This is a genomic window from Mesorhizobium tianshanense (assembly GCF_007830515.1).
GTDB lineage: Bacteria > Pseudomonadota > Alphaproteobacteria > Rhizobiales > Rhizobiaceae > Mesorhizobium > Mesorhizobium tianshanense.
This window is the reverse complement of record NZ_VLKT01000025.1, coordinates 1-55,946: the sequence shown is the minus strand read 5'-3', so window position 1 is coordinate 55,946 and position 55,946 is coordinate 1. Positions and strand designations below refer to the sequence as shown.

At 63.3% G+C, this 55,946-nt stretch carries 55 protein-coding genes, 1 tRNA gene and 2 pseudogenes (1 of these 58 running past the window's edge); 35 read left to right on the top strand and 23 right to left on the bottom strand.

Going from position 1 to position 55,946, the window contains the following annotated elements:
• The 5 genes from tlpA to IQ26_RS20045 all read left to right on the top strand — a co-directional run.
• Window positions 1-651, top strand: the 3' portion of a protein-coding gene (tlpA, locus tag IQ26_RS20065) for a thiol:disulfide interchange protein TlpA (RefSeq protein WP_145720090.1). It extends 36 nt beyond the left edge of the window; the window shows 651 of its 687 coding nt (coding positions 37-687); the start codon falls outside the window, past its left edge; it ends in the stop codon at window positions 649-651.
• 212 nt (window positions 652-863) lie between these two features.
• Window positions 864-2,174: a sn-glycerol-3-phosphate ABC transporter substrate-binding protein UgpB gene (gene ugpB / locus IQ26_RS20060; protein ID WP_145720089.1), complete on the top strand. Its 1,311-nt coding sequence runs from the start codon at window positions 864-866 to the stop codon at window positions 2,172-2,174.
• An 85-nt stretch (window positions 2,175-2,259) separates the two neighbouring features.
• Entirely contained in the window at window positions 2,260-3,144 is an 885-nt protein-coding gene (gene ugpA / locus IQ26_RS20055) for a sn-glycerol-3-phosphate ABC transporter permease UgpA (RefSeq protein ID WP_145720088.1), read from the top strand.
• Window positions 3,145-3,152: 8 nt separating this feature from the next.
• Window positions 3,153-4,001 carry a sn-glycerol-3-phosphate ABC transporter permease UgpE gene (gene ugpE, locus IQ26_RS20050; RefSeq protein ID WP_145720087.1) on the top strand — a complete coding sequence of 283 codons (849 nt, stop codon included), beginning with the start codon at window positions 3,153-3,155 and terminating at the stop codon, window positions 3,999-4,001.
• 7 nt (window positions 4,002-4,008) lie between these two features.
• Entirely contained in the window at window positions 4,009-5,076 is a 1,068-nt protein-coding gene (locus IQ26_RS20045; protein ID WP_145720086.1) for a sn-glycerol-3-phosphate import ATP-binding protein UgpC, read from the top strand.
• 48 nt (window positions 5,077-5,124) lie between these two features.
• On the opposite strand, the gene IQ26_RS20040 is transcribed toward IQ26_RS20045, so the two are convergent.
• The 3 genes from IQ26_RS20040 to IQ26_RS20030 form a co-directional block, all read right to left on the bottom strand.
• Entirely contained in the window at window positions 5,125-6,207 is a 1,083-nt protein-coding gene (locus IQ26_RS20040) for an ABC transporter ATP-binding protein (RefSeq protein ID WP_145720085.1), read from the bottom strand.
• Window positions 6,204-7,790 carry an ABC transporter permease gene (locus IQ26_RS20035; RefSeq protein ID WP_162458020.1) on the bottom strand — a complete coding sequence of 529 codons (1,587 nt, stop codon included), beginning with the start codon at window positions 7,788-7,790 and terminating at the stop codon, window positions 6,204-6,206. Before IQ26_RS20035 ends, IQ26_RS20040 begins: the two co-directional genes overlap by 4 nt.
• 177 nt (window positions 7,791-7,967) lie before the next feature.
• The gene (locus tag IQ26_RS20030) at window positions 7,968-8,975 is read right to left on the bottom strand and encodes an iron ABC transporter substrate-binding protein (protein ID WP_145720083.1); all 1,008 of its coding nucleotides are present in this window, start codon (window positions 8,973-8,975) and stop codon (window positions 7,968-7,970) included.
• A gap of 208 nt (window positions 8,976-9,183) precedes the next feature.
• Between IQ26_RS20030 and IQ26_RS20025 the strand changes: the two genes are divergently transcribed.
• Window positions 9,184-9,735, top strand: a complete 552-nt coding sequence (locus tag IQ26_RS20025) for a sigma-70 family RNA polymerase sigma factor (protein WP_145720082.1) — start codon at window positions 9,184-9,186, stop codon at window positions 9,733-9,735.
• A 1-nt stretch (window position 9,736) separates the two neighbouring features.
• Complete coding sequence (locus IQ26_RS20020) at window positions 9,737-10,375, top strand: NrsF family protein (RefSeq protein WP_145720081.1); 639 nt, start codon at window positions 9,737-9,739, stop codon at window positions 10,373-10,375.
• A gap of 140 nt (window positions 10,376-10,515) precedes the next feature.
• Here the strand turns inward: IQ26_RS20020 and IQ26_RS20015 are convergent, their stop codons facing one another.
• The 7 genes from IQ26_RS20015 to IQ26_RS19985 all read right to left on the bottom strand — a co-directional run bounded on the left by IQ26_RS20015 (window position 10,516) and on the right by IQ26_RS19985 (window position 16,062).
• Window positions 10,516-11,394 carry a 3-hydroxybutyryl-CoA dehydrogenase gene (locus IQ26_RS20015; RefSeq protein ID WP_145720080.1) on the bottom strand — a complete coding sequence of 293 codons (879 nt, stop codon included), beginning with the start codon at window positions 11,392-11,394 and terminating at the stop codon, window positions 10,516-10,518.
• 117 nt (window positions 11,395-11,511) lie between these two features.
• Window positions 11,512-12,441: an electron transfer flavoprotein subunit alpha/FixB family protein gene (locus IQ26_RS20010; RefSeq protein ID WP_145720079.1), complete on the bottom strand. Its 930-nt coding sequence runs from the start codon at window positions 12,439-12,441 to the stop codon at window positions 11,512-11,514.
• Between the two features lie 157 nt (window positions 12,442-12,598).
• Window positions 12,599-13,348: an electron transfer flavoprotein subunit beta/FixA family protein gene (locus tag IQ26_RS20005; RefSeq protein ID WP_145720078.1), complete on the bottom strand. Its 750-nt coding sequence runs from the start codon at window positions 13,346-13,348 to the stop codon at window positions 12,599-12,601.
• A gap of 193 nt (window positions 13,349-13,541) precedes the next feature.
• Entirely contained in the window at window positions 13,542-14,345 is an 804-nt protein-coding gene (locus tag IQ26_RS20000; protein WP_145720077.1) for a rhomboid family intramembrane serine protease, read from the bottom strand.
• Between the two features lie 25 nt (window positions 14,346-14,370).
• Window positions 14,371-14,952, bottom strand: coding sequence for a cob(I)yrinic acid a,c-diamide adenosyltransferase (locus IQ26_RS19995; protein ID WP_145720076.1), 582 nt, complete (start codon window positions 14,950-14,952; stop codon window positions 14,371-14,373).
• Between the two features lie 28 nt (window positions 14,953-14,980).
• Window positions 14,981-15,172: a twin transmembrane helix small protein gene (locus tag IQ26_RS19990; RefSeq protein ID WP_023797244.1), complete on the bottom strand. Its 192-nt coding sequence runs from the start codon at window positions 15,170-15,172 to the stop codon at window positions 14,981-14,983.
• A 23-nt stretch (window positions 15,173-15,195) separates the two neighbouring features.
• Window positions 15,196-16,062: an SDR family oxidoreductase gene (locus IQ26_RS19985; RefSeq protein WP_145720075.1), complete on the bottom strand. Its 867-nt coding sequence runs from the start codon at window positions 16,060-16,062 to the stop codon at window positions 15,196-15,198.
• A 57-nt stretch (window positions 16,063-16,119) separates the two neighbouring features.
• Between IQ26_RS19985 and IQ26_RS19980 the strand changes: the two genes are divergently transcribed.
• Window positions 16,120-16,971 (top strand): YihY/virulence factor BrkB family protein, encoded by an 852-nt coding sequence (locus tag IQ26_RS19980; protein WP_145720074.1) that lies wholly within the window; start codon window positions 16,120-16,122, stop codon window positions 16,969-16,971.
• Here IQ26_RS19980 and IQ26_RS19975 read toward each other — a convergent pair.
• Both IQ26_RS19975 and gluQRS read right to left on the bottom strand, forming a co-directional pair.
• A complete protein-coding gene (locus IQ26_RS19975) occupies window positions 16,941-17,840 on the bottom strand; it encodes a DMT family transporter (RefSeq protein WP_145720073.1) in 900 nt (299 codons plus the stop codon). The genes IQ26_RS19980 and IQ26_RS19975 overlap by 31 nt on opposite strands.
• A 153-nt stretch (window positions 17,841-17,993) precedes the next feature.
• The gene (gene gluQRS / locus IQ26_RS19970; RefSeq protein WP_145720072.1) at window positions 17,994-18,869 is read right to left on the bottom strand and encodes a tRNA glutamyl-Q(34) synthetase GluQRS; all 876 of its coding nucleotides are present in this window, start codon (window positions 18,867-18,869) and stop codon (window positions 17,994-17,996) included.
• A 130-nt stretch (window positions 18,870-18,999) separates the two neighbouring features.
• On the opposite strand from gluQRS, the gene IQ26_RS19965 reads away from it, so the two are divergent.
• Window positions 19,000-19,641: a DNA-3-methyladenine glycosylase family protein gene (locus IQ26_RS19965; RefSeq protein ID WP_145720071.1), complete on the top strand. Its 642-nt coding sequence runs from the start codon at window positions 19,000-19,002 to the stop codon at window positions 19,639-19,641.
• A gap of 129 nt (window positions 19,642-19,770) precedes the next feature.
• Complete coding sequence (locus tag IQ26_RS19960; RefSeq protein WP_095485996.1) at window positions 19,771-20,328, top strand: HNH endonuclease; 558 nt, start codon at window positions 19,771-19,773, stop codon at window positions 20,326-20,328.
• A gap of 223 nt (window positions 20,329-20,551) precedes the next feature.
• On the opposite strand, the gene IQ26_RS19955 is transcribed toward IQ26_RS19960, so the two are convergent.
• Both IQ26_RS19955 and IQ26_RS19950 read right to left on the bottom strand, forming a co-directional pair.
• A complete protein-coding gene (locus tag IQ26_RS19955) occupies window positions 20,552-21,070 on the bottom strand; it encodes a disulfide bond formation protein B (RefSeq protein ID WP_145720070.1) in 519 nt (172 codons plus the stop codon).
• A gap of 74 nt (window positions 21,071-21,144) precedes the next feature.
• Window positions 21,145-21,732: a YqaA family protein gene (locus tag IQ26_RS19950; RefSeq protein ID WP_145720069.1), complete on the bottom strand. Its 588-nt coding sequence runs from the start codon at window positions 21,730-21,732 to the stop codon at window positions 21,145-21,147.
• A 292-nt stretch (window positions 21,733-22,024) separates the two neighbouring features.
• Here IQ26_RS19950 and IQ26_RS19945 point away from each other — a divergent pair.
• The 3 genes from IQ26_RS19945 (at window position 22,025) to IQ26_RS19935 (ending at window position 23,542) form a co-directional block, all read left to right on the top strand.
• Window positions 22,025-22,109: transfer RNA gene (locus IQ26_RS19945), tRNA-Leu, on the top strand.
• Between the two features lie 260 nt (window positions 22,110-22,369).
• Complete coding sequence (locus IQ26_RS19940; RefSeq protein WP_145720068.1) at window positions 22,370-22,651, top strand: hypothetical protein; 282 nt, start codon at window positions 22,370-22,372, stop codon at window positions 22,649-22,651.
• A gap of 171 nt (window positions 22,652-22,822) precedes the next feature.
• Entirely contained in the window at window positions 22,823-23,542 is a 720-nt protein-coding gene (locus tag IQ26_RS19935) for a Crp/Fnr family transcriptional regulator (protein ID WP_145720151.1), read from the top strand.
• Window positions 23,543-23,692: 150 nt separating this feature from the next.
• Here IQ26_RS19935 and IQ26_RS19930 read toward each other — a convergent pair whose 3' ends face one another.
• The 5 genes from IQ26_RS19930 to secA all read right to left on the bottom strand — a co-directional run bounded on the left by IQ26_RS19930 (window position 23,693) and on the right by secA (window position 31,602).
• Window positions 23,693-24,967, bottom strand: coding sequence for a GNAT family N-acetyltransferase (locus IQ26_RS19930; protein WP_145720067.1), 1,275 nt, complete (start codon window positions 24,965-24,967; stop codon window positions 23,693-23,695).
• Window positions 24,967-26,367 carry an oligosaccharide flippase family protein gene (locus IQ26_RS19925; protein ID WP_145720066.1) on the bottom strand — a complete coding sequence of 467 codons (1,401 nt, stop codon included), beginning with the start codon at window positions 26,365-26,367 and terminating at the stop codon, window positions 24,967-24,969. Before IQ26_RS19925 ends, IQ26_RS19930 begins: the two co-directional genes overlap by 1 nt.
• A 166-nt stretch (window positions 26,368-26,533) precedes the next feature.
• Complete coding sequence (locus IQ26_RS19920) at window positions 26,534-26,908, bottom strand: hypothetical protein (RefSeq protein ID WP_145720065.1); 375 nt, start codon at window positions 26,906-26,908, stop codon at window positions 26,534-26,536.
• 424 nt (window positions 26,909-27,332) lie between these two features.
• Entirely contained in the window at window positions 27,333-27,917 is a 585-nt protein-coding gene (locus IQ26_RS19915) for a hypothetical protein (protein WP_145720064.1), read from the bottom strand.
• Between the two features lie 952 nt (window positions 27,918-28,869).
• Window positions 28,870-31,602 (bottom strand): preprotein translocase subunit SecA, encoded by a 2,733-nt coding sequence (secA, locus tag IQ26_RS19910; protein WP_145720063.1) that lies wholly within the window; start codon window positions 31,600-31,602, stop codon window positions 28,870-28,872.
• A 252-nt stretch (window positions 31,603-31,854) separates the two neighbouring features.
• Between secA and IQ26_RS19905 the strand changes: the two genes are divergently transcribed.
• The gene (locus tag IQ26_RS19905; RefSeq protein ID WP_145720062.1) at window positions 31,855-32,772 is read left to right on the top strand and encodes a peptidylprolyl isomerase; all 918 of its coding nucleotides are present in this window, start codon (window positions 31,855-31,857) and stop codon (window positions 32,770-32,772) included.
• Between the two features lie 168 nt (window positions 32,773-32,940).
• Here IQ26_RS19905 and IQ26_RS40470 read toward each other — a convergent pair.
• Window positions 32,941-33,065 (bottom strand): annotated as a pseudogene (locus tag IQ26_RS40470) (TetR family transcriptional regulator); the annotation flags it as partial.
• A 91-nt stretch (window positions 33,066-33,156) separates the two neighbouring features.
• Here IQ26_RS40470 and argJ point away from each other — a divergent pair.
• From argJ to IQ26_RS19875, 5 genes are all read left to right on the top strand, one after another.
• Window positions 33,157-34,398: a bifunctional glutamate N-acetyltransferase/amino-acid acetyltransferase ArgJ gene (argJ, locus tag IQ26_RS19895; protein WP_145720061.1), complete on the top strand. Its 1,242-nt coding sequence runs from the start codon at window positions 33,157-33,159 to the stop codon at window positions 34,396-34,398.
• Complete coding sequence (locus IQ26_RS19890) at window positions 34,398-35,177, top strand: GNAT family N-acetyltransferase (protein ID WP_208760188.1); 780 nt, start codon at window positions 34,398-34,400, stop codon at window positions 35,175-35,177. The genes argJ and IQ26_RS19890 overlap by 1 nt, the downstream gene beginning before the upstream one ends.
• The gene (locus IQ26_RS19885) at window positions 35,174-35,596 is read left to right on the top strand and encodes a (deoxy)nucleoside triphosphate pyrophosphohydrolase (protein WP_145720060.1); all 423 of its coding nucleotides are present in this window, start codon (window positions 35,174-35,176) and stop codon (window positions 35,594-35,596) included. Before IQ26_RS19890 ends, IQ26_RS19885 begins: the two co-directional genes overlap by 4 nt.
• 121 nt (window positions 35,597-35,717) lie before the next feature.
• Window positions 35,718-36,032: a hypothetical protein gene (locus IQ26_RS19880; RefSeq protein WP_145720059.1), complete on the top strand. Its 315-nt coding sequence runs from the start codon at window positions 35,718-35,720 to the stop codon at window positions 36,030-36,032.
• A 97-nt stretch (window positions 36,033-36,129) separates the two neighbouring features.
• Complete coding sequence (locus IQ26_RS19875; protein ID WP_145720058.1) at window positions 36,130-36,321, top strand: Flp family type IVb pilin; 192 nt, start codon at window positions 36,130-36,132, stop codon at window positions 36,319-36,321.
• An 8-nt stretch (window positions 36,322-36,329) separates the two neighbouring features.
• Here IQ26_RS19875 and IQ26_RS19870 read toward each other — a convergent pair whose 3' ends face one another.
• On the bottom strand, window positions 36,330-37,211 hold the full coding sequence (locus IQ26_RS19870) for a methyltransferase domain-containing protein (RefSeq protein ID WP_145720057.1): 882 nt from the start codon (window positions 37,209-37,211) through the stop codon (window positions 36,330-36,332).
• Window positions 37,212-37,264: 53 nt separating this feature from the next.
• On the opposite strand from IQ26_RS19870, the gene IQ26_RS19865 reads away from it, so the two are divergent.
• The 5 genes from IQ26_RS19865 to IQ26_RS19845 all read left to right on the top strand — a co-directional run bounded on the left by IQ26_RS19865 (window position 37,265) and on the right by IQ26_RS19845 (window position 40,338).
• On the top strand, window positions 37,265-38,050 hold the full coding sequence (locus tag IQ26_RS19865) for a ComF family protein (RefSeq protein WP_145720056.1): 786 nt from the start codon (window positions 37,265-37,267) through the stop codon (window positions 38,048-38,050).
• A gap of 27 nt (window positions 38,051-38,077) precedes the next feature.
• Window positions 38,078-38,347, top strand: a complete 270-nt coding sequence (grxC, locus tag IQ26_RS19860; protein ID WP_145720055.1) for a glutaredoxin 3 — start codon at window positions 38,078-38,080, stop codon at window positions 38,345-38,347.
• A 10-nt stretch (window positions 38,348-38,357) separates the two neighbouring features.
• Window positions 38,358-39,239 (top strand): carbon-nitrogen hydrolase family protein, encoded by an 882-nt coding sequence (locus tag IQ26_RS19855; RefSeq protein WP_145720054.1) that lies wholly within the window; start codon window positions 38,358-38,360, stop codon window positions 39,237-39,239.
• Window positions 39,236-39,661 carry a DUF1178 family protein gene (locus IQ26_RS19850; protein ID WP_145720053.1) on the top strand — a complete coding sequence of 142 codons (426 nt, stop codon included), beginning with the start codon at window positions 39,236-39,238 and terminating at the stop codon, window positions 39,659-39,661. Before IQ26_RS19855 ends, IQ26_RS19850 begins: the two co-directional genes overlap by 4 nt.
• A gap of 71 nt (window positions 39,662-39,732) precedes the next feature.
• Window positions 39,733-40,338, top strand: coding sequence for a hypothetical protein (locus IQ26_RS19845; protein WP_208760187.1), 606 nt, complete (start codon window positions 39,733-39,735; stop codon window positions 40,336-40,338).
• A gap of 4 nt (window positions 40,339-40,342) precedes the next feature.
• Here IQ26_RS19845 and IQ26_RS19840 read toward each other — a convergent pair whose 3' ends face one another.
• The gene (locus tag IQ26_RS19840; RefSeq protein WP_145720051.1) at window positions 40,343-40,828 is read right to left on the bottom strand and encodes a MarR family winged helix-turn-helix transcriptional regulator; all 486 of its coding nucleotides are present in this window, start codon (window positions 40,826-40,828) and stop codon (window positions 40,343-40,345) included.
• Window positions 40,829-40,929: 101 nt separating this feature from the next.
• On the opposite strand from IQ26_RS19840, the gene IQ26_RS19835 reads away from it, so the two are divergent.
• On the top strand, window positions 40,930-41,844 hold the full coding sequence (locus IQ26_RS19835) for a DMT family transporter (RefSeq protein ID WP_145720050.1): 915 nt from the start codon (window positions 40,930-40,932) through the stop codon (window positions 41,842-41,844).
• A gap of 12 nt (window positions 41,845-41,856) precedes the next feature.
• On the opposite strand, the gene ubiG is transcribed toward IQ26_RS19835, so the two are convergent.
• Window positions 41,857-42,618: a bifunctional 2-polyprenyl-6-hydroxyphenol methylase/3-demethylubiquinol 3-O-methyltransferase UbiG gene (gene ubiG / locus IQ26_RS19830; RefSeq protein WP_145720049.1), complete on the bottom strand. Its 762-nt coding sequence runs from the start codon at window positions 42,616-42,618 to the stop codon at window positions 41,857-41,859.
• Between the two features lie 282 nt (window positions 42,619-42,900).
• Between ubiG and IQ26_RS19825 the strand changes: the two genes are divergently transcribed.
• The 10 genes and pseudogenes from IQ26_RS19825 to IQ26_RS19780 form a co-directional block, all read left to right on the top strand.
• On the top strand, window positions 42,901-43,503 hold the full coding sequence (locus IQ26_RS19825; protein WP_145720048.1) for a putative glycolipid-binding domain-containing protein: 603 nt from the start codon (window positions 42,901-42,903) through the stop codon (window positions 43,501-43,503).
• 209 nt (window positions 43,504-43,712) lie between these two features.
• Window positions 43,713-44,966, top strand: a complete 1,254-nt coding sequence (locus IQ26_RS19820) for an aspartate kinase (RefSeq protein WP_095486022.1) — start codon at window positions 43,713-43,715, stop codon at window positions 44,964-44,966.
• Between the two features lie 180 nt (window positions 44,967-45,146).
• Entirely contained in the window at window positions 45,147-47,417 is a 2,271-nt protein-coding gene (gene ptsP / locus IQ26_RS19815; protein WP_145720047.1) for a phosphoenolpyruvate--protein phosphotransferase, read from the top strand.
• 9 nt (window positions 47,418-47,426) lie between these two features.
• Entirely contained in the window at window positions 47,427-48,506 is a 1,080-nt protein-coding gene (gene prfA / locus IQ26_RS19810; RefSeq protein ID WP_145720046.1) for a peptide chain release factor 1, read from the top strand.
• A complete protein-coding gene (gene prmC / locus IQ26_RS19805; RefSeq protein ID WP_145720045.1) occupies window positions 48,499-49,377 on the top strand; it encodes a peptide chain release factor N(5)-glutamine methyltransferase in 879 nt (292 codons plus the stop codon). Before prfA ends, prmC begins: the two co-directional genes overlap by 8 nt.
• Window positions 49,378-49,678: 301 nt before the next feature.
• On the top strand, window positions 49,679-50,626 hold the full coding sequence (locus IQ26_RS19800; RefSeq protein WP_145720044.1) for a DUF4167 domain-containing protein: 948 nt from the start codon (window positions 49,679-49,681) through the stop codon (window positions 50,624-50,626).
• Window positions 50,627-50,863: 237 nt separating this feature from the next.
• The gene (clpB, locus tag IQ26_RS19795) at window positions 50,864-53,470 is read left to right on the top strand and encodes an ATP-dependent chaperone ClpB (protein WP_145720043.1); all 2,607 of its coding nucleotides are present in this window, start codon (window positions 50,864-50,866) and stop codon (window positions 53,468-53,470) included.
• Window positions 53,471-53,508: 38 nt separating this feature from the next.
• Window positions 53,509-53,874, top strand: coding sequence for an MmcQ/YjbR family DNA-binding protein (locus IQ26_RS19790; RefSeq protein ID WP_145720042.1), 366 nt, complete (start codon window positions 53,509-53,511; stop codon window positions 53,872-53,874).
• 252 nt (window positions 53,875-54,126) lie between these two features.
• A complete protein-coding gene (locus IQ26_RS19785) occupies window positions 54,127-55,581 on the top strand; it encodes a L,D-transpeptidase family protein (RefSeq protein ID WP_145720149.1) in 1,455 nt (484 codons plus the stop codon).
• Window positions 55,582-55,696: 115 nt separating this feature from the next.
• Window positions 55,697-55,946: pseudogene (locus tag IQ26_RS19780) on the top strand (helix-turn-helix domain-containing protein); the annotation flags it as partial.

Here is a 55,946-nt window from a genome sequence, read left to right as displayed (position 1 = left end):
CTCATCCTCGCCGCCTTGGTGGCGGGCGTGCTTGCCGGCGCGGTCGCGGTATATGTCAGCGAGAGCGGTTCTGGCAACAACGCGCCCGCTCAAGTCGCCGTTGGCGACAGCAAGGACGATGCCGCCTGCGTCGCCAAGGCCGACCGCGCCAAGACGATCGCAGCGGCTGCCACCGGCCAGGTTGCCGCGCTTTTGCCGGCCGATCCGCCGCAATCGCTGAAAGGCCTTGCCTTCAACGACCCTGACGGCAAGCCGATGACGCTCGCCGACCATGCCGGCAAGACGGTGCTGCTCAATCTGTGGGCGACATGGTGCGCGCCCTGCCGCGCCGAAATGCCGGCGCTCGACGCGCTGCAGAAAGAAATGGGCAGCGACGCCTTCGAGGTCGTCGCGGTCAACGTCGATGCCGGTGATGATACCAAGCCGAAGAAGTTCATCGAGGAAACCGGCGTTGAAGCGCTCGGCTACTACCGCGATTCGACGATGGCGCTGTTCAACGATCTCAAAACGCGCGGCCTGGCGCTCGGCCTGCCGGTCACCATGCTGATCGACGGTGAAGGCTGCCTGATCGCCCATATGAACGGCCCGGCCGAATGGTCGGGACCGGACGCCAAGCGGCTGGTCGAGACGGCGCTCGGCGGGGCCGACTGAGCGCGCGCGATTGTGCCGGTCTCCGTCGCCGCTGTTCGAATGGTAAGCCGGCTTGGCAATTCCTTTCCATCGGCTCTCATTCGGAGGCGTGCACCACTTTAAGTGGAGATCAAGTTCTTCAATCCGCAACAAAACCGTTGTCCAATTGTCATGAGCGGCACATATTGCCTTTGCGAGAGTGCCCTTCGCCAATGACAAACGGGAGATGAAACATGAAGTTCTTCGGCTTCGCGGCCGGTTTTGCCGCCACCTTGACCCTGCTTTCCACAACCTCCGCCTTTGCAGTCACGCAGATCAGCTGGTGGCACGCCATGACCGGTGCCAACGCCGAGGTTGTCGACAAGATCTCCAAGGATTTCAATGCCAGCCAGAGCGATTATGAGCTCGTTCCGGTGTTCAAGGGCACCTATCCGGAGACGCTGAATGCCGGGATCGCTGCCTTCCGTGCCGGACAGGCGCCCGATATCCTGCAGGTGTTCGACGTCGGTACCGGCGTGATGATGGCGGCCGAGGGTGCGATCAAGCCGGCGGCCGACGTGCTGACCAGTGCCGGGATGACCTTCGACAAGAGCCAGTATCTGTCCGGCATCGTCGGCTATTATTCGAAGCCGGACGGCACCATGCTGTCCTTCCCCTACAACTCTTCCTCGCCGATCCTCTACTACAACAAGGACATATTCCAGAAGGCAGGGCTCGATGTAGACAACCCGCCCAAGACCTGGAACGAGGTGTGGGAAGCTGCCAAGAAGATCAAGGCGAGCGGTGCCGCCTCTTGCGGCTATACCTCGACCTGGCTGACCTGGATCCATCTGGAGAACTTCGCGGCATGGAATGATGTGTCGTGGGCCACCCAGCAGAACGGCCTGGCCGGCGGTGATGTCGAACTCAAGATCAACGCGCCGATTTTCGTCAACCACTTCCAGGCGCTCGCAGACCTCGCCAAGGACGGTACCTTCAAATATGGCGGGCGCACCTCCGAAGCCAAGCAGATCTTCCTTGCCGGCGAATGCGGCATTTTCACCGAATCGTCGGGTGGCCTCGGCGACATCGTCAAGTCCGGCATGAACTATGGCATCGGCCAGCTTCCTTACGACACCGATGCCAAGGGCGCGCCGCAGAACACCACGCCGGGCGGTGCCAGCCTGTGGGTGTTCGGAAACAAGTCGGACGAGCAATACAAGGGCGTCGCGGCCTTCTTCGCCTATCTGTCCAAGACCGATGTGCAGGAATATCTGCACCAGAAGTCGGGATACCTGCCAGTGACGCTCGCCGCGTACGAGGCGACCAAGAAATCGGGCTTCTACGACAAGAATCCCGGCCGCGAGACACCCATCCTGCAGATGACGGGCAAGGCGCCGACCGACAACTCGAAGGGCGTGCGCCTGCCGAATCTGCCGCAGGTGCGCGATATCCAGAACGAGGAATTGGAAAAGATGCTGGCCGGCCAGCAAACCGCGCAGCAGGCGCTTGATAATGCGGTCACGCGCGGCAACGCCGCGATCAAGGAAGCGCTAGAGAACTGACGAGGTCTATCTCGGTTAATGTCGGTTTGAATATCGCCCACGCGAGCTCGCGTGGGCGGCTCCTGGATAAGCGAGGGAAATCAGCCTGTCTCCGCGCGTCGTCTTTCCCAACAAGATCCTGCCCTACCTTCTGGTGGCGCCACAACTCGCCATAACACTGGTTTTCTTCTACTGGCCGGCCGGTCAGGCGCTTTACCAGTCGATGCTCAGGCAAGACCCGTTCGGGCTGAGGACCAAGTTCGTCTGGTTCGCCAATTTCCGGAAGGTGCTGGCCGATCCGGCCTACCTCAATTCGATCAAGGTCACCGTGGTGTTCTCGCTTGCTACCGCGATCGTCGCCATGGGCGTGGCGCTTTTGCTTGCGGTCATGGCCGAGAAGGCAGTGCGCGGCAAAGGCCTCTACCGCACTCTGTTGATATGGCCTTATGCCGTGGCGCCGGCGATTGCCGGCATGCTGTGGCTGTTTCTGTTCAATCCTTCGATCGGCTCGTTGGCCTATTTGCTGAGAAGCCTCGGCATCGCATGGGATCCGCTGCTCAACGGCACCCACGCCATGATCCTGCTGGTGTCGGCGGCTGCCTGGAAGCAGATCAGCTACAATTTCCTGTTCTTCGTCGCCGGCCTGCAGGCGGTGCCGAAAACGCTGATCGAGGCGGCGGCCATGGACGGCGCTGGCGAGACCAAGCGCTTTTGGACCATCGTCTTCCCGCTGCTTGCCCCGACGACCTTTTTCCTGCTGGTGGTCAACACCGTCTATGCCCTGTTCGACACATTCGGCATCGTTCATGCCGTCACCGGCGGCGGACCCGGCAAGACGACCGAGACGCTGGTCTACAAGGTCTACAATGACGGCTTCGTCAATTTGATCCTGGGCGACTCGGCGGCGCAGTCGGTCATCCTGATGGCCATCGTCATTGCGCTCACGGCCATCCAGTTCCGCTACGTGGAACGCAAAGTCCACTACGGTTGAGGGCAGCGATGATTGGCCAGTCCCCGCTCCGCACCTTCATCGCCCACGCCGTGCTCATCCTTGGCATATTGATCGTAACTTTTCCGATCTACTACACCTTTGTTGCCTCGACACACACGCTGCAAACGATCCTCAGGCCGCCGCTGCCGCTCCTGCCCGGCGGCCAGCTCTGGAACAATTACAGCGAGGCGCTGTTCGGCGGCATTGGTCGCATCGGCGGTGTCAGCGTCGGCAGATTGCTCCTCAACACCTCGATCATGGCGCTCGGCGTTGCGGTGGGAAAGATCTTCATCTCGATCCTGTCGGCCTACGCGATCGTGTTCTTCCGCTTCCCCCTGCGCATGACCTTCTTCTGGCTGATCTTCATCACCTTGATGCTTCCCGTGGAAGTGCGCATCCTGCCGACCTACAAGGTGATGGTCGATCTCGGCATGATAGACACCTATGCCGGTCTGATCATCCCGCTGATCGCGTCGGCCACCGCGACGCTGCTGTTTCGCCAGTTCTTCATGACCATACCGGGCGAATTGGTCGAGGCGGCGCGTGTCGACGGTGCCGGGCCGTGGCGCTTCTTCTTCGATATCCTCTTGCCGCTGTCGCGCACCAACATCGCGGCGCTGTTCGTGATCCTCTTCATCTATGGCTGGACGCAGTATCTTTGGCCGCTGCTCGTCACCAACAGCAACGACATGAACACCATCGTCATCGCGTTGAGAAAGATGGTTTCCTTCGCCGATGCCGATACTGAATGGCACCTGGTCATGGTCACCGCGATGCTGGCCATCGTGCCGCCGATCCTGGTGGTCGTGCTGATGCAACGCTGGTTCGTGCGCGGCCTGGTCGAATCCGAAAAGTGAGAAGCCGATGGCGACCGTCGATCTGAAGGACGTGAAGAAGGTCTATCCCGGCGGCGTCGAAGCCGTGAAGGGCGTTTCCATCGCCATTCCCGACAAGGAGCTTTGCGTTCTGGTCGGCCCTTCCGGCTGCGGCAAGTCCACGCTGCTGAGGATGATCGCGGGGTTGGAGACCATTTCTGCCGGTACGGTCGCCATCGACGGCAAGGTGGTCAACGCCATCGGCCCGACCGAGCGCGACATCGCCATGGTGTTCCAGAACTATGCGCTTTACCCGCATATGAAGGTCTACGACAACATGGCCTATGGCCTGCGCAACCGCGGCACGCCGAAGGACGAGATCGACAGCAGGGTGCGCTCGACCGCCAAGGTGCTGGAGCTTTCGGCGCTGCTCGACCGGCGCCCGCGCGAGCTTTCCGGCGGCCAGCGCCAGCGCGTCGCCATGGGCCGCGCCATCGTGCGCAATCCGAAAGTCTTCCTGTTCGACGAGCCGCTCAGCAATCTCGATGCCAAACTGCGCGGCCAGATGCGGGTCGAGATCAAGAATTTGCAGCGCACGCTTGGTGTCACCTCGGTCTATGTCACCCACGACCAGCTCGAGGCGATGACGCTGGCCGACATCCTCGTTGTCATGAACGCCGGACTGGTCGAGCAAACGGGCGCGCCGCTCGACATCTACGAGAAGCCGGCCTCGATCTTCGTCGCCTCCTTCATCGGTGCGCCGCCGATGAACCTTCTGGCGCTGACCGGAAGTTCCTCAGGCAAGACACTGGCCGATGGCACGGCGATCGGCTTCGCACCTCCCGAAACAAAAGCCACGACACTCGGGTTTCGCCCGGAAGACGCCGACGTCACCTTCAACGCGGAGGCGCTGTCCGGTGCGCTCGTGCTGCCGGCGACGGTCGAGGCAGTCGAACCGGTCGGTGCCGAGAGCTTTCTTCACTGCGCGGCAGGCGGCAGCCGTATCGTCGTGCGCGTCTCTGGCCGCGCCACCGCCAAGCCCGGCGACCAGTTGCGCGTCGTGGCCAAGTCCGAAAAGCTGCATTGGTTCGATCAGGCGGGAAAGCGGGTCGATTGAAGCCAACCTGTCGTCCTCACCAGCGAGTTGCGAGAGATGCAAGAGCGTTCAGGCGAAGACATGCGCCTTTCCCGATACAGTCAGCCGCACGATCTCGCCAACCACCGGTGTGTCCATGCCCGGCTTGCGCAGGATCAATGGCGTATTGCCGATCGCTGCTGCATCAGGCGGATCGGGACTGTTCAAGAGCCGCACCGCGATGGTGCACATCGATCCGGCGAATTCGGATTCCGTCACCTCGCCGAACAGCATGTCCGGCGTGCCCGACATGCCTTCACGCGACGTCCGTTTCAGCAGCACCTGTTCCGGCCGCAGCATGATGCGGACGATGTCGCGCCGCTCGGTGCTGTCGACGGCGATGCGGCCGAGCGGCGAGCTGGCGAAGCCGTCCGCGATCTTGGCCGGCAGGATGATGGCATCGCCGAGGAATTCGGCGACCATCCTGTCCTTCGGCTTGAGATAGAGCTCGCGCGGCGTGCCGATCTGCGAGAACTTGCCGTCGCGCATCACCGCGACCTGGCCGGCAAAGGACAGCGCCTCGGCCTGGTCGTGCGTGACCAGGATCGTGGTGATGCCGGCGGTCTCCAGAAGTTCGGCCACTGCCTTGCGCATCGAGGCGCGCAGGCTCGTGTCGAGCGCCGAGAACGGCTCGTCGAGCAGCATCAGCCGCGGCTTCATGGCCATGGCACGGGCCAGCGCCACACGCTGCTGCTGGCCGCCGGAGAGCTCGTGCGGCCGGCGTTTCAGGATCGCCTTGTCCAGCCCGACGATATAGGCGAGCTCGACGATGCGCTCGGTGGGCTTGTCCTCGCCGCGCGCCATGCCGAAGCCGATATTGTCGGCGATGCTCAGATGCGGGAACAGGGCGCCGTCCTGCGCCACCACGCCGATGCCGCGCCGATATGCGGGCACGGCGCTGCCGCCATTGGCCAGCACCTCGCCGTCGAGCACGATGCGGCCCTGGTCCGGTGCCTCGAAGCCGGCGATCAGCCGCAGCAAGGTGGTCTTGCCACAGCCGGACGGCCCGACGATCGCGGTGCGGCTGCCGGCGGCCACGCTGAGGTCGACCCCGTCCAGTGCGGCCACCGGGCCGTAGTGCTTGTGCACATCGGTGAGTTCGAGGAAGCTCATCGCCCGGCCATCCGCTTCGACTGGACGTAGAGCAGCCAGATCAGCGGCAGCGACATCGCCACCATGATCAGGGCGTAAGGTGCAGCGGATGCATAGTCGATCTCGCCGCTGTGGGACCAGAACGCCATTGCCAGTGTGCGGGTGCCGTTGGGAGCCAGCATCTGCGTGGCGGTCAATTCGTTCATGATGCCGAGCGCCACCAGCGCCATGCCCGCCGCGCCCCCCGGCGCCGACAGGCGGATCGTCGTCGACCACAGCGCCTTGAGCGGTGATCGGCCGAGGCTGGCGGCGGCGCGTTCGAGTTCGACCGGCGCCTGCGCGATCGACGCCCGCAGGCTGATCAGGGCGCGCGGCAGGAACATCAGCGCATAGGCGATCAGGATCGTGACCAGGGTCTGGTAGAGCGGCAAGGCGACGCGCACTATGATGGTGACCAGCGCCAGCGCGACGACGACGCCGGGCAGCGAGCCGGCGATGTAGTTGCAGCCTTCCAAAACGCGCTGCAGCGGTCCCGGAGCGCGGATCGAGATCCAGGCCATCGGCATGGCGGCGACGGTGGCGAGCAGGGCGCCGGCAAGCGCCAGGAACAGGGTCTGGCCGAGCGCCAGGCCGATCTCGGCGAACCGCCAGACATCGGCGCCGCCGGCCACAAGCCAGCGGCTGATGGTGACGAATGGCACGCCAAGCGCCAGCAGCGCGGTGATGGCCGGCAGCAGCAGGCAAGGGATCGTGGCGCGGCCGAGCCTTGTGCGTTGCTGCTGGCGCGCCGCGCCCGAGCCGACGCGGGCATAGCGCTCCTCGCCGCGCACGAGCACTTCGATCCCAAGCAGCACGAAGCAGCATGTCACCAGCACGGCAGCCAGCATGTTGGCGGCCGGTCCATTGAAGGTCGACTGGAACTGGTCGACGATCGCCGTGGTGAAGGTGTCGAAGCGGATGAACACGTAGAGGCCGTACTCGGCCAGGAGATGCAGGCCGACCAGCAGCGAACCGCCGCAGATGGCGAGCCTGAGCTGCGGCAGAACCACCCGCCGGAAAACACGCCACGGTCCGAGGCCCAGCGCTGCCGCGGCGTCTTCGAGAGCGGGATCGAGCCGGCGCAAAGCTGCCGCCAACGGCAGATAGAGGAACGGGAAATAGGCGACGACGGAAATCAGAACGCCGGCCCACAGGCCGTGCAGTCCCGGCACCAGGCTGATCCAGGCGTAGCTGTGCACGAAGGCGGGGATGGCGAGCGGTGCCACCGACAGCCAGGCCCACAGGCGGGCACCCGGGAGATCGCTGCGTTCGGTCAGCCAGGCCAGCGCCACCGAGAGCACGATGCAGGTCGGTACTGCCAGCACCACCAGAAGGAGCGTGTTGGTCAGCAGCTCGCCGACACGCGGCCGGAAGACCAGTGCCGATACGGTTTCCCAGCCGGTCTGCACGGCAATCCAGATGATGAAGGCAAGCGGCAGCAGGGAAAAAAGCGAGATGAGGATGGCGGCGAGCGAAATCCAGGATATCGGCCGCCGGCGTGCCCATCGCCCAGCCGCCATGCCGGTCGGCAAGCCTGAACGCGCAAGATCGGCCGCAGACTGCATCAGCTCAGACGCCCCGCCGCTGCGGCTCGGTGGCGGAGACGATCGAAGGGCCCACAAAGTGGCCAAAAACGCAGCTGGTCGTCATGGACGAATGCCACCTCGAAAAAACAGAGCGCTCCCGCGGAAAGCGAATTCCCGCAGGAGCGCAGTCGGTTGCCCTTTTAGGACGAACGCGGACTAAAGCAAGCCGGCTGCCGTCATCAGATCGGTCACCTTCTTGGAGTTCAGCGTCGTTGCGTCGACTTTCGGCGCCTGTAGATCGGCCAGCGGCACGAGCGCCGGATTGGACTCCGCGCCCTTGCCGACCGCGTATTCGAAGGAATCACCGGTCTTCAGCACGTCCTGGCCACCCTTGCCGGTCACCCATTTCAAGAAGGCCTGGGCTTCCTTCGGGTGCTTGCTGGAGGCCAGCACGCCACCGCCGGAAACCGAGACGAAAGCGCCCGGATCCTGGTTCTTGAAATAGTGGAGCCCGATGTTCTTGCTGTTCTCACCGGTCTTGGCCTGATCGCCGTAGTAGTAATAGTGATAGATCACGCCGCCCTCGACTTCGCCGGCATTGACTGCCTTCATCACGGTGCTGTTTCCCTTGTAGGCGGTGAAGTTCTCCTTCATCGCCTTCAGCCAGTCGGCCGTTGCGGCCTCACCCTTGAGCTGCAAAAGCGCGCTGACGATCGCCTGGAAATCGGCGCCGGAGGGCGACGCGGCCCAGCGTCCCTTCCAGCTCGGATCGGCGAGATCGAGCAGCGACTTGGGCAATTGCTCGGCGGTCAGCTTGGTCTTGTCGTAAACAAAGACGGTGCTGCGCGCGGCGATGCCCACCCATTTGCCGCTGGCCGGCTGGTAGTCCTGCGGAACCTGCGCCTGCGTGTCGGCGTCGACCGGCGCGAACAGGCCTGATGACTCGACCAGCACCATGGCGGGTGAATTTTCCGTCAGGAACACGTCGGCCGGCGAGGCGGCGCCTTCGGCGACGATCTGGTTGGAGAAATCGCTGTCGCCGCCGTGGCGAACGGTGACCTTGATGCCGGTTTCCTTGGTGAAACCTTCCACCCAAGCATTGGTCAGGCTCTCGTGCTGGGCATTGTAGACGACGATGCCGCCGTCCTGGGCCATCGCCGGGCCGGCGATCAGGCTGACTGCAAGTGCGGTGGCACCGGCAAGGGCGGAAAGAGCATATTTCATGGACGTCATTCCCTCTCGATCTTGATGGCTTTGATTTAGCAAGGCTGCACCTATCAATACCTGATCGGTGTAGTCAACATTGGAGAGCTGCGTAAATCGGGCGTTGGAGGTGAAACCTTCGTGATATTCCCATATTTTGGCTTGGACATTATTTCGTCGGCCACGTAACAAACCACCGCCGAGTGCGAATATCGGGGAGTGAACTCTTGTGACCGGCAATGACGAGGCCGAGCTTTCCCGGCTGATGCGGGCCGCGATCGCGGGAGATGAAAGGGCTTACGCTGACTTTCTGCGCCGGACGGCTGCTCTCGTTCGCGGCTTCGCCAGGCGCAAGATCGTGCAGGGCGGAGTCGACCCCGAGGATGTCGTGCAGGAAACCTTGCTGGCCATTCATGTGAAACGGCATACCTGGCGCCAGGATTTGGCTGTGCTGCCCTGGGTCTACGCCATAGCGCGCTTCAAGCTGATCGACGCCTTCCGGCGGCGTGGGCGGCGCATCGAGATCGAAATCGACGACATCGCCGAGACCCTCGCCGAACCGGAAGCGGAGACCGTCAGCGAGCGCGACATCAACCGGGCCCTGGATCGCCTGCCGCCGGCGCAGCGTTCCGTGGTGTCGGCAATATCGGTCGAAGGCCGCTCCATCAGCGAGACGGCGGCAAAATTCGGCATCAGCGAGACGGCGGTGCGCGTGTCGCTGCATCGCGGGCTTGCCGCCATTGCCAAGCGGTTCGGGGCCAAGCGATTCGGGCGGGAATGACATGAGGACCGACGATCTCATCAAGGCGCTTGACGCCGATGCCCGCAGCAGGGCGATGCCGCTGGGTTCGGCCTGGTGGGTGGCCGCCGGTGCGGCTGCCGTGATCGCGGCAGCGGTCTTCTGGATGGCGATCGGCCCACGCGCCGACATCGCGACCGCCATGCATACGATGCGTTTCCTCGCCAAATTCGTCTTCACGGCTGCCCTGGCCGTCAGCGCCTTCGCCTTGATCCGCGCCCTGTCGACACCCGGTGCATCGACGAGCAGGGCGGCGGCCTGGATGATCGCCGCACCCCTGATGGTGGTCATTGCGGTGGTTCTGGAGCTCCTTTCCGTGCCCGCGGCGGACTGGGGCAGGCGATTGGTCGGCAGCAACATAGTCATCTGCCTGACGTTCATTCCGCTGATCGGCATCGGGCCGCTTGCCGTCTTTCTCGCGGTGCTGCGCTATGGCGCGCCAACGCGGCCGGTGCTTGCCGGAACGGTGGCGGGCCTGCTCGCTGGCGGGCTGGCGGCAACCTTCTATGCCGCACACTGCTTCGACGACTCGCCGCTTTTCGTCGCCACCTGGTACACGATCGCGATTGCCATCCTCGCCGCGCTCGGCGCGCTCGGCGGGCGGCTTTTCGTGCGCTGGTAGCGACGGCCCGCGATCGGGAACAACAGACGCACGGTTAACGGCATCGGCCCAATTGGATTCGATTTTTGGAAAGCTCGATGCTTGGATAACAGTATACCTGGATACAAAGAGTTTGCGCGTGAAAGTGGACGCGCAACGTTCTAACGCGTCGGAACGGGATGCTCGCCGCGATAATCGTAGAAGCCGCGCCCGGTCTTGCGGCCGAGCCAGCCGGCCTCGACATATTTCACCAGCAGCGGGCAGGGGCGATATTTCGAATCCGACAGGCCGTCATGCAGCACCTGCATGATCGACAGGCAGGTGTCCAGCCCGATGAAATCGGCAAGCTGCAGCGGTCCCATCGGATGGTTGGCGCCGAGCCTCATGGCGGTGTCGATCGCGTCGACCGAGCCGACACCTTCATACAGCGTGTAGATCGCCTCGTTGATCATCGGCAGCAGGATGCGGTTGACGATGAAGGCTGGAAAATCCTCCGAGACGGTGATCGTCTTGTCGAGATGGTTCACATAGGCCTTTGCCGCTTCGAAGGTCTGGTCCTCGGTGGCGATGCCGCGCACCAGTTCGACCAGCTTCATCACAGGAACCGGATTCATGAAGTGGATGCCGATGAAACGCTCCGGCCTGTCGGTCTGCGCGGCGAGGCGCGTGATCGAGATCGACGAGGTGTTCGTCGCCAGGATGGCTTCGGGATTGAGCTGCGGGCACAGCTGGGCGTAGATCTTGCGCTTGACCGTTTCGTCCTCGGTCGCTGCTTCGATCACCAGGTCGGCACCCGCAAGGTCGGCCATGGTGGGCGCCGCCGAAATGCGCGCCATCGCCTCGTTGCGCAGCTTTTCCTCGAGTTTGCCGGAGCCGACCTGGCGGGCCATGTTGCCGCTGATGGTGGCGATGCCCTTTTCGATGCGGTCGGGCGAGATGTCGTAGACCAGCACCTTGTAACCTGAAAGCGCGGAAACATGGGCGATACCGCCGCCCATCTGGCCCGCGCCGATGATGCCGATCGTCTCGATCTTGCTCATTACACCGATCCCGTCAAAAGGCTTTTGCAGCCTGCTTTTTGTGCGGTGCAAACTAAAAGGGCGGGGCGACTTCGTCTACCCCACCCTTCACAATTTAATACGCTTCAGGAGCAAGCGTCAAAGCGCCTTTTGCAGTTCCGGCAGAATGACGAAAAGGTCGCCGACGAGGCCGTAATCGGCGACCTGGAAGATCGGCGCTTCCTCGTCCTTGTTGATGGCGACGATGACCTTCGAATCCTTCATGCCGGCAAGATGCTGGATGGCGCCGGAGATGCCGACGGCGATGTAGAGATCGGGAGCCACCACCTTGCCGGTCTGGCCGACCTGCCAGTCGTTCGGCGCGTAGCCGGCATCGACGGCGGCACGAGAGGCGCCGACGGCCGCACCGAGCTTGTCGGCGATCGGCAGGATGACTTCCTGGAATTTCTCCGAAGAGCCCAGCGCGCGGCCGCCCGAGATGATGATCTTGGCCGAAGTCAGCTCCGGACGGTCGGTCTCGGAAAGCTTGTTCTCGACGAAGCTCGACAGGCCGGGATTGGCCGCCGCCTGAACCGTCTCGACCGGGGCGGAACCGCCTTCGGGCGCCGCCTGGAAGGAGGCGGTGCGCACGGTGATCACCTTCTTGGCGTCGCTCGACTGCACGGTCTGGATGGCGTTGCCGGCATAGATCGGCCGCTTGAAGGTGTCGGGCGACACAATTTCGATGATCTCCGACACCTGCGCGACGTCGAGCAGTGCTGCCACGCGCGGCGCGACATTCTTGCCCGACGAGGTCGCCGGCGCGATGATCGTGTCATAGGCGCCGGCTATGCTGACAACGAGTGCGGCCAGCGGCTCGGCCAGCCGCTCGGTCAGTTCGTCGGCTTCGGCGAGCAGCACCTTGCCCACGCCCTTGAGCTTGGCAGCGGCATCGGCCGCGCCCCTGGCGCCCTTGCCGGCGACCAGCACATGCACGTCCGAATCGATCTGCAATGCCGCCGACAGCGCCTTGGCGGTCTGGTCGGAAAGAGTTGCGTTGTCGTGTTCGGCAATCAGAAGAATAGCCATTATGATATCCCTGACTTTCGTTTTCGAGGCTCTCTGAAATCCGGTTAGGCCGAGTCGAAAACGGTTGGTTTCGAGAACCGGGGCGGAGCGTACTTCAGTACGTGAGCACCGGAAGCGGAGAAACCGGCCGTTTGCAGGCCGGCCTCATCGGATTTCCTTAGAGCACGCCGGCTTCGTTCTTGAGCTTATCGACCAGTTCGGCGACGCTCTTGACCTTGACGCCCGCCTTGCGGCCACCCGGCTCCTCGGTCTTGATCACCTTCAGCCGCGGCTTGACGTCGGCGCCATAGTCGGCAGGGCTCTTCTCGTCGAGCGGCTTCTTCTTGGCCTTCATGATGTTGGGCAGCGAGGCATAGCGCGGCTGGTTGAGGCGAAGATCCGCCGTCACGATCGCCGGCATCTTCAGCTCCACCGTCTGCAGGCCGCCATCGACCTCGCGCGTCACCTTGGCCTTGTCGCCGTCGATAACCACCTTGGAGGCAAAGGTGCCTTGCGCCCAGCCCAGAAGTGCGGCCAGCATCTGGCCGGTCTGGTTGGAATCGTCATCGATCGCCTGCTTGCCGAGGATGACGAGGCCGGGCTGTTCCGCCTCGACCACGCCCTTCAGCACCTTGGCGACGCCGAGCGGTTCGGTCTGCTCGTCGGTCTTGACCAGGATGGCGCGGTCGGCGCCCATGGCGAGCGCGGTGCGCAAGGTCTCCTGCGCCTGCTGCGGCCCGATCGAGACGACGATGATCTCCTCAGCCTTGCCGGCCTCCTTCAGCCGGATCGCTTCTTCGACCGCGATCTCGTCGAACGGGTTCATCGCCATCTTGACGTTGGCAAGCTCCACCGCCGAACCGTCAGCCTTAACACGAACCTTCACATTCGCATCCACAACCCGCTTCACGGGCACAAGGATCTTCATTTGCCTGTCACCTCTTTCACGAAACCACCTCTTTCAAGATAATTGGGCGCGCTATAGCAGTGTGCGCCTCTTCAGAATTGTCGAAAGCCGACATTCCGGACGGAATTCTAGTCTCCGACCGCCCAATGTGGTGGAAAGCTTCCGTAGTTGCGGTAGCCTTGCACGTCAATATCCGCAAAGCACTCAAATCGGTTCAGTCCGGACTGGAGGCACTTCCCCGTCCCCAGCGTGGTGCCGGCTGCGCCGGTGATTCATTGCTCGCAACCGGGCCGGCAGGAACCGGCGTCTGGCCGGCGGCCACCGCGGGCTCCCCGTCAGCGCCGGCAAGCAGCGGTACGCCGCGGTTGCGCAAGATGAGCACCAACACGGCCCCGGCGATGATGCCGCCGAAATGGCAGGCCCAGGAAACCTGATCCTCGCCACCTGCAGCGAACATCACGATCTGGAACAGGATCCACAGGATGAGCGGGATGAAGGCCGGGATGCGCAGCGGAATGCGGGCAAAGGCCAACACCCATACTTTCACGCGAGGGTAGAGGATCAGATAGGCCGTGACCACGCCGGCGATGGCGCCCGAGGCGCCGATCAGCGGAACCTGCGAATCCCACGCGACCAGACCCTGGAAGAAGGCACCGGCGATGGCGCAAAGCAAGTAGAAGACGAGAAAGCGGATATGGCCAAGCGCGTCCTCGACATTGTCGCCGAACACCCAGAGGAACAGCATGTTGCCGCCGAGGTGGAAGATATCCGCATGCAGGAAGGAGTAGGTGACGTAGCTCAGGCTCTCCGGGATCACGACGAACTGCGGAGCCAGTTCCACGCTGTCGTGGACGACCGACGGGATGTAGCCGAGGCCCAGCACAGCGGCGTTGGAGAACTGCTCGCCGCCAAGCGCGGTGGCGAAGTAGATGAGCGTGTTAAGCGCGATCAGGCCGATCGTCACATATTGCAGCTTGATGTGGCGCAGCCGGTTGGTGTCATAAAGCGGGATGAACATCGGACCCCCTCCCGCCTCGGCAGATTCAGCGGTTCTTGCCGGGAACCCATAGCACGTCGGCGTTTCCGTTGTCATTGACCGCGCGTGCGGCGACGAACAGAAAGTCCGATACGCGGTTGATGTATCTTATCGCCTCGCGGTTGACATGCTCGCCTGGGGCCTGCGTCAAAGCCACCATGATGCGCTCGGCCCGCCGTGCCACCGTGCGGGCGAGGTGAAGGGCGGCGGCGGCTGGCGCGCCACCGTTGAGCACGAAGGATTTGAGCGGCTGCAGATCCTTGTTGAGCAGGTCGATGTCCCTTTCGACGCGGTCGGTCTGCGAGGCCACGATGCGAAGCGGCTCATAGCCGAGCGGCTTGCCGTCGTCCGGCACGGCCAGATCGGCGCCAAGGTCGAAAAGATCGTTCTGGATCCGGCTAAGCATCGCGTCGATTGCCGGATGTGTTGCCGTGGTGTGGATGCGAGCCATGCCGATGCAGGCATTGGCTTCGTCGACCGTGCCATAGGCGTCGATGCGCAGATCGGATTTCAACCGTCGTTCGCCGGTGCCAAGGCCGGTGGTGCCGTCGTCACCGGTGCGGGTGTAGATCTTGTTGAGCTTGACCACGCTCTGCCTCCCGAAATCGCCACCTTCGTCACTTGCGGGTGAAATACACCGCCAGCATGATCAGCACCAATGCCACGAACTGCAGCAGGACACGCGTCTGCATCAGCTTGTTGGAAGTCATGCCGGAGCCGCCGCGCATCATGTTGATGAGGCCGCGGATCAGCACGATCACCACGGCGACCATGACGAGGACAGCGAGGATGTTGAAGACGGTTGCCATAGTGTGTTTCCAGTCGATTGCGTTCAGGCGCGTTTGGCAAGCAGGCGGTAGAGCATCGATGCCGGCAGAATGCGTTTGAGGATCACGCCGATCCTGGCCGGCACCGTTACCACATAGTGCGGGCGCGGGCGCCGCGACAGAAGCGCATGGCGCAAGGCCGCATGAACCACCTCCGGCCCGGGCTTCAGTCGCGATGTGCTGCCGCCCGCCCGCAGCCGTTCCAGCTGCGCCTCGTAGGCGAAGCGATGGACGGAATTCTCATGGTCGATATTCCTAAGGAACCACTCAAGGCCATTGCTGGCGATCTTTGATCTCACCGGCCCCGGCTCGATCAGCGAGACATGGATGCTGCTGCCCTCGAGTTCCTGACGCATGCACAGCATCAGCCCTTCGATGGCGTGCTTGGACGCCGAATAGGCACCGCGAAAGCGCAGCGGCGCCAGGCCGAGGATCGAGGAGCAATGGACGAGACGGCCATGGCCCTGGCGGCGCATCACCGGCACGACACGGCAGGTGAGGTCATGCCAGCCAAAAACATTCGCCTCGAACTGCTCCCTGAGTGCCGCGACCGGCAGGTCCTCGACGGCGCCGGGCTGTGCGTAGGCGCCGTTGTTGAACAGGGCATCGAGCCGTCCGCCCGTCCGTTCCAGCACCGACGCCACCAGCGTCTCGATGGATCCGGCCTCGCGGTAATCCAGATAGAAGGCCTCGATGCCATCGGCTTCGAGGGCAGCGATATCGGCGGGCTGGCGCGCCGTTGCGAAGACCCGCCAGCCTTCCGCCTTCAGCGCCCGGGCGCAATAGGCGCCTATCCCGGAAGAGGCACCGGTGACGATGATGGTGCGCAATTCCTTCGCCGGAGCAGAAGCGGTTTGACTTAGGCTTGTCATTTACCGCAATCCCTTCCCATATTCGCGGCGTCGAGACAATCGAAGGGAACGCGGTTCTTGTTGCGGACGATCGTAGCCGTCAAACGCGTGCTCTATGATGCGCTCGGCCATTTCAACGCGGACGATGGCTGGGCGATGGCCAGTCATCTGGCGATCACAGCGCTGATGGCGCTTTTCCCCTTTCTGATATTTGCCACGACACTGGCCAGCTTCCTTGGCGCACAGGCTTTTGCGGACACGGCCGTGCATCTCGTCTTCGACACCTGGCCGGAGCAGATCGCCAAGCCGATCGCGCGCGAAGTGCTCAACGTGCTCACCGTCCAGCGCACCGACCTGTTGACCTATGGCGTGCTACTCGCCGCTTTCTTCGCCTCCAACGGGATAGAGGCGCTGCGCACCTCGCTCAACCGCGCCTACCGCGTCTCCGAAACGCGCGGCATCATCTATCGCCGTGTGCAGAGCATCGCCTTCGTGCTGATCGCCACCGCAGGCTTCCTGGTGATCAGCGTGCTTTTGGTCTTCGCGCCATTGCTGGGCCGGCTGGCCGTAGCCAATTTCCAATGGATAGAACCCTACATGGGCACGATCACGCTATGGCGGTACATCATCGCCTCCGTCGTCATCGTCGGTGGGCTGTTCGCGGTGCATTTCTGGCTGCCGGCGGGCCACCGCCGTTTCGTCTCGATCGTACCAGGCATCATCTTCACGCTGATTGCCTGGCTCATCGGGTCGACCATCTTCGCCGCCTATCTCGATCGTTTCTCGTCCTATGTGACGACCTATGCCGGCCTTGCCTCGATCATGGTTGCGGTCGTCTTCCTCTACATCGTCTCGGCGATCTTCATCCTCGGCGGTGAGCTCAACGCCGCGATCAGCCGCTATCTGGAGGCTCGCGCCCGGGTTGGCTGATTCCTGCTTGGCTGAGCGGTTGCCAGCCCGACGCCGAGCGTCGCGATCGCCATGCCGACGATCTGGACCAGATTCAACTGTTCGCCGAACAATACCCAGGCGATGACGGCGGTGACGGCCGGGACCAGATAGAACAGCGACGCGACTTTCGACATCTCGCCGTCGCGGATCATCACCATCAAGAGGAAGATGGCGCCGATCGACAGCACCAGCACCAGCCATGCCATGGCAAAGATCAGCTCGCCGTTGACGACGACCGTTCGCGTCTCGAAAGCCAGCGAGGCCAGGACCATCAGCGACGCGCCGCCGACATATTGCCACATGGTGGCCGCCACGAGATCGCCGCCGGAGGCGAAGCGCTTCTGCCAGATCGTGCCGGCGCTCATTCCAAGCACCGAGACAAGCGAGGCGGCCAGCGTCTCGGCCGTCACGCCGCCGCCAAGCGCACCGAGCTTCGGCCAAAGCACGATGACCACGCCGGCAAGTCCGACAGTGAGGCCGGCCCAATGGCGCGGCAGGATGGCCTCGCCGAGAAACCTGCCGGCCATCACCGCCGTGATCAGCGGCTGCAGCCCGACGATCAACGCCGAAAGCCCGGCCGGCATGCCCCTGTGGATGGCCCAGAACACGCCGCCGAGATAGACGCCATGCATGAGGATGCCGGCGCCGGTCGCGTGGAGGGCCATGCGCGTCGCCCGCTTGGAGCCAAGCGCCATCATCAAGACGGCTAACAGGACGGCCGCCAGAACGAAGCGCACGGCCAGGAAGGTGAAAGGCTCGGCCCATGGCATGGCATAGCGCGCGCCAATGAAGCCGGTCGCCCACAGGACGACAAAGGAGGCGGGGATGAACCGCTTGACGCTGTGCATTTTCTGGAGGCTGCCCGTGAATCCGGTGAAGGTCGACTGTCGCGCCTGCTGTAATGTGGTTCAACCTGGCAAGCAAAACGAAACGGTTGATCCATAGGCTCATCCGAATTGAAGGGACGTTGGGTCAGGGAGATTTCAAGGCCGAAACATGATCTAGAACCCAATCAGCCGCCTGACGTCGTCGGGTGATGCGCCGGCCTTGCGCAAGGCGGCAAGGCCGTTATCCATGGCGCTCTTCGACAGTTTTCGTCCGTCGGGGCCGAGGATGAGACGATGGTGGAAGTAGCTTGGTTGAGGCAGGCCAAGCACCGCCTGAAGCAGGCGCTGCACGCTGGTGGCGGAATAGAGGTCCTGGCCGCGCACCACGCGGCTGACGTCTTGCAGCGCGTCGTCGACGACGACGGCGAGATGATAGCTGGTCGGGATATCGCGGCGCGCGACGATCACGTCGCCCCAGTCCTGCGGGCGGGCTTCCACCGTGTGTGTCGCGGAAAGCCTCTCATCCGAGAATTCCACCCATGACAGCTCGGCGCCGACGCGGGCCATTGAGGCATCGACGTCCAGCCGCCAGGCGAATGGCGCATTCTCGGCGATCCGCCGCTTGCGTTCCCTGGTCGGCAATACCTTGTCGACGGCGGGATAGAGCGGCACGCCGTCGGGGTCGCGCGGCCAGTCGCGCCCGCGCCTTTCGCTGTCGGCAATGAAGGCGCGGATCTCGCTACGGCTCATGAAGGCCGGGTAGACGAGTTCTTCCCTGGTCAGCCGGTCGAGCACCGCCTGATAATCCGCGAAATGCTCGGATTGACGGCGCACCGGTTCTTCCCAGCCGAGCCCGAGCCATTTCAGGTCGCGAAAGATGCCGGCTTCGAATTCCGGCGTGCAGCGCGTCGTGTCGATGTCCTCGATGCGCAGCAACAGGCGCCCGCCCGCTGCCTTCGCCAATTTCTGATTGAGCAGCGCCGAATAGGCATGGCCAAGATGCAGTTCGCCATTAGGGCTTGGCGCGAAGCGGAATGTCAGGAGTGTCATCCTTCGGCGGCAATCGGGTTGTGCGGAACTTTCGCCAATTGCTACTTTGCACCTGCAGCGCCGCGCGTCCACCGGCACGCACAAAGGGCGTTGTGGAACTTGATTTTGCGCGGTTAGGGAACAAGCAGACATGCAACGCATCGCCACGCTCGACGACATCTCGCAAGGGCTCGACGCGCTTTGCCTGCTCGACCCGCGCCTCGCAAAGGTGCGCGGCATGGCCGGCGAGGTGCCGCTCCGGCTCTCCGAGCCGGGGTTCAGAAGCCTGGCCTCGATCGTCGTCTCGCAGCAGGTTTCCCGCGCCAGCGCCGACGCCATCTTCGGCCGGCTGACAAAACTCGTCGATCCGCTGACGCCGCAAGCCATCCTTGCCGCCGACGAGGCGATTTTTCGCGAGGCCGGCCTGTCACGGCCGAAGCAGCGCGGCCTGATCGCCGTGGCCCAGGCGGTGGTCGACGGCCTCGACCTCGATCACCTCTGCCTGCTCGATGCCGCCGAGGCCATCACGGCCATGACCAAGGTGGCGGGCATCGGCCCGTGGACGGCGGAAGTCTATCTTTTGTTCGCCGCCGGCCACCCCGATGTCTTCCCGGCACGCGACGTTGCCCTGCAGAGCGCGGTCGGCCACGCGCTTGGCATCGATCCGCGTCCACCCGAGAAAATGCTGATCCAACTCGCCGAATCATGGAGCCCGTGGCGAGGTGTCGCATCGCGGCTTTTCTGGGCGTATTATCGCGAATTGAAGGGCAGGGACGCCGCGCCTCCGGCCTGAATTTGCAAAAAAGCATTGAAATCAGGCGCTTTTGGCGCGTCGTGTGGCCGACAAGCCGCTTCACATCCCTGTCATGTCGGGCTTACAGTATCCGCGCCGATCGCTTCGAGAACCAAGGAGGTCAATGACGTGACGGTTGCCGTATCTCCGGATGGGCTTCCAGCGCTGGTGCTGAACGCGGACTACCGTCCGCTCAGCTATTACCCCCTGTCGCTCTGGTCGTGGCAGGACGCCATCAAGGCTGTGTTCCTCGAGCGGGTGAATATCGTCGCCGAATACGAGCACGCCGTGTCGTCGCCGACCTTCTCGATGAAGCTGCCGAGCGTCGTCAGCCTGAAGGCCTATGTGAAGCCATCGCGGCATCCGGCCTTCACCCGATTCAACGTCTTCCTGCGCGACCGTTTCCAGTGCCAATATTGCGGCACGCCGGAGGATCTGACCTTCGACCATGTCATTCCCCGCCATCGCGGCGGGGCGACGACCTGGGAGAATGTCGTCGCCGCCTGCTCGCCCTGCAATCTGAGGAAGGGCGGCATGATGCCGGCGCACGCCAAGATGTGGCCGCTGCAGAAGCCCTTCCAGCCGACGGTGCATGACCTGCACAACAATGGCCGCCTGTTCCCGCCCAACCACCTGCATGAAAGCTGGATGGATTATCTGTACTGGGATGTCGAACTGGAACCATAGAGTTCGGCAGAAATCCGCGAGCCCGGTCGCCTGACGCAGCTTTCTGTGCTTCCGGCCTTCGCCGGCCGAAGCACTCATGAGCGGTCGTGGTGTGGTAGTTAAGGCTACGGCCGGCGTAGGCCGGTGCTCACGTACTTTAAGTACGCTCCGCTCCGGTTCTCGAAAGCCACGCCATGCGCTCCGGGCTGGCGAATTTCTGGACGAACTCTCGCGCCGCGCTAGATCAATCGCGGGCAAAGGCGCCGCGGAAGGCGATGATTGCCAGGATAAAGCTGGCGACGGCGTTCCAGCCGGCCAGCGACAGGCCGAGTATGCGCAGCGCCGCCTTGTCGCAGGAGGGCGGGACGAATTTGTCGAGCGCATCGAGCACGCCCTTGCCGCCGGTGTCCACCGGTCCCGCCGCCGCGGCGCAATCGGTCGGTCCCGCCCACCACGCCCATTCGACGCCGGAGTGATAGACGCCGAGATAGAGGCCATACACCATCAGCAGGCCGCCGACGGCCAGCAGGCCGCGTGTCAGCCAGGCCGGCCAGCGCAGCGCCGACGACAGCGCCGCCAGCAGCATCAGCGGCACGCCGGCATAATAGGGGGTGCGTTGCTCGAAGCAGAGCTTGCAGGGGATGTAGCCGCCGAGGTGCTGGAAGGCCAATGCCGAGCCGACGGTCGCGGCCATGGCGACGGCCAGAAACAAGGCCGTTTGCGTGCGCTGGCGTCCAGTGTCGGCATTTACGGTCGCAGTCATCGATCTACCGTCCGTTGCGTTCGACCTTGAGCATGATCTTCTCCGAAAACCGGTCCTTCGGTTCGGGACCAGCTCTAGAGGGCGTATTTGGCTGTTATATAGAGCAAAATCAGGGCGGCTGCGGCGGTGCCCGCGATCATGCCAAGGCGCTTCTCGATGAATTCGCGGATTGGTTCGCCATAGCGGCGCAGCAGCCAGGCCAGGAACAGGAAGCGGGCGCCGCGCGCCACGATCGCCAGCACGATGAACAACAGGAGATTGACGCCGATGACGCCGGACAGGATCGTCACCACCTTGATCGGCGGCAGATGGGCGAGGCCGGAGGTGACCAGCATCAGAATGATGAAGCCGATGCCCGACGAGACGCGCAGCGCCTCGAAGTCGTCATACTTGCCATAGAATTCGAGGATCGGCCTGGCCACCGCGTCATAGGCATAGTGGCCGATGTACCAGCCGGCGATGCCGCCCAGCACCGAAGCGAGGGTGGCGATCAGCGCGTAGCGATAGGCGCGATCCGGCCGCGACAGCGCCATCGGCAGATAGAGCACGTCGGCAGGCACCAGGAACACCGAGCTTTCGACGAAAGCGATGATGGCCAACCACCATTCGGCGGATTTCCTTGCCGCCAGCGACAAGGTCCAGTCGTAAAGTCCGCGAAGCATCGGCATCCCTAATGTATGTCGCCCAAAAATGCGCAGCGGGTTTGGATCACGACATGCACGAACAAAGACCAAAAGCGCGCCACATGAATGTCTCCAGACGCGACGCGCTTCAATGCGCAGCTTGTCTAGAAAGATTTTCCGCGCTGCACAATGGCCGTAGCTTCACGAAATCGAAGGGCTGGGCACGAAATCGAAGGCTGGGGCCGAGCGAAGGTCGGATGTCGGGAATTGGCCAGTTGACGAACAGGCCTCCAACCGTATAGTCCGCGCCCATCCAGGCCGCCCGGCCTGAGCCCCTATGGCGGAATTGGTAGACGCGCTCGACTCAAAATCGAGTTCCGCAAGGAGTGCTGGTTCGATCCCGGCTAGGGGCACCATTTTCCTCACAATTGCGCTGACGGCGGCCGAGCCGCCTGACGGGAGAGCCGCCTGTGACCACGGTGATGTCAAGGTGGGTAGGGGGGTGGGTAGCTACGGCGAATTCGGTATCCCTTGCCTCCTGTGTCGAGGCTGCAAACCGGGATAGTATGCCTCATAAAATACGATCGGTCTTCCAAGCTCGGAGCTGCGGTTAAACTCGTCGAGGCGTTGTAATTTGAGCCTATGAACCTTTTGTCAGGACGGTCGAGACGTAACTATGGCAAAAAAAAAATCGCGTACCAAGCCCAGTAGTGACCTCCTGAAGCTGCTTGCCACCAGGCCGAAAGCGGTTGCGCTTGCCGCGCTGCACGTGAGTGAATCCGTGCTGCTGGAACTCGAAGCATCCGAACTGTTGTCGGCAGCAGAGATCAGGGGATTGCTCAAGGACGCAGCCATGACTTTGCGGAATGCCGCCGAGCAAACAGACAACCGGAGTTGTCTCATTGCCAGCGAAATAGTCGATTCCATGCGGGAAAACTTCAGGAGAAACAAAACCTGACCGGTGCCATCCCATAGCGATTTCAAATCGTGGCTTCGGCAAGCCAGTGGAGCCTGTACAGTCAGCGAACAGTGCCGTTGCGACATCGTCCGATAGTGGCAATTGAACGGATACTCATTGCATCAATTTTGATGTACGTTCTATCCGATCGAGGAAGGGGCGTGCTTGCAGATGGCGTATACGTCACATCTTTTTTTGCGCGGAAATGAAAATCGTCCATCATATGTCGGACTTAACGACGACGATGCGGCGCTTATCAAGACGCTGGGGTTCACGCCGAAGAGCTATCCGGCGGAGACGGTTATCGTCAGCCAGGGCGAGGACAATGATCGCATATTCATAGTCGAGTCGGGCTGGGGTTGCATTTCTCATGAACTCGCGGACGGGCAGCGCCAGATATTGGATTTTGCCCTGAGAGGCGATACCGTCCTGCCTCAGGCGTACGCGGGCAGCGCTCTCGAGACGTTTGTGGCTCAAACCGAACTTTCGGTGCTGGTGGCTTCGACCAAGACCTTCACCCTTGCTGCCATGAAGTCGCCCCATCTCTTCTCGCTTATTATCGAGACCCTTGTGCATCGGGGAGCGTTTGTCGCTCAACATCTCACCAATGTAGGACGACGCAGCGCCTTGGCGCGGACGTCGCATCTGTTCCTCGAACTGAGGGCGCGCCTGGAGCGAGTCGGCGCTGTCACCCGCGATAGCTATGAGTGCCCTCTCACCCAGTACGATCTCGCGGACGCCCTCGGCATCACTCCGCTTCATGTCAATCGGGTGCTGCGGAACCTGCGTGAGCGCAAGTTGCTCGAATTCCGCCAGGGCCATGTTCGCGTGCTCGATCAACCGGGCCTGGCGAAGCTTGCCGGATTCGAGCCCGGATACATCGAAAGTTAAGGCGTATCGGCGCACGCCGGGGCGCGCCCGAAGGTCTTCAATAGAGGAAACCGTGTGCTCCGCGACAGCGGCCGCTTTGACGCGCGCTCAGCCAGTTCCTGCAGTTGTGGTCAGCGCCGGCCAAAGAACACCATTTTCCGCAAACGTGCGTTACCGCCGCCCCAGCAGGCTCTTCATCCGGTTGCGCAGGATGCGCGCCATGTTGCGGGTTTCGCGGTAGAGGTGAAGCTGCGACGCCGCCTGGCGGGCGAGGCGGTCGGCGTCCGGCGAAAGCCCGATGACCAGCGTGCCGATCGGCCTGCGCTCCATCCATAGCCGGCTCATCACCGGATGGTCGGGCATGGCGCAGGAATCGGTCATCATGATGTTGGGATCGTCGAGATGCTGCCTGGTCACCTCGATCATCAGCAGCGTGCCCGGCGAATAGGTTGCGAGCGTCTCGTCATAGGCCGTCTTCCAGGTGTAGGCGACGCCGGCCTCGACGAAGACGATCAGGCAGGCGATGGTGCGGCCGTCGAGCGTCAGCGAATGGATGCGGCACAGATCCTGCTCGGCCAGCCGGTGCACGGCTTCGCGGGCAAAGGCGGCGCGGTAGCGGTCGATGGCCATGGCGGTGCGCTCGCGGCCCTTCCAGCCGGCGACCTCGAGCGTCAGGAAACGTTCGATGGCGTGGCGGATCTCGTCCGGTCCGCGGGCCACGAGATGCTCCAGCTGGCCGAGATCGGCGAGGCGGCGCTTCAGGCGGCGGAATTCGCGATAGTGGTGCGAGCGCAGCGAGGCCTTCAGGTACTCATCGCCGTCGAGCTCGCTTTCGAGCACCGGGCGTTCGGCCTTGCCGGTGGCGACCAGCGTCAGGCCGCGCGTCTCGGCGACGGTGGCCAAGAGGCTGGCCACCGGGCCGTCGAGCCGGATGTCGGGCAGGACAAAGACCTTCGGCAGCTTGAGATGCGGCCGCGACAGCATCGAGAAGAAATCCTCGAGCACGCCGACGGGATCGTCACGGTCGACCAGCGGCGTGCCGATCGGGCCGAACGGGCTCGACCAGGTGCGCATGACCCGCACGCCGAGCGGCGGCCGTTCCACCGAGAACGGCACCAGCAGGCGCAGCCGGTTGCGGTATTCATCGCCGTCGCGGATGACCGCCAGCCGCACCTCGCGGTCTTCCAGCCTCGGCATGGCGGGCGCTAGGAAGCGCGGGTTGAAGAAGACGTTGGGCTCGATCGTGCGGGTGCAGAGATAGTCCAGTTCCTCGACCAGGTCGAAGCCGGCGGAGGCCGGGTAGATCGCCAGTTTGCGCTCGGGCCGGTCGTTGGCCAAGAGTTCGATATGGGCGGGATCGGCGTCGCGGACGAACCCGGCGAGGCCGGACACCATGGCGCCGGCCGGGCCGCCGCTGGTTTCCTCGAGCAACGGGACGGCGGCCATCACGCGGCTCCTTTCAAGGGCACGAAAATGGCCATGGCGATGCCGAGCTTGCGCCAGACCGTGAAGGACAGCGCGCCGGCCTCGAAGATCATCGCGAAGGCGGTCGCCATCGCCGCGCCCCACAGGCCGAAAAGCGGGATCAGCACCACGTTCAGGCCGATGTTGAAGGCCAGCGTCATGGCGTAGACGGCGGCGCAGATGTTCTGGTTGCCGCTCATCGTGAGCAGGCTTTCGCAAGGGCCGACGGCGGCCCGCGCCACGACGCCGAAGACCAGCAGGAACAACAGCGGATAGCCGGCGACGAATTCGGCGCCGAACAGGGCCAGCATCGGCTGGCCCAGCACCAGCACCAGCAGCGCCATGAACAGCGACGGCCAGAAGGTCCACGACACCGTTTCGCGGGCGAAGGCGGCGAGCTTTTCGGGCTCGCCATGGGTGAATTGCGCGTAGCGCTGGGCGACGCCCGCCTTGACCGCGAAATAGACGAAATGCACCAGCGCCAGCGTCTTGACCGTGGCGAAATAGACGGCGACGTCGTTGGGCTCCATATAGGCGCCGACCATCAGCACGTCGGCATTGGTGAGCAGGAAGAAGAAGCCTTCGACCAGGAAGATCGGCAGCGACACGAAGAACCACCGCGCGAAACGCACCTTCATCGGCCCGGCCGGGATATGCCTGTCCATGCGCGCCGTGACGCCGATGAGCTGGCCGATCGTGGTGGCATAGGTGGCGGCGATCGAGGCGAAGATCGCGGTCCTGGCGTCGGGCGCAAAGCCGACCAGAAGCATCAGCGCCATCAACGCCAGGATCAGCACCGGCCGCACCAGATAGGTCGGCGCCAGCGCGAACAGCGCCCATGAGTTCGCCCGCGACATCCCCTGCAGCAGGTCGGACATGGCGATCATCGGCAGGCAGATGACGCCGAGGATGAACGGCACGACATAGTAGTTTTCGATAAAGGGCGAGAGCAGCCAGACGCCGAGCGCGCCGAGCCCGGCGATCGCGGTCGAGGCAACCAGCACGAACAGGCGGCTGGCCAGCACGATGCCGCGCAGTTCGGCCAGCATGTTGCGCTCGCGGTATTCGGGAATGAAGCGGATGACCGAGGTGTGGAAGCCGAGGCAGGCGAGGTTGCCGACGATGACCATCGTCACCCAGACGAGGACGAAGATGCCGTATTCGAACGAGCCCATCCAGCGCGCCATCAGCACCTGGCTGACGAAGGCGATGACGGCGCTGACGATGCGGATGGAAAAGGCGATCAGCGACATGCGCCCAGCCTCGCCGCGCTCGTCGGCGGTGAACAGCACGGCATCGATGCGGCCAAGCAACGGTTTTACGCGCAGCGCAAGGCGCTGCGGCAGGAACCGCCCGGCTGTCGTCGCCGCGGAAAAGCGCACTCAATACTCTCCGTTTTCCGCCTCTTTTCTGGGTCTGCGTGTAGCGAGAACACATTAAGAAACGGTTGGGTGGGAGGAGGCGCGGTGCACGCATTCGTCATGCCGGTGGCATGACGTTTTGCGCGTAGTGTAAAGACTGGGACCTATATAATGTGTGACCCAACAATCACGTATAGCGCTTAGCGGCCTGCCGCTCATAATGGCACTTGGCATGTACGAGTTCAGTATTTTCTTCCGTGTAGCCGTCAGCCGCGCTCTGTCGATCTAGCTCGGAATATTTGAGCGGCATTTCTTGGCCACAGTGAGCGCACTTTCGCCCTTGCAGCCGCCATTTTAGTGCTTTGAGCTTATTGCGATGGGCCGGCTTGCTCCGTTCATCATAGTTAAGCTCCTTATAGTTAAGCTCCTTCACCACTTTTCGACGATAGGCAAAGAGCAGCAGCGGGTCGTCGCCGGCAAGTTCCGCAAGTTGCGCCCTAACATTCGTCAGTAGTTTATTGGCCTGCTTTAGTTCGTCACTCGTGAGGTTCCGATTAGGCATAGTCTTTACCTACATGGTCGCCAGCCTGACGGCATGGATATGCCGCACGGCTTCCTCGACTATCGGCCATAGAGCGGGCGGGCAGTCCTTAATCCCGACGCTGGAGTCAATCCGGTTTGGTGCTGGCCCCTTCGTGAGACCCAACACGCGCTTAACGTGAGCGACATGGCACGTTTCGACGGACTTGCCATATTTCCGCAGAACATAGGTCCGTTCTCTCTTGTATCCGGCTTTGTCAGTGATCATTGGGGTGGTCCCTCCATTGGTGACGCTTCCCATTCTTCACATGCGAACACGGCTGTCTATGTTAGAAGTTCTCTATATTCTGGTAGCACTGCTTGCGAGTGTTAGTGTCAGTCGTGCCGCACCACAAATTGAGATCACACCCGCAATGAAAACGTGGGGGAGACGGAGCTTTCTGGCTTTAACCCGGAGCCTGATTTAAGTTCTGAAGTAGTTTCTCGAATCTATCGCGCCATGGAAACTTGTCGTCGTCTAACCAGTCGGGATGCGGTTTAAAGCTGACACCGTTTAATTGGAACCGCATGCCGAGCCAAATTTCGGCTTGCCACATGTTGTTACCGAGTTCGTACAGCGTTTCCGTAGTGATGTGTTTTGGGGGATTGGCTTTAATCTGCGGGTCCGTCCATGTCTCAGAACGCACAAGCATCAGCGAGTCTTCGCTTGGTGAATAGCCATACGGCAAATCGTGGATAAGCCGGTTGCGCTGGCTATTCAGGTCTTTAACCTCCCGCCGAACGACCTCAAGTTTGCATTTATCCGCCTTATCCTGCATTTTCAAAGGGATGATTTGTTCCAACATTGCCAGCCGTGTAGTGAGGTTCATCACGGGCGAAAGCAGGGCGATCAGCGAGCTATGGTCAAGCCCTGTCAGATGGCCGATCGTCAGATTAACTGCCCTGTCCATCTGCGTTTGCCTCACGTCAACGAAGCCAAGCGCCGGCAGGAAATGTTGAGGCACTACAGTACCAGGAACGTATTCAACCATGTCAGAAACCCCCAAAACAAAGACCAGGATAAGGCCGACCAGCGCCGCGACGAGCCGGCGAAGCGCGTTTTGAATACGCCGCCGAAGCCAAAGACAGAGAAGCGCCCGGATCGCTCCGGGACGCCCCTATCAAAAGAAGATCGAGAGAATGGCCGCGATGCCAAATAGGCAGAGCGCGACGTTCACCTTCACTTCAATCGTGACCTTGGGTTTCATTGGAAATCCCTCGGTCCGTGGCCACGGAACCAAAAGGTTTCGTGAGTCATGCCAGCGTTACGAATAAGCCGTCGTTCGCCGGTGTATCGGCTCACTCTTGGCGTTGTACTTCCGCCGCCAGTGAATCCCATGTGCCTCCAAGGTTGTCGCTAGGTTTTTCGCTGTTTGATGGCGATTCCGTTGCGGGCTCGGCATGGGCCGCAGGGTGTTCCGACTCGGGGTGACCAGACAGGCAAGTCTGGGGCCTTATCGGGCCTGTGGAAATCTAAGAGTGGGCCGAGTCTTATTTTGTGTCGAGTCGGCTTTTCTTGCGCCTGTGGAGAAGCCTTCGCGCCTTCGGCTTAAGCGTGACCGGCTTCGTCAATCCGCCGATAGGTAAGGCGCTTGCCGACCATGGCCTTGATGGCTTTCTCGGCGCGTTCCGGGGCGAATAGGGTCCGTTTGCGGGCACTATCGTAGCCGACAAAGACGCTGGCAGCGCTAGCCGCTTTCGTCTTTCCGATCAACCACCTTGCCGGGAGCACATTTTTGCCCCGCCGGTTTTTTCTTGCGCTTGTTGCACTCTGCCGGCTTTTCGGGCGTTCGAAGCTCGAAAAGCCAAGCAATTGGCTTTTCGTCCGCTACGCTGACCGCTTCTCATTCCTCAGGTGGGGAGATTGGCTAATCGCCAACGCCGGTGCTGCCCCGCCCTTCCGGCATCTTCTCCCCGTGAACGGGGAGAAGGGAAAGGCGCGCCTTACGCAAACGCCCCGTGGCAGTGCTTGTACTTTTTCCCCGACCCGCACGGGCAGGCCTCGTTGCGGCCGATCTTGCCCCAGGTGGCGGGGTTTTTCGGGTCGCGGTTTTCTGGGGCGACGATGGCGTTGGTTTCCTGGCGGACCAGAAGCCCGGTCTCGCCGCCGTCGAAATCGTCCTCGCCGGTGGTGCCGTCGAGATGGCTGCCGAACATGTCGGGGGCCTCGGGCGGCGGGGCTTCGGCGGCCTGGCGGACCAGCTCGACGCGCATCAGCTGAGCGGTGACGGCCTGGCGCAGATTGCCCAGCATTGCCTGGAACAGTTCGAACGCCTCGCCCTTGTATTCCTGCAGCGGGTCGCGCTGGGCGTAGCCGCGGAAGCCGACGACCGAGCGCAGATGGTCGAGGTTGACGATGTGCTCGCGCCACAGATGGTCGAGCGTCTGCAGCACCACCGAGCGCTCGACATAGGTCATCACGTCGGCGCCGAAACGCTCGGCGCGGTCCTTCGCGGCAGCGTCGGCAGCCTCGGTGATGCGCTCGCGGATGTCGTCCTCGGCGATGCCCTCTTCCTTGACCCAGTCGTCGATGGGCAGGTCGAGATTGAGGAATTCGGCGACCTCGGCCTTGAGGCCGGCGACGTTCCACTGCTCGGCATAGGCGTTTTCGGGAATGGCCTTGGCGACGATCTCCTCGATGACGCCCTCGCGCATCTCGGCGATGGTTTCCGAAAGCCCTTCGCCGTCCATCAGCTCGAGACGCTGCTCGAACACCACCTTGCGCTGGTCGTTCGAGACATCGTCATATTTCAGCAGGTTCTTGCGGATGTCGAAATTGCGCGCCTCGACCTTCTTCTGCGCCTTTTCCAGCGCCTTGTTGATCCAGGGATGGATGATCGCTTCGTCTTCCTTGAGGCCGAGCTTCTGCAGCATGCCGTCCATGCGCTCGGAGCCGAAGATGCGCATCAAATCGTCCTGCAGCGACAGGAAGAATTTCGAGCGCCCGGGATCGCCCTGGCGGCCTGAGCGGCCGCGCAACTGGTTGTCGATGCGGCGCGACTCGTGGCGTTCGGTTGCGAGCACGTAAAGGCCGCCGGCGGCCAGCGCCTTTTCCTTCAGCCGCTGAACGTCCTCGCGGATTTCCTTTTCCTTCGCGTCGCGCTCGGGACCGGCCGGCATGTCGGCCAGTTCCTCGGCGATGCGCATGTCGGCATTGCCGCCGAGCTGGATGTCGGTGCCGCGGCCGGCCATGTTGGTGGCGATGGTGATGGCGCCGGGTTTTCCCGCCTGGGCGACGATTGCCGCCTCACGCTCGTGGTGGCGGGCGTTCAGCACCTCGAATCCCTTGAAGCCGTCCTTGCGCAGGCGTTCGGCCAGCTGCTCGGATTTCTCGATCGAGGTCGTGCCGACCAGCGTTGGCTGGCCCTTGGCGCTGGCTTCCCTGATCTCCTTGACGATCGCCTTGTATTTCTCCTCGACGGTCCGGTAGACCTCGTCGTCTTCGTCGACACGCACCACCGGCAGATTGGTCGGGATCTCGGTGACCTCGAGGCCGTAGATGTTGCCGAATTCCTCGGCCTCGGTCAGCGCCGTGCCGGTCATGCCGGCGAGCTTCTTGTAGAGGCGGAAATAATTCTGGAAGGTGACGGAGGCGAGCGTCTGGTTCTCCGGCTGGATCGCCACATGCTCCTTGGCCTCGAGCGCCTGGTGCAGGCCTTCCGAATAGCGGCGGCCGGGCATCATGCGGCCGGTGAACTCGTCGATGATGACGATCTCGCCGTTGCGCACGATATAGTCCTTGTCCTTCTGGAACAGCTGGTGCGCCTTCAGCGCATTGTTGACATGGTGGACGATGGCGACGTTCTCGACGTCGTAGAGCGACTCGCCCTTGAGCAGGCCGGCGTCGCGCAAAAGGTTTTCCAGCTTCTCGGTGCCCTCCTCGGTGAAGATCGAGGTCTTCTGCTTCTCGTCGATCTCATAGTCGGCCGGCTCGAGCTTCAGCATGAAGGCGTCGATGGTGTTGTACATTTCCGAACGGTCCTCGAGCGGGCCGGAAATGATCAGCGGCGTGCGCGCCTCGTCGACCAGGATCGAATCGACCTCGTCGACGATCGCGTAGCTGTGGCCGCGCTGCACCATCTGGGCGCGCTCGTATTTCATATTGTCGCGCAGGTAGTCGAAGCCGAGCTCGTTGTTGGTGGCGTAGGTGACGTCGGCGGCGTAGGCGGCGCTGCGCTCCTCGTCGGACAGGCCGTGGACGATGACGCCGACGGTGAGGCCGAGGAATTTGTAGACGCGGCCCATCCATTCGGAGTCGCGCGTGGCAAGATAGTCGTTGACGGTGACGACATGGACGCCTTTGCCGGCGAGCGCGTTGAGATAGACGGGCAGCGTGGCGACCAGCGTCTTGCCCTCGCCGGTGCGCATCTCGGCGATGCCGCCATTGTGCAGCACCATGCCGCCGATCAGCTGCACGTCGAACGGGCGCATGCCGAGCACGCGGCGCGCCGCCTCGCGCACGGTGGCGAAGGCCGGCACCAGGAGATCGTCGAGGCTGGCGCCGTTGGCGACGTCCTGGCGGAATTTTTCCGTGCGTGCCGCCAGCTCGGCGTCGGAGAGCGCCCGCATCTCGTTTTCCATGGCGTTGATCGCTTCGACGCGCGGCCGGGTCGACTTGACCCGACGATCGTTGGAGGAGCCGAAAACCTTACGGGCGAGACCGCCAAAACTGACCATTCAATGGTCCTTTCGATAGCATTCCAAGTCGTTGCGACGGCTGCCGGCCGGCCCCATCAAATCCACGTGAAACGCGGACAAACGCAAAAAGCGCCCGGAAAACGGTTCTGGACGCAAAGTCGTTGGACAGATAAGAGGGGGCTCAATCGATGTCAACGCCGCGCTCGCCCTGTCGACCGCGCCAAATTCGGCCACAAACTGGCTGATCTGGAAGCCATCCCGCTCTAGCTATCCCCCATTGGAGTTAATCGTATGTCCTTATTGTTCCGCCGCGCGTCGCTCGCCAGCCTTGGCCTGGCATTCGGGCTGTCGGCTCTGTCGCTGTCGCCACTGATGGCGCAGGACACCGCCCCCGCCCAGCCGGCCGCGCCTGCCCAGCCTGCCGCGCCGGTCGATCCGAACGCCGTGGTCGCCACGATCAACGGCCAGAAGCTGACCGAGGCAGACCTTGCGCTTGCCGAAGGCGAGCTGTCGCAGCAGTTCGCGCAGATGCCGCCTGAACAGCGCCGCGCCGCGGCGCTTTCGGCGGCGATCGAAATCAAGGTCATGGCGGCCCAGGCGGTCACCACCGGCCTCGACAAGGATCCCGACTTCCAGCGCCGCATGGCGTTCCTGCAGCAGCGCGCCCTGCATGGCCAAATGGTCGAGAAGGACGTCGTCGACAAGGTCACGGATGCCGAGGTTCGCGCCCGCTACGACCAGGAAATCGCCAACACGCCGCCGACCAACGAGGTGCATGCCCGTCACATCCTGGTGAAGACGAAGGAAGAGGCCGACGCGATCATCAAGCAGCTCGACGGCGGCGGCGATTTCCAGAAGCTCGCCAACGAGCACACCAGCGATCCGAGTGGCAAGACCAGCGGCGGCGATCTCGGCTGGTTCGGACCCGGCCAGATGGTGCCGGAATTCGACAAGGCGGTCTTCGCGCTGGCGGTCGGCAAATACACCGAGCAGCCGGTGCAGTCGCAGTTCGGCTGGCACGTCATCCAGGTCGAGGACAAGCGCGCCAAGCAGCCGCCGGCCTTCGAGCAGGTTAGGGATCAGGCCCGTCAGGCGGTCATCCGCGACAAGTATATCGCGCTGGTCAAGACGCTGCGCGCCGACGCCAAAGTCGAGATCCCGGACGAGCAGCTGAAGAAGACGGTCGACGCGCTGGAGAACGCGAAGTAGGCCTGCCGTCGGCGAAGCTGCCGATCTCCCCCTTGCGGGGGTTGAGGAGTGGTCCGCGCAGCGGACGGAAAGCCAATTGCTTGGCTTTCCGAACGACGAACGCCCGGCAAGGCAGAGGGGTGCTGTCCCTCCAACCTGCCAAACCGTCACAGCCAAGTGCACAGGCCGGTTCTTCAGGAAGCCGACGAGATCATCCTCGATGTTTCCGGTATCGGGATTGTCGACGCGCTTGAGCCGCTGATAGACGTCGAAAGCAGAGCGGCCTTGCTCGGCCACCAGCTGGCGGTTTCCGGCGTCGCTCATAACGGCCGAAAACACCCTTGCGCCGGCGCCCGCTATCGGGCAAACGGGCGTTCCCCTTGCGTTTTCCCGCCCGAGGTCTTCATGTCAGCCACGATTTCGCCGCTCGCGCCGAAAAAGTATCCCAAGATGCCTGCTATCGAGGGCGTTCGCATCGCCACCGCCGAGGCCGGGATAAAGTACAAGAACCGCACCGACCTGCTGGCCATGGTCTTCGACGCCGGCACCACGGTCGCCGGCGTGTTCACCAAGTCGAAATGCCCGTCGGCGCCGGTCGATTTCTGCCGGCAGAATCTCGGGCAGGGCAAGGCGCGCGTGCTGGTCGTCAACTCCGGCAACGCCAATGCCTTTACCGGCCAGAAGGGCCGGACGTCGACGGCAATGACCGGCGAAGCCGCGGCCAAGGCCGCGGGCTGCACGCCGGACGAGGTGTTTCTGGCCTCGACCGGCGTCATCGGCGAGCCGCTGGACGCCGGCAAGTTCAGCCATTTGCTCGCCGGACTGGTCAAGGACGGCCGCCCGGACCTGTGGACCGAAGCCGCCAAGGCGATCATGACCACGGACACCTATCCGAAACTGGCGACCGCGACGGTGAAGCTCGGCGACGCCGACGTCACCATCAACGGCATTGCCAAGGGCGCCGGCATGATCGCGCCCGACATGGCGACGATGCTCTCCTTCATCGCCACCGACGCACCGATCGCGGCGCCCGTGCTGCAGGATCTTCTGTCGCGCGGCACCGCCAAGACCTTCAACGCGGTCACCGTCGACAGCGACACCTCGACCAGCGACACGCTGCTGATCTTCGCCACCGGCACGGCCGCCAGGCGCGGCGCGCCTGACATCACCGATGCCGGGGATGCGCGCCTCGGCGCCTTCCGCCGCGCGCTCGGCAAGGTGCTGAAATCGCTGGCGCTGCAAGTGGTGCGCGACGGCGAGGGCGCCCGCAAGCAGGTCGAGGTCACCGTCACCGGCGCGAAATCGGCCCGCTCGGCCAAGCGCATCGCGCTGTCGATCGCCAATTCGCCGCTGGTCAAGACGGCGGTCGCCGGCGAGGACGCCAATTGGGGCCGCGTCGTCATGGCCGTCGGCAAGGCCGGCGAACCGGCCGACCGCGACCTCCTGTCGATCTGGTTCGGCGATATCAGGCTGGCGCATGAGGGCGAGCGCGATGCAAGCTACTCCGAAGAGGCGACGTCGGCCTACATGAAGCGCGACGAGATCCGCATCCGTGCCGATATCGGCATCGGCCGTGGCAAGGCGACGGTGTGGACTTGCGACCTCACCAAGGAGTATGTCGCCATCAACGGCGATTATCGGAGCTGATGGCGTTGGTTTCCAGACATCCGGCAAGCGTGCTTGCCATCGTGCGTCGTTACGAGGCGGCCGGTTTTCGGGCCTGGCCGGCGGCGGCCGTCCATTATGACGGCACCTGGGTGGTGCGGCTGACGGCAGGCCATCCGGCCAAGCGGCTGAATTCGGTCAACCCGCTCGATCCGGGCGACATCCAGCACATTGCCGAGCGCATCGGTCGCGCCAGCCGCCGTTTCGACGCCTATGGCCGGCCGCTGACCTTCCGCATATCGCCGCTGTCGGGCTCCGTGCTTTCGAAACATCTCGACAGCGAGGGGTGGAGCAGCTTCGCGGAATCGCTGGTCATGCGGCTGCCGCTGGCGGACGCCCAGCTCGACGTCGCCATGGACCAGATTCCGCTGAAGGACATCAGCCGCTTCATCGGCGCGGCGCTCAAGGTGAGCGGCTCGGACGTGTCGCTGCGGCCGGGCCTGTCGGAGATCATCGGCGCCATCCAGCCGGAAGCCGGGCTGTTCGCGCTCGAAGAGGGTACGGAACCGCTGGCGACGCTGATCTGCGTCCATGATGGCGATCTCGCAGGGCTGTTCGAGATCGCCACCGACAGATCGGTGCGCAACCAGGGCCATGGCCGCCACCTCATTATGTCGGCGCTGAAATGGGCGCGGCTGCGCGGCGCCCGGGAAGCCTGGCTGCAGGTCGAGGCCGACAATGCGCCGGCGCTGGCGCTTTATCGCTCGCTCGGGTTCGACGAAGTCTATCGTTACCATTATCGCCGGCCGCCCGGCGCATGACCGGCGCGAGCCCTGTTGGCAAGCGCCTGCTGCTGGTCGCGGCCTGTGCGCTGGTCGATACCGACGGTCGCGTGCTTCTGGCGCAGCGGCCTGAAGGCAAGCAGCTCGCCGGCCTGTGGGAATTTCCGGGCGGCAAGGTCGAGCCCGGCGAGACGCCGGAAGAATGCCTCATCCGGGAGTTGTACGAGGAGATCGGCATCGAAACCGACATTCCCTGCTTGGCGCCGTTCACCTTCGCCAGCCATTCCTACGATGATTTTCACCTGCTGATGCCGCTGTTCGTCTGCCGTCGCTTCCGCGGCATCGCGCAGCCGAAGGAGGGCCAGGTGCTGAAATGGGTGCGGCCGCGCCAGATGCGCGATTTTCCGATGCCGCCGGCCGACGCGCCGCTGATCCAGTTCCTCATCGATCTTCTGTGATTTGCGCCTTCACGGCCCGAGTTTAAGACAGCGTTAATCGAAGATTTATCTTGCCGTGAAAAATTGAGAGGCGTGGAAATTGAAGCAAGGCCTGTCCGGGCCTTTGCCGGAGAGCGGTTGCATGAGCCTCGACAGGGACTGGGAATCGATCCGACCCGACCGCAATCATAGCGCCGCCAATGCCGGCATGGGCATATTGCGTATCACGCTGCTGTTCGGCTCGGCCGCGGTGGCGCTGGCCTTGATCGCGACGCCTTTCCTCGACAGCCGGATACGATCGCAGTCCGCCCGCGCCGAACTTGCCGACCTCGATACGATCAGCACAGGCTCGATCGGCCGCCGCGACACCTACACGCTGCGCAGGAGCGTGCTGCAGCCGTTGCCCAGTTCAATCTGCGTGATACGCGACAATGGCAAGCGCAGCGGCGACTGCTGACATGTTTAAAGCCGTCGTTTCATCGCCTGTTAAGCCTGTGCCGTTAACCTTTCTTAACGGGTCGGCGCTAGGGTTCCGGCAAGCGGGATCGACGGTCATGAAGACATTGCTGCAACGATTTCTGGAAGACGAAACCGGCGCGACGGCCATTGAATATGGGCTGATCGTGGCCGTGCTGTCGCTTACCATCGTAGGCGGCGCCAGCCAGGCGTTCGATGCCATCAAGTGGCTGTTCAGCGACAACAACAGCAGGCTGGTGAACGCTTTCGCGACCACCCCCCAACCATAGCAATCCGGTCAACGTCCGCCTGGCCCGCCGGGATTTTCCAGTATTGTCTTCAGCGATATTTTCGCCGAGCCCGGCTTCAACGGCTTTTGCTGCGAGGCGTCGGGCGCCCATCCTGACATCCAGACGATCGGAAAACTCGCCCTGACGCGACCATCGGCGTCCGAAAACCGCTCGGCGTAGATTTCGGCGGCGCGGGCAAACAGTCTGCGTGTGCCCGGTCGCCTGCTGCGGTCGACGAGCGCGCTGGTCTCGCCCACTGCCCGCAGGTCCGCCATCAGGCCGAACAGGGTTCCGTACCGCACCGTCACCGTCTCGACATCGGCGACCGGCAGGGCCAGGCCGGCGCGCTGCAAAAGCGCGCCGGCGTCGCGCACGTCGGTGAACGGGATGACGCGTGGGCTGGCGCCGCCGTAAAGCTCGGTCTCGGCGGCGAGCAGGCTTTCGCGCAGCTCGGAAAGCGTACCGGCGCCGGCAAAAGCGCCGAGAAAAAGACCATCGGGCTTCAGCGCGCGGCGGATCTGCACCAGCATGCCGGGAATATCGTTCATTGCCTGAAGAGACAAAAGGGAGACGGCGAGGTCGAGGCTTTCCGGCTCGAACGGCACGGTTTCCAGCGGTGCCACCAATCCAGCGGCACCGCCCAGGAACGCGGCGTCCGCCTCCACGCGCACGATGTCCGCCACCTTACCGCTTGTCGCGAGCACGTCGGACGCCGCCGGCGTCTGGCAAAACAGCACGGCCGCTCTGTCGAATTTGCGCTCGACGGCGTCCAGCCGCTCGGCAAGATCCTCGGCCGCCCGCCGCATCAGGAAATCCGCGCCGGCAGTCGGATGGGCGAGAGCCCGGCGCTTGTGCGCCAGCCAGAGAGATGTATCGACTATAGGCTGCAACGGCTGGTTCCTGGTTTCCGCTCTCTGATATAGGGTGGCGGAGAACCAACCACGTGGCCGATCCAATGCCAGATATCAAGAGTATCGCTCGAAAGGCATTGGGCTGGCCGGCGCGCCTCCTGTTTCCGCCGGTTTGCGCCGGCTGCCGGCGGCATGTCTCGCAGCCCGGCGTGCTGTGCGGCGCCTGCTGGCCGAAGCTCAGGCTTCTGGAACGGCCGTGGTGCCCGGTGATGGGCACGCCGTTCATCCACCACATGGGCGAGGGGTTCCTGTCGGCCGAGGCGATCGCCGACCCGCCGCCGTTCGAGCGCGCGCGGGCCGCGGTCGCTTACTCCGGCGTCGCCCGCCAGATGGTGCAAGGATTGAAATACCAGGATCGCACCGACCTGGCGCCATGGATGGCGCGCTGGATGCTGCGCGCCGGCGCCGAACTGATCGCGGAAGCCGATGTGGTCGTGCCGGTGCCGCTGCACTGGCGGCGCTTCTTCAGGCGTCAGTTCAACCAGTCGGCGGAACTGGCAAGGGCGGTATCGCAGCTTGGCGGCCTGCCTTTCGCGCCCTCCGCGGTCAGGCGTGTCAAACTCACCCGCCAGCAGGTCGGGCTGGAGCGGCGGGAACGCGAGGAGAATGTGCGTGCCGCGTTCAGAGTGCCCGAGGAGGCCGAGATCGAGATCGCCGGCCGCCGGGTGCTCTTGATCGACGATGTCTATACCACCGGCGCCACTGTCCGCGCGGTCGCCAAGGCGCTGAAGAGGGGCGGCGCCGGGGCGGTCGACGTGCTGACCTTTGCGCGCGTGCTGCCGGGGGACTTTCGGGCCGACGAGTCCGCGACTATATAGGTTGAGGAAAGGCAGGATTGCTGACCGATGGTCGACGTGACGATCTATACACGGATGATGTGCGGCTATTGCACGGCGGCCAAGCGGCTGCTCGAGCGCAAGGGTGTCACCTACACCGAGCACGACGCATCCTTCTCGCCGGAACTGCGCCGGGAAATGATTTCCCGCGCGAACGGCCGCTCGACCTTTCCGCAGATATTCATCGGCGATACGCATGTCGGCGGCTCCGACGATCTCCATGAACTGGAGGCGGAGGGCCGGCTGGACCGTCTGCTCGCCAATGGCTCGACGAACTGAGGACATGACGATGGGTGCTTTCAAGGCGGCGGCGATCCAGATGCGTTCGGGCACCAGCCCCGAGCGCAACGCGGTCGATCTGGAGCGGCTGGTGCGCGAGGCGGCCGGCCAGGGTGCGGCCTATGTCCAGACCCCGGAAATGACCGGTGCGCTGGTCCGCGACAGCCGAGCGCGGGCCGCCTCCTTCACGTCCGAGGACAAGGATATTATCGTCTCGACGTCGCGGAAGCTGGCGAAGGAACTTGGCATCTTCCTGCATATCGGTTCGACCGCCATCCTGCGCGCCGACGGCAAGCTCGCCAACCGCGCGCTTCTGTTCGGGCCGGATGGCGCCACGATCGCCACCTACGACAAGATCCACATGTTCGACGTCGATCTCGACAATGGCGAGAGCTGGCGCGAATCCGCCGCCTACGAGCCGGGCACCGAAGCCGTCGTCACCGGGATCAGCGGCGCCGGGATCGACGGTGCGAGGCTGGGTTTCGCCGTCTGCTACGATCTGCGCTTTCCGCAGCTCTTCCGCGCCGAGGCGCTGGCCGGCGCCGACCTGCTTTCGGTGCCCGCCGCCTTCACCCGCCAGACCGGCGAGGCGCACTGGCATGTGCTGCTCAGGGCGCGCGCCATCGAGAACGGCGCCTATGTCGTGGCCGCGGCGCAAGGCGGACTGCACGAGGACGGCCGCGAGACTTACGGTCATTCGCTGATCGTCGATCCCTGGGGCCGTATCCTCGCCGAGGCGGCGCATGACGAGCCTGCCGTGATCGTCGCCGAGATCGACCCGGCGCAGTCTCTTGCCGCGCGCAAGAAGATCCCGAACCTGAAAAATGCACGGGATTTCGCCGTGAACGGCGGATCGGCCGAGGCCGTGCCTCTCAGGGGTGCGGCGTCTTGATCCGCTTTTCCCTGATCTGCGAGCACGACCACGAATTCGAAGGCTGGTTTCGCAGCAACGACGATTTCGACACCCAGAAGAAGCGCGGCTTCGTCGACTGTCCGAACTGCGGCTCGCACAGGATAGAAAAGGCATTGATGGCGCCGGCGGTCTCCACCGGGCGCAAGCAGGAGAAGATTGCGCTCGCCATGGGCGAGGCCCAGAAGTGGGCGCTGGCGCAACTGAAGGCGATGGCCGAGAAGGTGCGCGAGAACGCCGACTATGTCGGCGACAAGTTTGCCGAGGAAGCGCGCAAGATCCACTTCGGCGAGAGCGATCCGCGCGGCATCTATGGCGAGGCGACGCTGGAGGAGGCCAAGAGTCTGGCCGAGGACGGCGTCGAATTCATGCCGATCCCGAGCTTTCCGGAGGACCGGAACTGAGTCTCAACGGAGATTTGCGCCGACCGGAAAGGACCAAGCCGCAGCGTGGTATACGGTCACTTATTGGCCGCTTGGCGCGCCTAGGTGTAATCAAGTTCAGTGGCAACCTAACAATCGATGGCTCGCTGATTGTCAGCGATAAGGGCACTGACAAGATAGTCGAAGCGCTTGGCCTTATTCGTGATTTTGACCCCGTCCGGTACAAACGGCTGCTCCGCGACGTCAGGCAGATTCTTGTCACAACTCTTCCGTCTTCGGTCGCTCAATGGGCAGATTCTTCACGGGCTTGCGAACTGGATGAGCGCTACGTCATCCACCAAGAGACGACTCCCGAACTCGTCGCTTCGTGTATCGTCCATGAGGCCACGCATGCCCGGTTGATGCGATGCGGTATCGGCTACGAAGAGGAGTTGCGGGATCGCGTGGAGCGGGTCTGTCTGCGTCGGGAGATCGCCTTTGCGGCCAAATTGCCTGCCGGAACGGATCGGCTTGAACAAGTTGAGGCGACACTTGCCGCCATGCCGGATTTCTCCGACAAGGCAATGAACGAGCGCTATCTCGACGGCTTGCGAGATGCTCTTCTCTACCTCAACATGCCGGCTTGGCTTGTCGATCTCACCGTATCATACCGGCGGCGGCGACACCGGCGACGTTTCGCGCGGCAGCCAGCAAGCTGATCGGCTAGACTACACTTTCGATCAGTTTGCCAAGCAGATGGGCGAGCATCTCCCGCTCGGATAGCGTCAGGCCGGAAAGTATCTCGTGCTCGTTGGCGACGTGGGCGGCAAGCGCCTCGTCGATCAAGGCGAGACCTTTCGCGGTCAGTTGCACGACGATCCCGCGCCGGTCGTTGGGGTGCGGCCCGCGCAGGATCAAGCCGGCCTTTTCCAGCCGGTCGAGCCGGTTGGTCATGGCGCCCGACGTCACCATCGTCGCCTCATAGAGGGCGGTTGGCGTCAGCGCGTAAGGCGATCCGGAACGGCGCAGCGTCGCTAGCACATCGAATTCCCCGGATTGCAGTCCGAAACGCGCAAACAGCGGAGCGAGGCGTTCTCGTGCTATCAGCGACGAGGCCTCGTTCAACCGTCCCAGCACGGCCATCGGAGAGACGTCGAGATCCGGCCGTTCCCTGTTCCACTGCTCGATGGCCTTCGCTGCGCGATCCATCTATCTCACCGTAAAGTATCTTGACGTTAATAATCTTTGTATTATCTTATCTCAAGTTACGATGCCGGCCAAGAGCCGCTAACAGGCGACAAGGCTACGAAATGAAATTTATCTGGGATTCGGCGCTCGGCCTTTTGGTCGTCACAGGCGGCCTGCTCGGCCTGACGCTGCCTTTCGGCAAGCTGGCAACGGCGGCCGGCGTGCCGGCAATGGTCTGGGCCTTCGTCATTTCGCTCGGCGCGGGCGGCGTGCTGTTGCTGGCGCTTCTGTTACGCGGCGAACGCATCCGGCTGACGGCGCACAAGCTGCGCTATTTCTTCGTCACTGCGGCGGTGTCCTACGCCTTCCCCAATCTCCTGATGTTTTCGGCCATTCCGCATCTTGGCGCCGGCTACACCGGCATCACGTTCACGCTGTCGCCGGTGATCACGCTGGTGTTTTCGATCCTGCTCGGCGTCCGGCGCCCCAATCTGCTTGGCGTGGTCGGCATTGCCGTCGGCTTTGCCGGCGCGGTGATGGTGGCGGTGACGCGCGGCGAGGCCGGCCAACCGGCCGAATTCTTCTGGGTGGCGTTGGGGCTGCTCATCCCGGTCAGCCTTGCCGCCGGCAACATCTACCGCACGGTCGACTGGCCCGAAGGGACCGGACCGATCGAGCTTGCCGTCGGCAGCCATCTGGCAGCGGCCGCGCTGCTTTTTGGCGGCATCCTCACGCTGCAGGGCGGCGGATCGCTCGCCCTGCTTGGCGGCGTGCCGCTGGTGGTCGTCGGGCAGGTCGCGTCAGCCGCGGCGATGTTCGCCTTCTTCTTCCGGCTGCAGGCGGTCGGCGGCCCGGTCTATCTCAGCCAGATCGGCTATGTCGCGGCTGCGGTCGGGCTGTTTGCCGGAACGGTCTTTCTCGGCGAGCACTATCAATTGCTGACCTGGGCGGGTGCCGTCATCATCACCGCCGGCGTCTTCATCACCACCAAAGCGCAAAGCCAGATCGCCACAAAGGCGCAAAGCCAGACGGCGTGACCCAAGGGCTAATTAGGCCGTATCGCCGTCGGGTGCCTTCTCCGCCAGCACCATGTAGTTGACGTCCATGTCCTTCGACCGCTGCCAGCGATCGGCGAGCGGATTGTAGGTGACGCCGGTGCGGTCGATGATGGCCAGGCCAGCGCCGGCAAGCGCCTTTTCCAGCTCGTCCGGCCGCACCAGCTTGCCGAACTGGTGGGTGCCGCGCGGCAACCAGCGCAGCACATATTCGGCGCCGATGATGGCCAGGCCCAGCGCCTTCAGCGTGCGGTTGATGGTGGCGACGAACATGATGCCGCCGGGCTTGAGCATCTCGCCGCATTTGCCCACGAACAGGTCGATGTCGGCGACATGCTCGACCACTTCCATGTTGAGGATGACGTCGAATTTCTCGCCGGCGTCGGCCAGATCCTCCGCCGTCGTGGCACGGTAATCCACCGTCACGCCGACTTCCGCTGCATGCAGCTTGGCCACTTCGATGTTGGTGGCCGATGCGTCGGCGCCGACCACTTCGGCGCCAAGCCGCGCCATCGGCTCGCACAACAGCCCGCCGCCGCAGCCGATATCGAGGAAGCGCAGGCCTTCGAACGGCCGCGCCGCACGCGGGTCGCGGCCGAAGCGCGCCGCCACCTGGTCGCGTATATAGGCAAGCCGGATCGGATTGAACTTGTGCAGCGGGCGGAATTTGCCGTTCGGATTCCACCATTCGGCGGCAAGGGCGGAAAAGCGCTCCACTTCTCCGGCATCGATCGTCGACCGTCTGGGTTCTGGCATCGATTGGTCTCCCGAAGGCTCAAAAGTTCAGAGCGCGATCAGACGCAAAACAGGATACCACTTTTGCTGATCGCGCTCTGGTGACGTTAGGAAGTCGGGCGCGAGGCAGCGAATGTCAAGACAGCATTTTTTGCTGCTGGCAGGGCGGTGCTCACGATGCCCGCGAATGTCGGTGTTGCCGGCTGCGTTCCGTCAGCACATGTCAGCTTGTTAGCCCCGTCAGGAAACAAATTGCTCGGACGAGCGAACGAAAGACATCGTTTCAAAAGGGAGTGGACCAAGATGCGAATCGTAGCTTCGATCCTTTGGCGCCGGCTTGACCTGGAGGGCCACGACGCGTGCCTCCTGTCTGAATCTGGCCTGCCGTCCGAATCTGGCCGGCTTTCGCAACCGGATGGCGGGCGCAGCCTCAAGGGGCAGGCCCTCTTCGTCCAGGACGACAAGCCGTGCAGCCTTGCCTACGAGGTGACCTGCGATGCCGACTGGCATGCGCGATCGGCGCGCGTCGACGGCTTTCTCGGCATGCAAGACCTGCACTATGCGATTGAACGACATGCCGACGGCGGATGGATGCTGAACGGCGAACGCCAAGGAGACGTCGCTGGCCTCATCGATGTCGATCTCGGTTTCACGCCCGCCACCAACCTGCTGGCGATCCGCCGTTTCGACCTGGAGGTCGGCATGGCGACACCCGCTCCGGCCGCGTATCTGGCATTTCCCGAACTGAGGCTGGTGCGCCTCGGACAGGCCTACCGGCGTCTCGACGAGGCCCGTTACGCCTATGCCGCGCCGATGTTCGGCTACGACGAGGTCCTGGAAGTCTCGCCGGCCGGCTTCGTTGTCGATTATCCGGGCCTGTGGAGAGACGCGGCGCGCCTGGGCTGAAGCCACCACCATTTCCCGGCAGGCGTTGCGGGCACGCGCTGCTCCGCTCGCGTGATGCCTTCTTCGTCAGCCGCAACCGGCGGCACGCCTTGCGAAACCCGGAGCATTTGGCTAAGGAGGCCGCGCATTCAGCGGCCGGCCCAGCCGGACGCTCTCTTTTCCGTTTTTCGGCCGTCGGCACGGCACCCAGTCAAAGGCAGTTCGCTTCCATGGCGCGCATCGTGATGAAATTCGGCGGAACCTCCGTCGCCGACATCGCCCGCATCCGCAATGTGGCGCGCCATGTCAAACGCGAGGTCGATGCCGGCCATGAGGTCGCGGTGGTCGTCTCGGCGATGGCCGGCAAGACCAACGAACTCGTGCAATGGACGCGCGAAGCCTCGCCGATGCACGATGCGCGCGAATATGACGCCGTCGTCGCCTCCGGCGAGCAGGTCACCGCCGGCCTGCTGGCGATCGCGCTGCAGAACATGGGTGTCCATGCCCGCTCCTGGCAAGGCTGGCAAATCCCGATCAAGACCGACAATGCGCATGGCGCGGCGCGCATTCTCGACATCGACGGCGCCTTCCTGATCAAGCGCTTCGGCGAGGGCCAGGTGGCGGTGGTCGCCGGCTTCCAGGGCATCGGACCGGACAACCGCATCGCGACGCTCGGCCGCGGCGGCTCCGACACCAGTGCTGTTGCCATCGCGGCGGCGGTCAAGGCCGACCGATGCGACATCTACACCGATGTCGACGGGGTCTACACCACCGATCCGCGCATCGAACCGAAGGCGCGGCGGCTGGCCAAGATTTCCTTCGAGGAAATGCTTGAAATGGCCTCGCTCGGCGCCAAGGTCCTGCAGGTGCGCTCGGTCGAGCTTGCCATGGTGCACAGGGTGCGTACTTTCGTGCGGTCGTCCTTCGACGATCCCGACGCGCCCGGAATGGGGGATTTGCTCAATCCGCCCGGAACGCTTATTTGCGACGAGGAAGAGATCGTGGAACAGCAGGTCGTCACCGGAATTGCCTACGCCAAGGACGAAGCGCAGATTTCGTTGCGCCGTGTCGGCGACCGGCCGGGCGTTGCCGCCGGCATTTTCGGGCCGCTGGCCGAGGCCAACATCAATGTCGACATGATCGTCCAGAACATTTCCGAGGACGGCAAGTTCACCGACATGACCTTCACCGTGCCGTCCGGCGATGTCGACAAGGCGCTTGCCGTGCTCGAGCGGCTGAAGGCCACGATCGGTTACGACGTAGTGCAATCGGAAGCCGGCATGTCGAAGGTCTCGGTGATCGGCATCGGCATGCGCAGCCATGCGGGCGTTGCCGCCACCGCCTTCAAGGCACTGGCCGACAAGGCGATCAACATCCGTGCGATCACGACCTCCGAGATCAAGATTTCGATCCTGATCGACGGTCCCTACACCGAACTTGCGGTTCGTACTTTGCATTCCGTCTACGGTCTGGATAAGCAGTAGCAGACTGCACCGGCTCGAAAATCGGAGTCGATTTCGGAAAGCCCGATGCAGCGGATCGAAGTCTTGGAGCGTCCTTTGTGCGTCCAATTGGACGCGCGGGGCTCTAATTGAGTTGTTGCGTGAGCGCCGGCCGCGGGAGAAACTGCGGCGGGCAAAATGTCCATTGGAGAACAAGCCGCGATGCGTGATACGGCCAGCGGCCCGCGCGTTTTGCTGAAACGGCTCCGCGAGCTCATGCAGGAGCCGCTGGAGCCGCAGGAGCGGCTCGACCGCATCGTGCGCGACATCGCTTCCAACATGGTCGCCGAAGTGTGCTCGCTCTATGTGCTGCGCGCCGATTCGGTGCTCGAACTCTATGCCACCGAGGGCCTGAACCCGAACGCCGTCCATTTGGCGCAGCTCAGGCTGGGGGAAGGCCTCGTCGGCACGATCGCGGCCTCGGCACGGCCGCTCAATCTCTCCAATGCGCAGGAACATCCCGCCTTCGCCTACCTGCCGGAGACGGGGGAAGAGATCTACAATTCCTTCCTCGGCGTGCCGGTGCTCAGGGCGGGGCGCACGCTCGGCGTGCTGGTCGTCCAGAACAAGACCATGCGCCACTACCGCGACGACGAGGTCGAGGCGCTGGAAACGACAGCGATGGTGATCGCCGAGATGATCGCCACCGGCGACCTTGCCCGGCTGACCCGGCCCGGGCTCGAACTCGACCTACGCCGCCCGGTGAGCTTTACCGGCCTGTCCTTCAACGAGGGCGTCGGGCTTGGCCATGTCGTGCTGCACGAGCCGCGCATCGTCGTCACCAATCTGTTCAACGAGGACAGCGAGGAGGAGATCAGGCGGCTCGATGCCTCCCTCGGTTCGCTCAGGCTCTCCATCGACGACATGCTGGAACGCCGCGAGGTCGCCTTCGAGGGCGAGCATCGCCAGGTGCTCGAAGCCTATCGCATGTTCGCCAACGACAGTGGCTGGGTTCGCAGGCTGGAAGAGGCGATACGCAACGGCCTGACGGCGGAAGCGGCGGTGGAAAAAGTGCAGAGCGACATGCGTGCCCGCATGCTGCACATGACCGATCCGTATCTGCGCGAGCGGATGAGCGATTTCGACGATCTCGCCAACCGGTTGCTGCGCCAGTTGATGGGGCGTGGGCCTGAGGATGTCGCGGCCGCGCTGCCGAAGGACGCCATCATCGTCGCTCGCTCCATGGGCGCCGCCGAACTGCTCGACTATCCGCGCGACAAGCTGCGCGGGCTGGTGCTGGAGGACGGCGCGGCGACCAGCCATGTCGTCATCGTGGCGCGGGCCATGGGCATACCGGTCGCGGGCCAGATGAAAGGCGCCGTTTCCATGGCGGAAAACGGCGACGCCATCATTGTCGACGGCGTAGAGGGCACAATCCACCTGCGCCCTCAGGCCGATCTCGAAGCCGCCTATGCCGAAAAGGTCCGCTTCCGGGCGCGGCGGCAGGAGGTCTACCGCGAACTGCGCAAGAAGCCATCGGTGACCAAGGACGGCGTCCAAGTCGATCTTCTGATGAATGCGGGCCTGGCCGTCGATCTGCCGCAGCTTGCCGAGGCGGGTGCCGCCGGCATCGGACTGTTCCGCACCGAGCTGCAGTTCATGGTCGCCTCGACCTTTCCGCGTGCGGAGGCCCAGGAACGGCTCTACCGTGACGTGCTCGACGCGGCGCGCGGCAAGCCGGTGACATTCCGCACCATCGATATCGGCGGCGACAAGGTGCTGCCCTACTTCAAGGACGCGGTCCAGGAAGAGAACCCGGCACTCGGCTGGCGCGCCATCCGCTTGACTCTCGACCGGCCGGGCCTGTTGCGTACCCAGATCCGCGCGCTTCTGAAGGCCTGCGGCGGGCGTGAACTGAAGCTGATGCTGCCGATGGTCACAGAGCTCGGCGAAATCGCGCAGGCGCGCGAAATCATCGATCGCGAGGTGCGGCATCTATCGCGTTTTGCCCATCATTTGCCGACCAGCCTGAAGCTCGGGGCCATGCTGGAAGTGCCCTCGCTGCTGTTCCAGCTCGACGAACTGATGAAGGCCGTCGACTTCGTCTCGGTCGGCTCGAACGATCTGTTCCAGTTCGTCATGGCGGTCGATCGCGGCAACACGCAGCTCTCCGACCGCTTCGATGCGCTGTCGACGCCGTTCCTGCGCGTTCTGAAGCAGATTGCCGACGCCGGGCTGCGCAATCAAACCCCGGTGACCTTGTGCGGTGAACTGGCCGGCAAGCCGATCTCGGCGATGGCGCTGATCGGCCTTGGCTACCGGTCGATCTCGATGTCACCGGCCTCGATCGGTCCGGTCAAGGCAATGCTGACGGAACTGCCGCTCAGCGAGCTGCAAGCGTTCTTCGACGACAATCTCATGGCGCCGTCCCAGAAGTTGCCGATGCGGGCGCTGCTGCAAGCCTTTGCCGACGACCGCTCCATTCCGCTATAGATTTTCGCCATGATCAACCTGCCCCGCGACCGTATGGATCAAGTCGTCAAGCGTTTCGACATGCTCGAAGCGCAGATGTCGGCCGGACCGGCGCCTGACGCCTATGTCAGGATGGCGTCGGAGTACGCCGACATCGAGGAGATGGTGGCAAAGATCAGGGCGCTGCGCACCGCCGAGCATGAACAGGCCGACCTGGAGGCAATGCTCGCCGACAGAAGCACCGACGCGGAAATGCGGGCATTGGCCGAGGCCGACCTGCCTGAGGTCGAGGAGCGCATCGAAGCGCTGCAGAAGGACATCCAGATCCTGCTTCTGCCCAAGGATGCCGCCGACGAGAAGAATGCCATCCTCGAAATCCGCGCCGGCACCGGCGGCGACGAGGCAGCTCTCTTCGCCGGCGACCTGTTTCGCATGTACGAACGCTACGCCGCGGCACGCGGCTGGCGTTTCGAGACCGCGTCGGCCAGCGAGGGCGAGGTCGGCGGCTACAAGGAAATCATCGCCACCATTTCCGGCAAGGGCGTCTTTGCCCATCTGAAATTCGAGTCCGGCGTGCATCGAGTGCAGCGCGTGCCGGCGACCGAGGCCGGCGGCCGCATCCACACCTCGGCGGCGACGGTTGCCGTGCTGCCCGAGGCGGAAGAGGTCGACATCGACATCAGGGCCGAAGACATCCGCATCGACACGATGCGTGCCTCGGGCTCCGGCGGCCAGCATGTCAACACCACCGATTCGGCGGTGCGCATTACCCATCTGCCGACCGGCATCATGGTGGTGCAGGCGGAAAAGTCGCAGCACCAGAACCGGGCGAAGGCCATGCAGATCCTGCGGGCCAGGCTCTACGACCTCGAGCGCGGCAAGGCGGACGAGGAACGCTCCGAATCGCGCAAATCGCAGGTCGGTTCGGGCGATCGCTCGGAGCGCATCCGCACCTATAATTTCCCGCAAGGGCGCGTCACCGACCATCGCATCAACCTAACGCTCTACAAGCTCGACAGGGTGATGATGGGCGAACTCGACGAGATCATCGACGCTCTGATCGCCGATCACCAGTCGAAGCTGCTCGCCGATATCGGCCTCGATGGCTGACAGTCTGCCGGGTACGCTAGGGCCGCTGCTGAAAGCGGCGCAGGCACGCCTTGCCGCGGCCGCAGTCGCCGATCCAGCGCTGGATGCAAGGCTGATCGTCGAACATCTTTCCGGCACGACCCGCACGCAAGCCATCGCCGATCCCGAATGCAAGGTCGATGCCGGCGCGATTGCCGCGATCGATGCAGCCCTGAGGCGACGCATCGCCGGCGAGCCGGTGCATCGCATCCTTGGCCATCGCGAATTCTACGGCTTGCGCCTTTCGCTGTCACCGGAAACGCTGGAGCCGCGACCGGATACCGAAACGCTGGTCGAAGCGGTGCTGCCCTTCGTGAAGGCGACAGCGGCGCGGCAAGGCGAATGCCGGATCCTCGACCTCGGCACCGGCACCGGCGCCATTGCGCTGGCGCTGCTGAGCGCCGTTGCGGCGGCGATCGCCACCGGTGTCGATATTTCGCAAGGCGCGCTGGCTACCGCCATGCGCAATGCTAGGGAATTGGGGCTAGCCGACCGGTTCCAGGTGCTCAAATCCGACTGGTTCGAAAAAGTTTCTGGCCGATACCATGTAATTGTCGCAAACCCTCCCTATATAGCCTCGATAGACATTGAAAATCTGCAGGACGAAGTCCGCGATTTCGATCCACGCCAAGCCCTCGATGGCGGCGTGGACGGTCTGAGTCCATACAGGATCATCGCCGCCAAGGCGGCAGGTTTTTTGGAAGCCGAGGGCAGGATTGCGGTCGAGATCGGCCACACGCAACGCAAAGAGGTTACGGATATATTCTGCGCAGCCGGCTACACACCGGCGGGAGTATTCCGCGATCTTGGCGGAAACGGCAGAGTTCTGATCTTCGAACTGACAAAGCCGTGATGCAGTGCGAAAAAACGCTTGGCAATGCCGGGGAATGCGGCTAGGGTCGCCTTAACCGGATGAGACGAAGCAGGCAGTGCTCTTAGCGATTCGGTTTCCTTGGAAATAGCTGCCTTCTTGCGCAAACGACGCCCAAGCTTCGTGTGGGAATCGTCCGACAAGTGATGTAACCGGAACAGGATGACACGTGGCGCCAGCGCAATCGATGCGGGCGAACGCCGGTGAAGAAACGAAACGGCTGGCTGCATGAGCGCCTCCGTGCGTGAAAAGTTTTCGAAAATTTCAAAATGAAGAGAGTCGAATGAGGCCACAACAGCAGAACAGGCGCATGCGCGGTCGCAACAACAGCGGCGGCGGCAATAACAATAACAACAACCGCAAGGGTCCAAATCCCCTGACGCGCAACTACGAGAGCAACGGTCCGGATGTGAAGATCCGCGGATCTGCTCAGCAGATCGCCGAAAAATACGCAACCCTTGCCCGTGACGCGCAAAGCTCCGGCGACCGGGTAATGGCGGAAAACTATCTCCAGCACGCCGAGCATTACAATCGCATCATCGCTGCCGCGCAGGCGCAGATACCGATCCAGAATACTCAGCAAAACCGCGACGATTTCGACGAAGACGGCGACGAGGATCGCGATCAGTTCGACAATATCGGCAACAGCAACGTCGGAGAGGCTGCAACTCCGGTGGTCAATCACGGTGCCGGTCCGCAGCCGGTCATCGATGGCACGCCGGCCGAGTTGGCGTTCAACCAGGAAAACAGCCGCGACAATCGGGATAACGGTGGGCGCGATAACAGCGGGCGCGACGGCAACGGCCGCGACAATGGCGGCCGCCATCGCGACCGTCGTCCCAATGGCGGCTACGGCCAGAACGGCCAGCGCAGCGAGTTTGGCTCGCGTGGCGAGCAGGGCGGACAGCGCGGTGGTCAGAACCAGCGCAGCGAGACACCGGTACAGAACGAGACGCCCGTGCAGGCGGAAGTCGTGTCTGCGGTCGAGCCTGTTTCTGCTGCCGAACCCGCGCCGCAGTTCGAAGACTTTTCGCCGGCGGGTCTCGCCGCCCAGGCCGAGATGAAGGAAGCAGTCGCCGAAAGCGGTGCTGCCCGCCGCCCCAGGCGTCCGCGCCGTCCGCGTGTCAATTCCGATCAGGCGGATGGCGGTGATGCTGGCGCCGATAAGGTGAATGCGGCGCCGGCGGAAGACGCTGATGGCGAGCCCGCCATCGTCGACGTCAACAACTGATCGAGCAGGGCATTCAGACATTCCTGGACGGCGGAGAGAAATCTCCGCCGTTTTTGTCTGGCGCGCCCGTGGAATGTCCCCGTGGAATATTATGAGTTGACCGACATCAAGGCGTCTTGAGAGACCATGGGCTATGCACCATATCTCGCGTGAACAGGACTTGGCTCGAACGGGCGGGTCCGTCACCGCAATCTGATCCGGTGCCGCAAAGCGGGCTGGTGACGGAAGGAGACAGATATGAACCTTGAAAAATACTCCGAGCGCGTGCGCGGCTTCATCCAGTCCGCGCAGACCATGGCGCTCTCGCGCAACCACCAGCAATTCACCCCCGAACATATATTGAAAGTGCTCGTCGACGACGACGAGGGCTTGGCCGCGTCGTTGATCGAGCGCGCTGGCGGCAGCCTTCGCGACGTCAAGCTTGGCGTCGAATCGGCCCTGGAGGCAATGCCCAAGGTGGAAGGCGGCAACGGGCAGCTTTATCTGGCGCAGCCGCTGGCCAAGGTGTTCTCGACCGCCGAGGAACTGGCCAAGAAGGCCGGGGACAGCTTTGTCACGGTCGAACGGCTGCTGACGGCGCTTGCGGTCGAGAAATCCGCCAAGACCGCCGACATCCTGGCCAAGGCCGGCGTGACCGCGCAGGCGCTGAACCAGGTGATCAACGATGTCCGCAAGGGCCGCACCGCCGATTCGGCGAGCGCCGAGCAGGGCTATGACGCGCTGAAGAAGTACGCGCGCGACCTCACCGCCGACGGCCGCGCCGGCAAGCTCGACCCCGTCATCGGCCGCGACGACGAGATCCGCCGCACCATCCAGGTGCTGTCGCGCCGCACCAAGAACAATCCTGTGCTGATCGGTGAACCCGGCGTCGGCAAGACGGCGATCGCCGAAGGGCTGGCGTTGCGCATCGTCAACGGCGACGTGCCGGAATCGCTCAAGGATAAGCAGTTGATGGCGCTCGACATGGGAGCGCTGATCGCCGGTGCCAAATATCGCGGCGAATTCGAGGAGCGGCTGAAGGCGGTGCTTTCGGAAGTTACCGCTGCCGCCGGCGGCATCATCCTGTTCATCGACGAGATGCATACGCTGGTCGGCGCCGGCAAGGCGGATGGCGCGATGGATGCGTCGAACCTGTTGAAGCCGGCGCTGGCACGCGGCGAACTGCACTGCGTCGGCGCGACGACGCTCGATGAATACCGCAAGCATGTCGAGAAGGATGCGGCCCTTGCCCGTCGCTTCCAGCCGGTCTTCGTCAATGAGCCGACCGTCGAAGACACCGTCTCCATTCTGCGCGGCCTGAAGGAAAAGTACGAGCAGCACCACAAGGTGCGCATCTCGGATTCGGCGCTGGTCGCTGCAGCGTCGCTGTCCAACCGCTATATTGCCGACCGGTTCCTGCCGGACAAGGCGATCGACCTTGTCGACGAGGCCGCGTCACGGCTCCGGATGCAGGTCGATTCGAAGCCTGAAGCGCTGGACGAGATCGACCGCCGTATCATGCAGCTCAAGATCGAGCGCGAGGCGCTGAAGGTCGAGAAGGACGATGCGTCGAAGGACCGGCTCGCCCGCCTCGAAAAGGATCTTTCCGGTCTGGAAGAAGAATCGACCGAACTCACCTCGAAGTGGCAGGCCGAAAAGCAGAAGCTCGGGCTCGCCGCCGACTTGAAGAAACAACTCGACGAGGCGCGCAACGAACTCGCCATTGCCCAGCGCAAGGGTGAGTTCCAGCGTGCCGGCGAACTCGCCTATGGCAATATCCCGGAACTGGAAAAGAAGCTGAAGGAAGCCGAGGCCCAGGACGGCAAGGCGGGCATGGTCGAAGAGGTGGTCACCCCCGATCACGTTGCCCATATCGTGTCGCGCTGGACCGGCATTCCGGTCGACAAGATGCTGCAGGGCGAGCGTGACAAGCTGTTGCGCATGGAAGACGAGATCGGCAAGCGCGTCGTCGGCCAGGGCGAGGCGGTGCAGGCGGTATCGAAAGCCGTCCGTCGTGCCCGCGCGGGCCTGCAGGATCCGAACCGGCCGATCGGCTCATTCATGTTCCTCGGGCCGACGGGCGTCGGCAAGACCGAGCTGACCAAGGCGCTGGCGAGCTTCCTGTTCGACGACGAGAGCGCCATGGTGCGCATCGACATGTCGGAGTTCATGGAGAAGCACTCGGTCGCCCGGCTGATCGGCGCGCCTCCCGGCTATGTCGGCTATGAGGAAGGCGGCGCGCTGACCGAAGCGGTGCGGCGCCGGCCCTATCAGGTCGTGCTGTTCGACGAGATCGAGAAGGCGCATCCGGACGTGTTCAACGTGCTGCTGCAGGTGCTCGACGACGGCCGCCTGACCGACGGGCAGGGCCGCACGGTCGACTTCCGCAACACGCTGATCATCATGACGTCGAACCTCGGCGCCGAATATCTGGTCAATCTCGGCGAGGACCAGGACGTCGATGCCGTGCGTGACGAGGTGATGAGCGTCGTCAGGGCGTCGTTCCGGCCGGAGTTCCTCAACCGCGTCGACGAGGTGATCCTGTTCCACAGGCTGCGCCGGCAGGATATGGGCCGCATCGTCGAGATCCAGCTCAAGCGGCTGGAAAACCTGCTCGTCGATCGCAAGATCACGCTTTCGCTGGATAAGGAGGCGATCGACTGGCTGGCGGCCAAGGGCTACGATCCGGCCTATGGCGCGCGGCCGCTGAAGCGGGTGATGCAGAAGGACCTGCAGGATCCGCTGGCGGAAAAGATCCTGCTCGGCGACATCCTTGATGGCTCGACCGTCAAGGTTACCGCCGGTTCCGACCGGTTGAATTTCCGCTCGAAGCCCACGGTCGTGGCGACTGAGGCGGCCGCCTGATTTTCCAGGCCGCCACATACTTAAACGGCGGGGCGCGGATGACGCTGGACGATTACGACAGCTTCTGCGCCTCGCTGCCTTCGGCCATCCACGTCGTCCAGTGGGGCGGCGCCCATGTCCGGAAGGTCGGAGCCAAGGTCTTTGCGATCGGCGGCTGGGGCGACGGCAAGGAGCCATCCGTCACCTTCAAATGCTCCGATATCGCCTATGACATCCTGAAGGAACAGCCGGGTCTTCGGCCCGCGCCCTATCTTGCGTCACGCGGCATGAAATGGATCCAGCGCCAGACAAGCCGAAGCATGGACGATGACGCGTTGAAGGACTATCTGCGCGAAAGCCATCGCCTTGTCGTGCTGAAACTGACGAAGCAGGCGCGCAGGGAATTGGGACTCTCCGCCAGCTAGCTTTGTTGCTCTCACCGCCAGAAATCCGCCATCTTCATGCCCGGTTCATGTTGGAACCTTATGCTCGGTGACTGATTTGCTGGCGAAGGGGTTCGCCTAAGGCGTCGGTCCGAAAATCGAAGTCGATTTTCGGAAGGCACGATGCGGAGATTCATGGCGTTAGAGCGTCCTTTGCGCGTCCGAAACGACGTGCGGCGCTCCAAAGAGGCAATGCCGGGCAGCGGCAATTACGGACCGGAGAATTTGGCCAACATGTTCCGCACGATCTTCACCCTTTCGGCGTTCGCCGCCGGGCTGCTTTCTTCGAGCGCAATGGCCGCGCCGACGGAAGACATCGCGCCGCGATCGGCCCATGCAGGCGATGCCGGTGGTGTGCTGGTTGCCCAGAACGGCGATTTGGACGTCTACTACGACGCCAGGGGAAACCGCGTCATCGTCGACGCTGAAACCGGCAAGGTCCTCGCCATCCAGCCGCCGCAGACCAGGTTCGATCGCCGTACGCTCCGCCGCGACCGCGACCGCAATCTCGGACCGGTCGAGGACGACCGCTATTATCTCGACGATCCGGAAGATACGGCGCGCTTGCGCCGCAGGCAGTTGGAAGAGGAAGGCCTGGTTGTCGTACCGCCGGTCGACGAATACGATTCCTACAACAATTCGGTGGAAGCTTTTCCCGAAGCACCGCGCGATGATGGCAGCTATGGCAATGATTATCCGGAAGCGCCACAGCCGCGCACCGTCGAGCGCCAGCCGCTCAACGAGGTTTCGATCGAACCGCTCGAGCCGACAGCGCCGGGCGACCAGGCGGCACTGCCGCCAAAGATCGGCGGCAAGACTATCGCCGATCCGTCGCTTTCGCTCGGTGCACGCGAGGATGTTGCTGCGTTGCAAGTGCTGCTCGACCGCGTCGGCGCTTCGCCCGGCGTCGTCGACGGACGCTTCGGCTCGAATGTCGACAAGGCGCTCGCCGCCTACAACGAGATCACTGGCAGTAACCTGCGGTCGACCGATGCGGTCGGCATCCAGGCGGCCCTTGAGCAAACCGGCGGCGATGCCTTCGCCTCCTACGAGATCACGCCCGAGGATGCGGCCGGCCCCTATGTCGCCTCGGTGCCGGAAGACTACGGCCAGAAGGCGCAACTCGACCGGCTGAGCTACACCTCCGTCACTGAAGCGCTGGCCGAACGCTTCCACATGGACGAGAAATACCTGAAGGCGCTCAATCCGGAAGCTAATTTCAACCGTCCCGGCACGATCATCAAGGTCGCCAATTTCGGCAAGCTGGTGGCGAAGCCGGTGGCGCGCATCATCGCCGACAAGGGCAACAAGCAGGTCCGTGCCTATGATGCGTCGGGCAAGCTGGTCGCGACCTATCCGGCCACCATCGGCTCGGCGGACACGCCATCGCCGTCAGGCCTGCATACGGTGTCGCGGGTCGCCTTGGACCCGAACTACACCTACAACCCAAAGATCAATTTCAAGCAGGGCGAAAACGACAAGGTGCTGACCATTCCGCCGGGTCCGAACGGCCCGGTCGGCTCGGTCTGGATCGCGCTGGACAAGCCGACCTACGGCATTCACGGCACGCCAGATCCCTCCAAGATCGGCAGGACCGAGAGTCATGGCTGCGTGCGGCTGACCAACTGGGACGCGCGCGAACTGGCCAAGGTTGTGTCGCCGGGCGTCACGGTGGAATTCGTCGACTGAACGCCATCGCTTGGGTCTGCCAATAATTTTTCGCTAGAGCGTGTCGCGTTTGACGTGATTCAGGATTCCCATTGAGGCTGCGGCGTGATTCATTGCGGTTTGAAGGAGAACCGCGATGGGCAAGCCGCTACCGATGGCGTTGCGTGAGCGTGTTGCTGGGTATGTCGACGAGGGGCACGGACACCGGGAAGCCGCCCGGCATTTCCGCATTTCGCCTCGTTTCGTGAACGAGTTGATGAAGCTGCGGCGGGAAACGGGGTCGCTCGAACCTCGCCGCCAGGGCCATGCGCCGGGTGTTGGCAAGCTGGCGCCGCATGCCGCCTTCGTGCGCCGGCGGATGGCGGAGACGGGGGAACTGACGCTGG

Coding starts and splice junctions, on each gene's coding strand:
- ugpB (WP_145720089.1), top strand. CDS start 864: ATGAAGTTCTTCGGCTTCGCGGCCGGTTTTGCCGCCACCTTGACCCTG.
- ugpE (WP_145720087.1), top strand. CDS start 3,153: ATGATTGGCCAGTCCCCGCTCCGCACCTTCATCGCCCACGCCGTGCTC.
- IQ26_RS20045 (WP_145720086.1), top strand. CDS start 4,009: ATGGCGACCGTCGATCTGAAGGACGTGAAGAAGGTCTATCCCGGCGGC.
- IQ26_RS20040 (WP_145720085.1), bottom strand. CDS start 6,207: ATGAGCTTCCTCGAACTCACCGATGTGCACAAGCACTACGGCCCGGTG.
- IQ26_RS20035 (WP_162458020.1), bottom strand. CDS start 7,790: ATGCAGTCTGCGGCCGATCTTGCGCGTTCAGGCTTGCCGACCGGCATG.
- IQ26_RS20030 (WP_145720083.1), bottom strand. CDS start 8,975: ATGAAATATGCTCTTTCCGCCCTTGCCGGTGCCACCGCACTTGCAGTC.
- IQ26_RS20020 (WP_145720081.1), top strand. CDS start 9,737: ATGAGGACCGACGATCTCATCAAGGCGCTTGACGCCGATGCCCGCAGC.
- IQ26_RS20015 (WP_145720080.1), bottom strand. CDS start 11,394: ATGAGCAAGATCGAGACGATCGGCATCATCGGCGCGGGCCAGATGGGC.
- IQ26_RS20010 (WP_145720079.1), bottom strand. CDS start 12,441: ATGGCTATTCTTCTGATTGCCGAACACGACAACGCAACTCTTTCCGAC.
- IQ26_RS20005 (WP_145720078.1), bottom strand. CDS start 13,348: ATGAAGATCCTTGTGCCCGTGAAGCGGGTTGTGGATGCGAATGTGAAG.
- IQ26_RS20000 (WP_145720077.1), bottom strand. CDS start 14,345: ATGTTCATCCCGCTTTATGACACCAACCGGCTGCGCCACATCAAGCTG.
- IQ26_RS19990 (WP_023797244.1), bottom strand. CDS start 15,172: ATGGCAACCGTCTTCAACATCCTCGCTGTCCTCGTCATGGTCGCCGTG.
- IQ26_RS19985 (WP_145720075.1), bottom strand. CDS start 16,062: ATGACAAGCCTAAGTCAAACCGCTTCTGCTCCGGCGAAGGAATTGCGC.
- IQ26_RS19975 (WP_145720073.1), bottom strand. CDS start 17,840: ATGCACAGCGTCAAGCGGTTCATCCCCGCCTCCTTTGTCGTCCTGTGG.
- gluQRS (WP_145720072.1), bottom strand. CDS start 18,869: ATGACACTCCTGACATTCCGCTTCGCGCCAAGCCCTAATGGCGAACTG.
- IQ26_RS19965 (WP_145720071.1), top strand. CDS start 19,000: ATGCAACGCATCGCCACGCTCGACGACATCTCGCAAGGGCTCGACGCG.
- IQ26_RS19955 (WP_145720070.1), bottom strand. CDS start 21,070: ATGACTGCGACCGTAAATGCCGACACTGGACGCCAGCGCACGCAAACG.
- IQ26_RS19950 (WP_145720069.1), bottom strand. CDS start 21,732: ATGCTTCGCGGACTTTACGACTGGACCTTGTCGCTGGCGGCAAGGAAA.
- IQ26_RS19940 (WP_145720068.1), top strand. CDS start 22,370: ATGGCAAAAAAAAAATCGCGTACCAAGCCCAGTAGTGACCTCCTGAAG.
- IQ26_RS19935 (WP_145720151.1), top strand. CDS start 22,823: ATGGCGTATACGTCACATCTTTTTTTGCGCGGAAATGAAAATCGTCCA.
- IQ26_RS19930 (WP_145720067.1), bottom strand. CDS start 24,967: ATGGCCGCCGTCCCGTTGCTCGAGGAAACCAGCGGCGGCCCGGCCGGC.
- IQ26_RS19920 (WP_145720065.1), bottom strand. CDS start 26,908: ATGCCTAATCGGAACCTCACGAGTGACGAACTAAAGCAGGCCAATAAA.
- IQ26_RS19915 (WP_145720064.1), bottom strand. CDS start 27,917: ATGGTTGAATACGTTCCTGGTACTGTAGTGCCTCAACATTTCCTGCCG.
- secA (WP_145720063.1), bottom strand. CDS start 31,602: ATGGTCAGTTTTGGCGGTCTCGCCCGTAAGGTTTTCGGCTCCTCCAAC.
- IQ26_RS19905 (WP_145720062.1), top strand. CDS start 31,855: ATGTCCTTATTGTTCCGCCGCGCGTCGCTCGCCAGCCTTGGCCTGGCA.
- argJ (WP_145720061.1), top strand. CDS start 33,157: ATGTCAGCCACGATTTCGCCGCTCGCGCCGAAAAAGTATCCCAAGATG.
- IQ26_RS19890 (WP_208760188.1), top strand. CDS start 34,398: ATGGCGTTGGTTTCCAGACATCCGGCAAGCGTGCTTGCCATCGTGCGT.
- IQ26_RS19885 (WP_145720060.1), top strand. CDS start 35,174: ATGACCGGCGCGAGCCCTGTTGGCAAGCGCCTGCTGCTGGTCGCGGCC.
- IQ26_RS19880 (WP_145720059.1), top strand. CDS start 35,718: ATGAGCCTCGACAGGGACTGGGAATCGATCCGACCCGACCGCAATCAT.
- IQ26_RS19875 (WP_145720058.1), top strand. CDS start 36,130: ATGAAGACATTGCTGCAACGATTTCTGGAAGACGAAACCGGCGCGACG.
- grxC (WP_145720055.1), top strand. CDS start 38,078: ATGGTCGACGTGACGATCTATACACGGATGATGTGCGGCTATTGCACG.
- IQ26_RS19855 (WP_145720054.1), top strand. CDS start 38,358: ATGGGTGCTTTCAAGGCGGCGGCGATCCAGATGCGTTCGGGCACCAGC.
- IQ26_RS19840 (WP_145720051.1), bottom strand. CDS start 40,828: ATGGATCGCGCAGCGAAGGCCATCGAGCAGTGGAACAGGGAACGGCCG.
- IQ26_RS19835 (WP_145720050.1), top strand. CDS start 40,930: ATGAAATTTATCTGGGATTCGGCGCTCGGCCTTTTGGTCGTCACAGGC.
- ubiG (WP_145720049.1), bottom strand. CDS start 42,618: ATGCCAGAACCCAGACGGTCGACGATCGATGCCGGAGAAGTGGAGCGC.
- IQ26_RS19825 (WP_145720048.1), top strand. CDS start 42,901: ATGCGAATCGTAGCTTCGATCCTTTGGCGCCGGCTTGACCTGGAGGGC.
- IQ26_RS19820 (WP_095486022.1), top strand. CDS start 43,713: ATGGCGCGCATCGTGATGAAATTCGGCGGAACCTCCGTCGCCGACATC.
- ptsP (WP_145720047.1), top strand. CDS start 45,147: ATGCGTGATACGGCCAGCGGCCCGCGCGTTTTGCTGAAACGGCTCCGC.
- prfA (WP_145720046.1), top strand. CDS start 47,427: ATGATCAACCTGCCCCGCGACCGTATGGATCAAGTCGTCAAGCGTTTC.
- prmC (WP_145720045.1), top strand. CDS start 48,499: ATGGCTGACAGTCTGCCGGGTACGCTAGGGCCGCTGCTGAAAGCGGCG.
- IQ26_RS19800 (WP_145720044.1), top strand. CDS start 49,679: ATGAGGCCACAACAGCAGAACAGGCGCATGCGCGGTCGCAACAACAGC.
- clpB (WP_145720043.1), top strand. CDS start 50,864: ATGAACCTTGAAAAATACTCCGAGCGCGTGCGCGGCTTCATCCAGTCC.
- IQ26_RS19790 (WP_145720042.1), top strand. CDS start 53,509: ATGACGCTGGACGATTACGACAGCTTCTGCGCCTCGCTGCCTTCGGCC.
- IQ26_RS19785 (WP_145720149.1), top strand. CDS start 54,127: ATGTTCCGCACGATCTTCACCCTTTCGGCGTTCGCCGCCGGGCTGCTT.